At 45.1% G+C, this 57,671-nt stretch carries 43 protein-coding genes (1 of these 43 running past the window's edge); 26 read left to right on the top strand and 17 right to left on the bottom strand.

The window, feature by feature from the left end; genetic code table 11:
* A protein-coding gene (locus ACVBDU_RS04935; RefSeq protein WP_447178653.1) for an iron-containing alcohol dehydrogenase family protein crosses the window boundary here: on the top strand, positions 1-556 show its 3' portion. The gene continues 524 nt to the left of window position 1, outside the view; only the last 556 of its 1,080 coding nucleotides appear in the window; the start codon falls outside the window, past its left edge; it ends in the stop codon at positions 554-556.
* 63 nt (positions 557-619) lie between these two features.
* On the opposite strand, the gene ACVBDU_RS04930 is transcribed toward ACVBDU_RS04935, so the two are convergent.
* Positions 620-1,663: an alpha/beta fold hydrolase gene (locus tag ACVBDU_RS04930; protein ID WP_447178652.1), complete on the bottom strand. Its 1,044-nt coding sequence runs from the start codon at positions 1,661-1,663 to the stop codon at positions 620-622.
* 347 nt (positions 1,664-2,010) lie between these two features.
* Between ACVBDU_RS04930 and ACVBDU_RS04925 the strand changes: the two genes are divergently transcribed.
* Together ACVBDU_RS04925 and recQ are read left to right on the top strand one after the other, a co-directional pair.
* On the top strand, positions 2,011-2,343 hold the full coding sequence (locus tag ACVBDU_RS04925) for a single-stranded DNA-binding protein (RefSeq protein WP_447178651.1): 333 nt from the start codon (positions 2,011-2,013) through the stop codon (positions 2,341-2,343).
* A gap of 167 nt (positions 2,344-2,510) precedes the next feature.
* Positions 2,511-4,559, top strand: coding sequence for a DNA helicase RecQ (gene recQ, locus ACVBDU_RS04920; RefSeq protein ID WP_447178650.1), 2,049 nt, complete (start codon positions 2,511-2,513; stop codon positions 4,557-4,559).
* Between the two features lie 15 nt (positions 4,560-4,574).
* On the opposite strand, the gene ACVBDU_RS04915 is transcribed toward recQ, so the two are convergent.
* Both ACVBDU_RS04915 and ACVBDU_RS04910 read right to left on the bottom strand, forming a co-directional pair.
* On the bottom strand, positions 4,575-4,784 hold the full coding sequence (locus ACVBDU_RS04915; protein WP_447178649.1) for a hypothetical protein: 210 nt from the start codon (positions 4,782-4,784) through the stop codon (positions 4,575-4,577).
* 385 nt (positions 4,785-5,169) lie between these two features.
* Positions 5,170-6,018: an AraC family transcriptional regulator gene (locus tag ACVBDU_RS04910; protein ID WP_447178648.1), complete on the bottom strand. Its 849-nt coding sequence runs from the start codon at positions 6,016-6,018 to the stop codon at positions 5,170-5,172.
* A 189-nt stretch (positions 6,019-6,207) separates the two neighbouring features.
* Between ACVBDU_RS04910 and ACVBDU_RS04905 the strand changes: the two genes are divergently transcribed.
* The 12 genes from ACVBDU_RS04905 (at position 6,208) to ACVBDU_RS04850 (ending at position 20,135) form a co-directional block, all read left to right on the top strand.
* On the top strand, positions 6,208-7,827 hold the full coding sequence (locus tag ACVBDU_RS04905) for a UxaA family hydrolase (protein WP_447178647.1): 1,620 nt from the start codon (positions 6,208-6,210) through the stop codon (positions 7,825-7,827).
* A gap of 103 nt (positions 7,828-7,930) precedes the next feature.
* Positions 7,931-8,686, top strand: a complete 756-nt coding sequence (locus ACVBDU_RS04900) for an SDR family NAD(P)-dependent oxidoreductase (RefSeq protein WP_447178646.1) — start codon at positions 7,931-7,933, stop codon at positions 8,684-8,686.
* 60 nt (positions 8,687-8,746) lie between these two features.
* Positions 8,747-9,607, top strand: coding sequence for a fumarylacetoacetate hydrolase family protein (locus ACVBDU_RS04895; RefSeq protein ID WP_447178645.1), 861 nt, complete (start codon positions 8,747-8,749; stop codon positions 9,605-9,607).
* Positions 9,608-9,697: 90 nt separating this feature from the next.
* On the top strand, positions 9,698-10,522 hold the full coding sequence (locus tag ACVBDU_RS04890; protein WP_447178644.1) for an amidohydrolase family protein: 825 nt from the start codon (positions 9,698-9,700) through the stop codon (positions 10,520-10,522).
* A 30-nt stretch (positions 10,523-10,552) separates the two neighbouring features.
* Positions 10,553-11,965: an alpha-L-fucosidase gene (locus ACVBDU_RS04885; RefSeq protein WP_447178643.1), complete on the top strand. Its 1,413-nt coding sequence runs from the start codon at positions 10,553-10,555 to the stop codon at positions 11,963-11,965.
* Positions 11,966-11,980: 15 nt separating this feature from the next.
* A complete protein-coding gene (locus tag ACVBDU_RS04880) occupies positions 11,981-14,374 on the top strand; it encodes a glycoside hydrolase family 95 protein (protein WP_447178642.1) in 2,394 nt (797 codons plus the stop codon).
* Positions 14,375-14,523: 149 nt separating this feature from the next.
* Positions 14,524-15,306, top strand: a complete 783-nt coding sequence (locus ACVBDU_RS04875) for an L-fucose dehydrogenase (RefSeq protein ID WP_447178641.1) — start codon at positions 14,524-14,526, stop codon at positions 15,304-15,306.
* Between the two features lie 58 nt (positions 15,307-15,364).
* A complete protein-coding gene (gene fucP, locus ACVBDU_RS04870; protein ID WP_447178640.1) occupies positions 15,365-16,669 on the top strand; it encodes an L-fucose:H+ symporter permease in 1,305 nt (434 codons plus the stop codon).
* 346 nt (positions 16,670-17,015) lie between these two features.
* Positions 17,016-17,357 carry an L-rhamnose mutarotase gene (locus ACVBDU_RS04865; RefSeq protein ID WP_447178639.1) on the top strand — a complete coding sequence of 114 codons (342 nt, stop codon included), beginning with the start codon at positions 17,016-17,018 and terminating at the stop codon, positions 17,355-17,357.
* Positions 17,357-18,085 carry a (Fe-S)-binding protein gene (locus tag ACVBDU_RS04860; RefSeq protein ID WP_447178638.1) on the top strand — a complete coding sequence of 243 codons (729 nt, stop codon included), beginning with the start codon at positions 17,357-17,359 and terminating at the stop codon, positions 18,083-18,085. Before ACVBDU_RS04865 ends, ACVBDU_RS04860 begins: the two co-directional genes overlap by 1 nt.
* 69 nt (positions 18,086-18,154) lie before the next feature.
* Entirely contained in the window at positions 18,155-19,537 is a 1,383-nt protein-coding gene (locus ACVBDU_RS04855; protein ID WP_447178637.1) for a lactate utilization protein B, read from the top strand.
* A gap of 19 nt (positions 19,538-19,556) precedes the next feature.
* On the top strand, positions 19,557-20,135 hold the full coding sequence (locus tag ACVBDU_RS04850; RefSeq protein WP_447178636.1) for a LutC/YkgG family protein: 579 nt from the start codon (positions 19,557-19,559) through the stop codon (positions 20,133-20,135).
* 84 nt (positions 20,136-20,219) lie between these two features.
* Here the strand turns inward: ACVBDU_RS04850 and ACVBDU_RS04845 are convergent, their stop codons facing one another.
* Positions 20,220-21,329: a redoxin domain-containing protein gene (locus tag ACVBDU_RS04845; RefSeq protein WP_447178635.1), complete on the bottom strand. Its 1,110-nt coding sequence runs from the start codon at positions 21,327-21,329 to the stop codon at positions 20,220-20,222.
* Positions 21,330-21,523: 194 nt separating this feature from the next.
* Here ACVBDU_RS04845 and ACVBDU_RS04840 point away from each other — a divergent pair, with 194 nt between their 5' ends.
* The 4 genes from ACVBDU_RS04840 (at position 21,524) to ACVBDU_RS04825 (ending at position 26,836) form a co-directional block, all read left to right on the top strand.
* On the top strand, positions 21,524-22,420 hold the full coding sequence (locus ACVBDU_RS04840) for a LysR substrate-binding domain-containing protein (protein WP_447178634.1): 897 nt from the start codon (positions 21,524-21,526) through the stop codon (positions 22,418-22,420).
* Between the two features lie 92 nt (positions 22,421-22,512).
* A complete protein-coding gene (locus ACVBDU_RS04835) occupies positions 22,513-23,481 on the top strand; it encodes a YeiH family protein (RefSeq protein ID WP_447178891.1) in 969 nt (322 codons plus the stop codon).
* Between the two features lie 264 nt (positions 23,482-23,745).
* Positions 23,746-25,809, top strand: a complete 2,064-nt coding sequence (locus tag ACVBDU_RS04830; RefSeq protein ID WP_447178633.1) for a cellulase family glycosylhydrolase — start codon at positions 23,746-23,748, stop codon at positions 25,807-25,809.
* A 175-nt stretch (positions 25,810-25,984) separates the two neighbouring features.
* Positions 25,985-26,836 (top strand): alpha/beta hydrolase, encoded by an 852-nt coding sequence (locus ACVBDU_RS04825; protein WP_447178632.1) that lies wholly within the window; start codon positions 25,985-25,987, stop codon positions 26,834-26,836.
* A 20-nt stretch (positions 26,837-26,856) separates the two neighbouring features.
* Here ACVBDU_RS04825 and ACVBDU_RS04820 read toward each other — a convergent pair whose 3' ends face one another.
* The gene (locus ACVBDU_RS04820) at positions 26,857-29,724 is read right to left on the bottom strand and encodes a triple tyrosine motif-containing protein (RefSeq protein WP_447178631.1); all 2,868 of its coding nucleotides are present in this window, start codon (positions 29,722-29,724) and stop codon (positions 26,857-26,859) included.
* 357 nt (positions 29,725-30,081) lie between these two features.
* Between ACVBDU_RS04820 and ACVBDU_RS04815 the strand changes: the two genes are divergently transcribed.
* The 3 genes from ACVBDU_RS04815 to ACVBDU_RS04805 all read left to right on the top strand — a co-directional run bounded on the left by ACVBDU_RS04815 (position 30,082) and on the right by ACVBDU_RS04805 (position 36,213).
* On the top strand, positions 30,082-33,174 hold the full coding sequence (locus tag ACVBDU_RS04815) for a SusC/RagA family TonB-linked outer membrane protein (protein ID WP_447178630.1): 3,093 nt from the start codon (positions 30,082-30,084) through the stop codon (positions 33,172-33,174).
* Between the two features lie 12 nt (positions 33,175-33,186).
* Positions 33,187-34,698, top strand: a complete 1,512-nt coding sequence (locus ACVBDU_RS04810; RefSeq protein WP_447178629.1) for a RagB/SusD family nutrient uptake outer membrane protein — start codon at positions 33,187-33,189, stop codon at positions 34,696-34,698.
* A 105-nt stretch (positions 34,699-34,803) separates the two neighbouring features.
* Positions 34,804-36,213: a glycoside hydrolase family 30 protein gene (locus ACVBDU_RS04805; protein WP_447178628.1), complete on the top strand. Its 1,410-nt coding sequence runs from the start codon at positions 34,804-34,806 to the stop codon at positions 36,211-36,213.
* A 143-nt stretch (positions 36,214-36,356) separates the two neighbouring features.
* Here ACVBDU_RS04805 and ACVBDU_RS04800 read toward each other — a convergent pair whose 3' ends face one another.
* The 7 genes from ACVBDU_RS04800 to ACVBDU_RS04770 form a co-directional block, all read right to left on the bottom strand.
* Positions 36,357-36,602, bottom strand: coding sequence for a hypothetical protein (locus ACVBDU_RS04800; protein WP_447178627.1), 246 nt, complete (start codon positions 36,600-36,602; stop codon positions 36,357-36,359).
* A gap of 194 nt (positions 36,603-36,796) precedes the next feature.
* Positions 36,797-37,792, bottom strand: a complete 996-nt coding sequence (locus ACVBDU_RS04795; RefSeq protein ID WP_447178626.1) for an aldo/keto reductase — start codon at positions 37,790-37,792, stop codon at positions 36,797-36,799.
* 124 nt (positions 37,793-37,916) lie between these two features.
* Complete coding sequence (locus ACVBDU_RS04790) at positions 37,917-39,011, bottom strand: Gfo/Idh/MocA family protein (protein ID WP_447178625.1); 1,095 nt, start codon at positions 39,009-39,011, stop codon at positions 37,917-37,919.
* Between the two features lie 143 nt (positions 39,012-39,154).
* The gene (locus ACVBDU_RS04785; protein ID WP_447178624.1) at positions 39,155-41,323 is read right to left on the bottom strand and encodes a xanthine dehydrogenase family protein molybdopterin-binding subunit; all 2,169 of its coding nucleotides are present in this window, start codon (positions 41,321-41,323) and stop codon (positions 39,155-39,157) included.
* 16 nt (positions 41,324-41,339) lie between these two features.
* Positions 41,340-41,801, bottom strand: coding sequence for a (2Fe-2S)-binding protein (locus tag ACVBDU_RS04780; RefSeq protein WP_447178623.1), 462 nt, complete (start codon positions 41,799-41,801; stop codon positions 41,340-41,342).
* Positions 41,802-42,546: 745 nt separating this feature from the next.
* Positions 42,547-42,723, bottom strand: coding sequence for a BF3379 family histone-like protein (locus ACVBDU_RS04775; RefSeq protein ID WP_447174122.1), 177 nt, complete (start codon positions 42,721-42,723; stop codon positions 42,547-42,549).
* Between the two features lie 340 nt (positions 42,724-43,063).
* Complete coding sequence (locus ACVBDU_RS04770) at positions 43,064-44,050, bottom strand: AraC family transcriptional regulator (protein WP_447178622.1); 987 nt, start codon at positions 44,048-44,050, stop codon at positions 43,064-43,066.
* A gap of 104 nt (positions 44,051-44,154) precedes the next feature.
* On the opposite strand from ACVBDU_RS04770, the gene ACVBDU_RS04765 reads away from it, so the two are divergent.
* Positions 44,155-44,820 carry a class I SAM-dependent methyltransferase gene (locus ACVBDU_RS04765; RefSeq protein ID WP_447178621.1) on the top strand — a complete coding sequence of 222 codons (666 nt, stop codon included), beginning with the start codon at positions 44,155-44,157 and terminating at the stop codon, positions 44,818-44,820.
* A gap of 292 nt (positions 44,821-45,112) precedes the next feature.
* On the opposite strand, the gene ACVBDU_RS04760 is transcribed toward ACVBDU_RS04765, so the two are convergent.
* From ACVBDU_RS04760 to ACVBDU_RS04740, 5 genes are all read right to left on the bottom strand, one after another.
* The gene (locus tag ACVBDU_RS04760; protein ID WP_447178620.1) at positions 45,113-46,228 is read right to left on the bottom strand and encodes an alkaline phosphatase; all 1,116 of its coding nucleotides are present in this window, start codon (positions 46,226-46,228) and stop codon (positions 45,113-45,115) included.
* Between the two features lie 127 nt (positions 46,229-46,355).
* Positions 46,356-48,083, bottom strand: a complete 1,728-nt coding sequence (locus ACVBDU_RS04755) for a RagB/SusD family nutrient uptake outer membrane protein (protein WP_447178619.1) — start codon at positions 48,081-48,083, stop codon at positions 46,356-46,358.
* Positions 48,084-48,104: 21 nt separating this feature from the next.
* A complete protein-coding gene (locus ACVBDU_RS04750; RefSeq protein ID WP_447178618.1) occupies positions 48,105-51,389 on the bottom strand; it encodes a SusC/RagA family TonB-linked outer membrane protein in 3,285 nt (1,094 codons plus the stop codon).
* A 144-nt stretch (positions 51,390-51,533) separates the two neighbouring features.
* A complete protein-coding gene (locus ACVBDU_RS04745; protein ID WP_447178617.1) occupies positions 51,534-52,472 on the bottom strand; it encodes a FecR family protein in 939 nt (312 codons plus the stop codon).
* A 214-nt stretch (positions 52,473-52,686) separates the two neighbouring features.
* Positions 52,687-53,250 (bottom strand): RNA polymerase sigma-70 factor, encoded by a 564-nt coding sequence (locus ACVBDU_RS04740; RefSeq protein WP_447178616.1) that lies wholly within the window; start codon positions 53,248-53,250, stop codon positions 52,687-52,689.
* A gap of 475 nt (positions 53,251-53,725) precedes the next feature.
* Between ACVBDU_RS04740 and ACVBDU_RS04735 the strand changes: the two genes are divergently transcribed.
* The 3 genes from ACVBDU_RS04735 to ACVBDU_RS04725 form a co-directional block, all read left to right on the top strand.
* Entirely contained in the window at positions 53,726-55,267 is a 1,542-nt protein-coding gene (locus tag ACVBDU_RS04735; protein WP_447178615.1) for a hypothetical protein, read from the top strand.
* Between the two features lie 93 nt (positions 55,268-55,360).
* A complete protein-coding gene (locus ACVBDU_RS04730; protein WP_447178614.1) occupies positions 55,361-57,163 on the top strand; it encodes a cytochrome-c peroxidase in 1,803 nt (600 codons plus the stop codon).
* A gap of 242 nt (positions 57,164-57,405) precedes the next feature.
* Positions 57,406-57,671 (top strand): transposase (locus ACVBDU_RS04725; RefSeq protein WP_447178008.1); only part of this gene is annotated, 266 nt, incomplete at its 3' end.

The following is a 57,671-nucleotide window of genomic DNA, read 5'->3' as shown; positions in this document are numbered from 1 at the left end:
GGACCCGGACCTATCTGCAGGTGTGCCTTTAAACCAATGGTTCTATACCGGAATGGACTGCTATATTCATTGTATAGAGTCGTTAACAGGAACCTATCTCAATGCTTTCAGTCAAAGTTATGGCGAAAAGTCCCTGGAGCTTTGCAACGAAGTTTTTCTTAACGGTTCGCTCCCCGAAGAAGAATCCAGGGATAAACTGATGATGGCTTCCTGGCACGGAGGTATGAGCATTGCCTATTCACAGGTGGGAGTAGCACATGCCATGAGTTATGGCTTGTCCTATTTGCTGGGAACCAGGCATGGTGTAGGAAATTGTATTGTTTTTGATTACCTGGAAGAATTTTACCCGAGTGGCGTAAAGCGGTTTAAGAAAATGGTCGACAGGCACGGTGTGGAGATTCCAAGAGGAGTATGTACGGCTCTGACGGATACGGAATTTGACACCATGATTAACGTATCCATGGGAATGGTACCGCTATGGGAAAATGCCCTGGGTAAAGATTGGCAGAAGGTCATTACCCGGAAAAAATTAAGAGAGATGTACGAAAAGATGTAAAAAACGCATTCGGAAAAATATGTAGAAACACCCGTAGTTATAAAGGCTTCGGGTGTTTTTTTGTCAATATTCCCGAATGAATTTTACAATTTCTTCGATCAGTCTGGTTCGGCCTCTTTCGGGACGGTCGAGAAATAAATAATGGGTTCCGGGAATAGTTACAACTCGTTTTTCATGGATATTAAGGTCTTTGTCCATAGCTTCTATATCCTCCGGTCTCGACCAGAAATCCAGTTCGCTTCGCATAATGAGAGAGGGAGTGGTTATGTCTCCGGCATCCCAGTATTTTTTACCGTTAGACATATAAAAGCTTTCTTCCCGGTACCCGCCGGGTACGATCATGGTGTCCCGTAGCGACGAAAGCTCTACGGCAGTTTCAGCATAAGCATCCGCAATGCGGGAATCCCTCCATTCATCCTTATCGGTAAGTGGTATGGTAGAGGTCCATTGCCTGGTGAGCGCATCTTTTGCAGATTTCCGGAAAAATCCCTGCTTGTTAAAGACTAAAGAATCTTTATCCGATTGGAAATACCGTTTTAATTCCCAGGGAGCATCCACACCATACAAGGAATTCAGAGAAATAAAATGTGCTAGTTTTTCGGGATACGTGGTTGCGTAATAACCACCCCAATGTCCCCCGGTTGCCCATCCGAAATATGAGACCTTGTCGGTATTTTCGCGTTTCCGGATAAAATCAACGGCTGCGTTGATATCTTTTGCGGCTTCCTTATAACTGCCCGTCACCAGGGTGGAGTCGGAAAAATCATAATCCGGAAGGGTGGATTTTTCCCAGCCACGTATATTCAACAGGTATACTTTAATGCCCTTACGTGCAATATCCGCTGCCAGTGATCCGTCCGGAACTTTAAGATCAAACGAAGCTATGGCGCCCGGACCTCCGCCGTGTACCATAAGCAAAGGGTAGCCATTAGCAGAATTATGACTTGTTGCCGATACTTCCCGAAGATGTAATTCCACATTATCCTGTCCTTTTATAAAATGATCCTTTCTCCTCAGGTCTTCTGTTCCTTTTTTGCCCGGAAAACAGGAAACAAGGAGAAAACAAAAAAATATCAGGGGCAAAAACTTTGCTGTACGATCTTTCATATGCATATATATTTTAAACATGAGATTTTCAGAGTAGAAATAAAGATAATAAAAAGCGACGTTTTTTTCGGAAACCGGTTTTTGTTTAAAACATGAAGTGTTGAAAAATGGTATGAAATAGAAAAATGAATGAAAAAAGGGCAAAAAAAAATTAATGGATATTTTTTTGTAATATATTCAAAATCAGTGTGTAAAATATTTTTAATTATTTATAATTAAGTACAAACGAATACAAACGAAAGTAATCGTTTAACTACCGATTAAGCGATAGCAGTGATTTTAAGTTTGTTCCGTTGGATGTTTAAAGTCCGGCAATACAAATTGTTTAACTATAAAATCATATAACTATGAATGCAATCAGAAACAAAGTACAGTTAATCGGTAGGTTAGGGCAGGACCCGGAATTTGTTAATTTTGAAAACGGGGGCAGGTTAGCCAGGTTTTCTATGGCTATTAACGATAACTATAAAGACAAAAACGGTGAAAAAGTAGAGCGTACCTATTGGCATAATATAATAGTACGCGGCGGCCTTGTGGATGTCGTGGAAAGTTATGTTTCCAAAGGGAAAGAGATAGCCGTCGAAGGCAAGCTTGCCACCCGTACCTGGGAAGACGAAAAAGGAAACAAGCGGCACATAACCGAAATAGTTTGTAGTGAACTACTTTTGCTGGGTAAATAAGCTGGTAAAAAATGCCCGTAGAAATGCTATCGGACAATCCTGTAGCTACGGGCATTTTTCTCCATACGGGTTTGGTGTTCGTGAAATATTACGGACATTTGATAACGATTAGAACAATGTATTTTTAGTTGGATCTTATGACAGATACAAAGCGTACATATCAGTATTTGAAAACACATTTTGGTTATGACAGTTTTCGTCCTAACCAGGAACAGATAGTAAACGATATATGTAACGGCAAAGATGTCCTAGCCATTATGCCGACGGGTGGAGGGAAATCCCTGTGTTTCCAGTTACCTGCCCTATTGATGGAAGGAACGGCCATAGTGATATCGCCGCTCATAGCATTGATGAAAGACCAGGTAGATGCACTTCGTGTAAACGGTGTGGAAGCTGCCTGTTATAATAGTAATCAAACCTCCGAAGAGCAATCCGGGTTATGGGAAACGCTCCGGAACGGAAAATTGAAATTGCTTTACGTGGCACCGGAAAGTCTGCAACAGATCATGCCTGTACTTTCCGGATGTACTATCAGTATGATAGCAGTAGACGAAGCCCATTGTATATCGGCCTGGGGCCATGATTTTCGTCCTGCTTATACCAGGCTTAGCGATTTGAAAAATTGTTTTCCCGGGATTCCCGTAGCGGCATTTACGGCAACCGCCGACGCGTCCACCAGGGAAGATATCATCCGGCAACTCGATATTCCCGAAGCAGCGCAATACGTAGCGTCTTTTGACCGGGAAAATATTTGTCTGGAAGTACGCCCCGGGAATAATCGCCTGAGACAGATCATTAATTTTCTGAAGGAGAGGCCGGACGAGAACGGAATTATCTATTGTCTGAGCCGTAAAGCCACGGAAAAACTGGCTGCCAAATTACAGCAAAACGGTTTTGAAGCAGGCGCGTACCACGCGGGAATGTCTTCGGGTCTGCGCACGTCCGTACAGGAAGATTTTATAAACGACCGTATAGGCATAGTTGTGGCTACTATAGCTTTTGGTATGGGGATAGATAAGAGCAACGTGCGCTGGGTTATTCACTATAACATGCCGAAAAACATAGAAGGATATTACCAGGAAATAGGTCGTAGTGGCCGTGACGGACTACCGGCACATGCACTTCTGTTCTACAGTTTTGCAGATGTAATACAACAACGGAAGTTTATGGAAGATTCTCCTACAAGGGATTTTCAACTGGCGAAACTGGAACGCATGCAGCAATTTTCGGAAACATTGCACTGTCGCAGAATAACTTTACTCAATTATTTTGGGGAACAACTGTCCGAAGATTGCGGTAATTGCGATGTATGTATGTCACCTCCCAGATATTTTGACGGAACACTGCTCTCGCAGAAAGTATGTTCGGCTGTAGCCAGGTTAAAGGAAAGAGAAGCTCTCGGAATGCTGACCGATGTTCTTCGGGGAGCACAAAATGCCGCGGTTTTGGAAAAAGGATATGACAAAGTAAAGACATACGGAGCAGTGAAAGATGTCTCCTGGAAAGATTTACAACAATATATCATCCAGATGATCAACCAGGGGATACTGGAGGTTAGGTTTCATGAAAACGGGAGATTGCTGTTGACATCCCTGGCAAAAGAAATACTTTTCAAAGACAAGAAAGTGAGACTGGCAGCCCTCGTACAAGAGAAAAAAGCACCGGCCAAAACAGGCAAAAGCAAAGTTGAAGATACTCTTTTCCTCAAACTCAGGGAACTGCGTTCTGCAATTGCGGCGGAGGAAAAGGTACCCGCTTATATCGTTTTCAGCGATGCTACCCTGAAGGATATGGAAGCCAAACTACCCTCCGACAAGGAAGAATTCGAAGATGTTGCAGGGGTAGGACAGGCCAAGAAAGAGAAGTATGCGGGGCGGTTTCTCAAAGTCATTGAAAAATACCGGCAATCTCTTCAAAAACAAATGCCTACGCACGACCAGACTTTTGCACTATACAAAGAAGGCCTTACGATAGAGGAAATAGCAGAAAAGCGGGACATTAAGACAGACACCGTTATGGGGCATTTGTTGAAAAAGAATGAAGAAGGAGAAGATATAGATCTTACACAATTCGTTTCACAGGAAGAAATACAGGAAATGGAAAAAGCCAGGGAAAAACTGGAAGCTCCCGACGCTCTTCGTCCGTACTTTGACTATTTTGAAGGAAAAATGCCGTACTGGAAGATACGGTACGGGCTTTACCTGAGTTCTACCTGATCAAAGTGAAGCACGTCATATTTTTAAATGTCCCTGTTTTATAAGTATGACAAAAAGATGTACCACGGATTGAGCCTTAAACTCTTTTTTCAGTTTCTTGATTTCCTTTTCTATAGTACTGAGACTGTTTGGGGTGATCTCCCTTTTCTTTAAATATTGGGCAATTTCCTGCTGCTGATAGCCATCGGCCATTTTCTTGATGATGATCTTTTGTATCCTGTTCATATTAAAATAACGCAATAATGTTCTCTTCTGATGTATAGATTTCGTGAAACTAATTCACTTTCCACCGGAGCGTACCGGAGATAACCGACCGACACCAATCCGGGTGTCCGGTCTATGGAATTTTATATTCCAGTTTGTTTATTATTAGAGTATAACTTCCAAAATACGATTTTATGATTTTCGGACAGCTTATTTTTTGCCGAACGAAACTTTTAATCAAAGTTATTGGAGGTTTTTGACGGATTTACACACGAAATCGTGTCGAAACTATAGTTTTGGTTAAAACATGTAACCCGGTGGCTTCGATACACCCTTCGCTGCGCTTGGGCACTCAGCCGCCTACGCTCTGGCCCAAACCTGCAACTGAAACCTGCAACCTGGAACTCTACACCCCGCGATACTCCGAAGGTGCTACCCCTTTACAGCGCTTAAAGATCCGGTGGAAATAGGAAAGACTGTTAAAACCGGAAGCGTAGCATACATCGGAAATTGACCGGGAAGTATTTTCCTCCAGCAGTGTCTTGCAGGCGAAACTTATCCGGATGTCATTCAGGAATTCAACAAAGGATTTTCCTGTTTTTACCTTGAAATACCGGCAAAAGGCGGTTTTGTTCATTCCGGCATAAAAAGAGATCTCTGTGAGCGACAGTTCTTCCTGGAAGTGAAGCATGATGTACTGAAGTATTTTATTGAGCTTTTTGTCCCCCGAATTAAATTGATCAATCCATGCGGGAGTGGCCAGGTGTATCTTTTCTTTTTGTTGCAGATGGTACAATATTCGCAAAAAGAAGAGCGTGTTTTCCTGAATATTACCGTTTGTGGTCTTCCGGAAAATTTTATAGGCCTTTTTTCCGGGCGAAGGGAAGAACAAGCCTGTAACAGAATGTTTTATCAGAGAGGAAATATAGCCGAATTCAATGGAATTTTCATAAAACCCCCGGATAAACTCATCTCCGAAATGTACGACGTAAGCTTCGGAAACCTCTTCGTCTCCGGAAGAAAGGGCAACCGGTGAAGTTTCAAACATATGTGGCAGGTGCGATCCGATCAGGAATACGTTTCCCGGTTGATAAGGCCCGATATGGTCCCCCACATAAACCGTCCCCCTGCCTTTGGAAATATATACCAGCTCGTATTCCGGATGGTAATGCCAGAGTTTCAGGAACTCCTTTTCCCGGTGGAGTGAAACTTTAAAATTTGTTTCCAGGTTTTTATGCAGGAAATGTAAATCCATCTGCTGTTTTTTAATAACACTGCATTAATGCAAATATCGTACAACTCAGAGCAAATATATAGGAACTTTTCATTGAAAAAACCATTTACTTTTGAAATTTCAGGAATATGGTTCTCCCGGAGGGATAAAGAATAAACCCCGGAAGCGCAGCACATCATTTTGTAAATACTATTTTTTATTACATAATCATTGGAACGATTTTTAAAAATACACCCTAAGGATAACGTAGTCGTGGCCCTTACGGATCTGAACAAAACGGACAAGGTAGTCATAGAAGGCAAAGAGCTGGAATTGACAGAAGACGTCCCTGTGAAACACAAATTCACCCTGGAGCCGATGAAAGAAGGAGATACTGTGTATATGTACGGTGTCCCTGTCGGAAAAGTGGTTGCTGCGCTTCCTGCCGGGAGCATGCTTACTACCGAAAATACCAGGCATGTGGCAGCGCCCTACCGGATAGGTACGCAGGAGTATAAATATAAACAACCATCGGTAGACCGGTACACCCATCGCACTTTTCAGGGCTTTCACAGAAAAGACGGCCAGGTTGGTACGGGTAATTACTGGCTGTTTGTGCCGTTGGTTTTTTGCCAGAACCGGAACCTGAAAATATTACAGGAAGCCCTGGAAACCGAATTGGGGTTCCGTAAAGAGAACCCGTATAAACTCCAGGTAAGGGAACTCGCCGGAAAATTTAACGGTATGGCCAGGGAAACCGGGAATACCATAGAAACACCGAAGATATTCCCTAATGTAGACGGTATAAAATTCCTTACACATGAAGGAGGGTGCGGTGGTACAAGACAGGATGCACAATTATTGGTCAACCTGCTGGCAGGCTATATCCGGCATCCTAATGTTGCCGGGGCAACGGTGTTAAGCCTTGGATGTCAGCATGCGCAAATGTCCATGCTCGAAGAAGCCCTGGGGCGGGGAGGGGGAGAATCCGGTAAGCCGCTGCTCTTTTTCGAACAGCAAAAATATCCGTCCGAACATGTCATGTTGGAGGAAATCATTCAGGCGACTTTTGACGGACTGGTAGAAGCAAATAAAAATTACAGGCAACCGGCACCGTTGAATAAACTTACCCTGGGACTGGAATGCGGTGGTTCTGACGGTTTCTCCGGGATTTCCGCCAACCCCCTGATAGGAGTAGTGGCAGATCGAATTAATGCCCTGAAAGGAAAAAGCATTCTTTCCGAATTTCCGGAGCTATGCGGGGTGGAACAGGATCTTATAGATCGGTGTATGCAAAGAGAGACTGCCGAAAAGTTTGTTCGCCTGATGGAGAATTACGAAGCGAGGGCCCATGAAGTAGGCTCCGGATTCGATATGAACCCTTCCCCGGGAAATATCCGGGACGGATTGATCACGGATGCCATAAAATCTGCCGGAGCAGCTACAAAAGGCGGGAGAAGCCCGGTAGCCGATGTACTGGATTATGGCGAATACGCCACCAGGGAAGGCCTTAATCTTCTCTGTACGCCGGGTAACGATGTGGAGTCTACTACAGGACTGGCAGGCTCCGGGGCGAATATTATTCTTTTTTCCACAGGACTTGGAACCCCTACCGGGAACCCGGTATGTCCGGTAGTGAAAATTTCATCCAATTCCATGCTTCCTCAAAAAATGAAAGACATTATAGATTTCGATGCAGGAAGGCTTTTCTCCGGCGGAATGTCGCAGGAAGCACTGGCGGATGAATTGATGGAGCTTATCATAGCAGTGGCAAGCGGGGAAAAACCAACCTGTGCCCAAAAGTTGCAGCAGGACGATTTTATTCCCTGGAAAAGAGGGATATCTTTGTAAAATAACACCCCCGGACAAAAGGGGAGTGTCCTCGATAAATTATAAAAAAAAACGGCAGACTGCCCTGTAGTTTGCCGATGTATAAAAACAAAACAAATACAAAATGTCAAAAAATGTAATCATTACCGGGGGAGGGTCCGGTATCGGGGCTGCTATCAGTCGTATTTTTCTGGATAAAGGACACACGGTTTTTATGCTCGAGAGAAATGTGGAAAGTGCCGGGGAAGCTTTTTCCGGGTATGGGGAAGATAAATTGCGTATTATCCCCTGTGATGTCAGCGATCAGTCCCGGGTGGTACAAATTATCGATGATATAGCCGCTTCCGCTACCATTGATGTTCTCATAAATAATGCAGGAATATCACATATAGGCACAGTAGAGACCACTGCCGAAGAAGATATGGACAAACTTTTTGCGGTCAACGTAAAGGGAGTGTATAACTGTATCCATGCCGCCATACCACATATGAAAAAAAACGGGGGAGGGACCATTCTCAATATGGCTTCCATAGCTTCACATGTAGGAATAGCCGATCGTTTTGCGTATTCCATGACCAAAGGAGCCGTACTGGCTATGACCTATTCAGTGGCCAAAGATTACGTGGCGGACGGTATCCGCTGTAACAGTATTTCTCCGGCAAGAGTGCACACACCGTTTGTCGATGGGTTCCTGGCTAAAAATTATCCCGGAAAAGAAAAGGAAATGTACGACAAACTGTCGAAGACCCAACCCATAGGGCGAATGGCCAAACCGGATGAAGTAGCAAAACTGGCCTATTTTCTTTGCTCGGATGATGCCTCTTTCACGACAGGGACCGATTATCCCCTGGACGGTGGATTCATTAAACTGAACAGCTAGAAAGAAATCATGCTACACCGGAAAATAAGTTAATTACATAAATTCATAAAAACACAACGAATGAAATTATTCAGATTTGGCCCTGAAGGCAAAGAAAAACCAGGAGTTGAATTACCGGACGGCAAGCAACTGGATGTAAGTGCTTTCGGGGAGGATTATAACGAAGATTTTTTTGAAGGGAATGGTATCGGACGCCTGCAGGACTGGCTAAAGGAAAACCAGGATAAATGCCCCGAAGTACCTGCAGGGTTTCGTTTTGGCCCTGTGGTAAAGCGGCCTTCCAAACTTGTATGTATAGGTCTTAATTATGCAAAACACGCGGCGGAGAGTGGTATGGATGTACCTAAGGAGCCCGTGGTATTTTTTAAAGCAACTTCCTCTATCGTAGGTCCTAATGATCCCGTAGTAATTCCACGCGGTTCTGAAAAGACCGACTGGGAAGTGGAACTGGCAGTGGTTATCGGCAAAAAAGCTTCTTACGTAACCAAAGAAGAGGCTATGGACTATGTAGCGGGTTATGCGCTACACAACGATTACAGCGAACGTGCCTACCAGTTGGAACGCGGCGGACAATGGGTTAAAGGAAAAAGTTGCGACACCTTTGCTCCCTTGGGTCCATACCTGGTAACTGCAGACGAAAAGCTGGACCCGAATAACCTGAACCTGTGGCTGAAAGTCAACGGGGAAATGCTGCAAAATTCCAATACCTCCGATTTTATTTTTGATATCCCGACGGTAATTAGTTACCTCAGCGAGTTTATGACCCTGCTCCCGGGCGATGTCATTTCCACGGGTACCCCGGCCGGTGTCGGACTCGGATTTCAACCACCGCGTTACCTCAAACCGGGAGATGTAGTAGAACTGGGCATAGAAGGCCTGGGATCTTCAAGACAGGAAGCTGTAGCTTATAAAGAGCGATAATATAGCGGATAAACTAAAAGAAAATCGGGAATTTTTCCCGGTTTTCCGTGTAAGGGATTAAACAAGCTCTTAAACAGAGAAACAAGTAGTATGAATATAGATGCCCATCAGCATTTCTGGCAGTACCATCCGGAAAAGGATGCGTGGATAGATGAGACCATGGAGACGATACGGCGGGATTTTATGCCGTCGGACCTGCAACCCGTTCTGGAAAATAACGGAATGGATGGCTGTGTGGCTGTACAGGCGAGCCAGTCGGAAGAGGAAACAGTGTTCCTGCTGGAATGCGCACGGCAAAATCCGTTTGTAAAGGCTGTAATAGGCTGGGTAGATCTGCAGGCGGAAAATGTAAAAGGGGCACTTACCCGGTTTTCGGAAGATCCCCGTTTCCGGGGAGTACGGCATGTTGTACAGGGAGAGCCGGATGATTTTATGTTCCGTCCCGCTTTCCGCAAGGGAATAGCCGAACTGGAACCGATGGGACTTACTTACGATATTCTCGTATATGCCCGTCAGTTACCCGCAGCCATAGATCTCGTGCGCAAATTTCCCGAACAGCGTTTTGTGCTGGACCATATCGCTAAACCTGCAATTTCTGCAGGACCGGATAAAGAATGGACCGAAAACATTCACCTTCTTGCTCAAAGTGATAATGTGTACTGTAAATTGTCCGGTATGGTCACCGAAACCGCAAACCGGAAGTGGCAACAGGATGATTTTACACCTTTCCTGGAAATCGTAACGGAAGCCTTCGGAACAGACAGGCTTGTGTACGGGTCGGATTGGCCGGTGTGCCTGCTTGCGGCGGAATATGACAAGGTGCTGAAGATCGTGCGCGATTTTTACAGCGAAAGTGAACTACCTAAGATCATGGGACAAAATGCCATAGGGTTTTATGGCATTCCCGAAAAATAAAATACTATTAACAACCAAAACCCAATACTTATGAAAACCTTACAATTCGCAGTATTAGCCGCTTTGCTGACTATAAGCTGCAAGCAAAAACCAACGGCAGAAGAGGAGAAAGCCGAACCAAAGGAGGCAGTAAATTATCTGGAAGAACCGAAAGAAGCTTTTGACGAACGCATGGCCTGGTGGCGCGATGCCAGGTTTGGAATGTTTATACATTGGGGAGCATACGCCGTACCGGCAGGCAGATATGAAGGAAAGGAAGTCAACGGTATAGGGGAGTGGATTATGCAGAATGCTAAAATCCCCATAGATGTATATGAAGGCTACGCAAGGGAATTTAACCCTACCGCTTTTAATGCGGAAGAATGGGTGAGCCGGATGAAAAATGCAGGAATGAAATATATGGTGATCACCTCCAAACACCATGACGGTTTTTGCCTGTGGGATTCCGAAGTTACGGATTATGATATCATTGATTTTTCGCCCTATGATAAAGATATTCTCAAAGCACTTTCCGATGCCTGTAAGGCACAGGGAATAAAATTCGGTTTGTACCATTCCATTATGGACTGGCACCATCCCGATGCCCAGGCCGATACATATGCCGGAGGAGAACCCTCCGAAAATAACGAAGAACGCTTTGCGGATTACCTGGAGAACTACCTGAAACCGCAGTTGAAAGAACTGGTCGACAATTACGATCCGGCAATCCTTTGGTTTGACGGGGAATGGGAAAAAGAATTCACCCATGAACAGGGACTGGAACTCTATCAGTACGTGCGTGAACTGAACCCCGATATTATCATTAATAATCGTGTGGATAAAGGGAGAAAAGGAATGCAGGGGATGAACAAGGACGATAGTGATTACGCGGGAGATTTTGGTACCCCCGAACAGGAAATCCTCGACGGTACTTCTGAGCTGGACTGGGAATCGTGTATGACCATGAACGATACCTGGGGATATAAAACTGATGATCAGAACTGGAAGTCTTCAAAAGAATTGATTCGCAATCTGGTTGATGCGGCAGCCAAAGGAGGAAATTACCTGCTGAATATAGGGCCGGATGCCAAAGGGAATATCCCGGAAGCCAGTCTGGAAAGACTTGCAGATGTGGGAGCGTGGATGAAAGTTAACGGGGAAGCTGTGTACGGTACGGAAAGCCCGGAATCCGGATATAAAGAAGGGGATAACATACGCTTCACCAGGAAAAAGGATACACCTTTTTACTACGCCGTTACTTTTGAAAAACCCGGAAAAACTTTCCATATGGAAAAACTGAAACCGGAAGAAGGCTCGGAACTGGTTATGCTCGGCTACAAACAACCATTGGAATGGGACTACAGTGAAGAATCGGGACTTGTAATTTCAGTTCCGGAAGAAGCACTACGGGCAACCGGGAATACAGAAGCCTGGACATTTAAAATAAAAACAGTAACGGAGTAAATTCCCACCTTAAACATGAAAAAAATAAAATACGTAAAAATACTGGCATATACTGTCCTGGGGATTGCCTTTCTTTCCTGTAATCAGAAAACAGGTACGAAAAATATTTCGGATGCAGGAGAACAAAAGGGTGACGAATTCTGGTATCGCCAGCCCGCCATGGAATGGATGGAAGCGCTCCCGGTAGGGAACGGACGTTTCGGCGCTATGGTTTTCGGAGACCCGTCACACGAAAGGATTCAGTTAAATGAAGATTCTATGTGGCCGGGTGGTCCTGACCTCGGAGACTCGAAAGGTACCGTAGAAGACCTGGAGTACCTTCGGAAACTTTTAAGAGAGGGGAAGACTCATGAAGCGGATAAAGAGATCGTAGAACGTTTTTCCTATAAAACGATCACCAAATCGCACCAGACTATGGGCGATTTGTATATAGATTTCGAAGGAGATAAAAACATAGAGAACTATAAGCGTTCCCTGAGCCTGGACAATGCCCTGGTTTCGGTGGAATACACGGCAGACGGAAATATGTATACGGAAAAAGTGTTTACTTCCGCTGCGGATGATGTATTGGTTATCGAACTTACGACCACGGCAGAAAAAGGAATGGATCTCAGCCTGAAACTGGATCGTCCCGAAGACCACGGACATCCTACCGTATCCGTCTCTGCTTTGCCATCCGGGGAGCTTAGTATGAAAGGAACCGTAACACAATACGGAGGTGCAGTGGGCTCCGAACCGCATCCTATGGACTACGGGGTTAATTTTGAAACCAGGCTCCGGGTAAAACACGAATCGGGAACTGTGACGGGAGATAAAGGGACATTACGGCTGGAAAATGTAAAAAAAGTCACCCTGCTTCTTGCCGGGGCCACGTCTTTTTATCATGACGATTACGAAGAAGAAAATACCAGGACATTGGATGCTGTTCAGAACCGGACTTTTGAAGAACTTCTGGAATCGCATAAAACCGATTACCGGAAATTCTATGACCGCGTAACCCTGGACCTGGGGGGAGATGAACTGGACTCTTTGCCCACGGATAAAAGACTGGCCAGGATCAAAGAGGGCAACGATGACCCGGACCTTATGGCAAAACTGTTCCAGTACGGAAGATACCTGCTTATTTCTTCTTCCCGTCCGGGGACAAATCCGGCTAACCTACAAGGCATATGGAATGAGCATATCGAAGCTCCCTGGAATGCGGACTATCACCTCAACATAAACCTGCAGATGAATTACTGGCCTGCCGGCGTCACCAATTTAAGTGAATTGCATCAACCGTTATTTGACTTTGGTGACCGATTGATCGAGCGTGGAAAAATTACCGCTAAAGAACAGTACGGCATAAACAGGGGTGCAGTAGTACACCATGCCACAGATTTATGGGCACCTGCATGGATGCGCGCGGAAAAACCCTATTGGGGATCCTGGATACACGGAGGAGGGTGGCTCGCGCAACACTATTGGGAGCATTACCGGTTTACAGGAGATACCGCTTTTTTACGTAACCGGGCTTATCCGGCCTTAAAGGCTTTTGCAGGATTTTACCTGGACTGGCTGGTACAGGATGAAAACGGTAAGTGGATATCCGTGCCGGAAACTTCCCCGGAAAACTCTTATTTGGCAGAAGACGGAAAATCTGCGGCAGTGTCAGCCGGATCGGCCATGGGACACCAGATCATCGGGGAAGTCTTCGAGAATACACTCAGTGCGGCGAAAGATCTCGGGATAGAAGATGAATTCATCAAAGAAGTAAAGCAAAAAAGAAAAGACCTCTTTCCCGGGGTTGTTGTAGGTCAGGACGGGAGAATATTGGAATGGAACCATGCGTATGAAGAACCGGAAAAAGGGCACAGACATATGTCGCACCTCTATGCATTGCACCCGGGAAGCAAGATCACTTCTGCCGATAAAGAAACGTTTGAAGCGGCCAAAAAGACGATCGGATACCGCCTCGAACACGGTGGAGCGGGAACGGGCTGGAGCAGGGCATGGATGATAAGCTTTAATGCCCGCCTGTTTGACAAAGTTTCGGCGGAAGATAACATCCGGAAATTTTTAGAGATATCCATTGCAGATAATATGTTCGATATGCACCCGCCGTTTCAGATAGACGGAAATTTCGGGTATACCGCCGGTGTTGCGGAATTGCTGATGCAGTCCCACGAAGGGTTTATCCGTCTGTTGCCTGCCCTTCCCGAAAACTGGCCTGACGGAAAAGTGGAAGGACTCGTGGCGCGGGGGAACATTATGGTGGATATGGTATGGAAAGATAGTAAACTTACCGCCCTGGCCCTGTATTCCGATCAGGCCCGGACATGTAAACTATGGTACGACGGAACCGAAAAAGAAGTTCAGTTGCCGGAAGGGGAAAAAATATGGTTTGGACCGGATTTGGAAAAGGAATAAGTAATAGCCGATAATTTTTGGAATCCGTTTCGTATAACGGAATAAAACAATATAAAACACAAATGTTAAATCGTTAATAATAGGGCACAGAAATTTTTTTTAAGCTAATTTTAGCCCTTAAATTGTGCCGGAAACAGGAAAATGAAGGTATGAACTTACATTTAGAGCAAAAAGTGATTATAGTAACCGGGGGTGCCAAAGGCATCGGTTACGGAATATGTGAAGTATTGGCAGAAGAAGGAGCTCTCCCGGTTATTGTGGGGAGAAATGAAGAGGACAATGCTAAAGCAGTAAGCTCCATTAAGGAAAAAGGAGGAGAAGCTTATTCCCTCATAGGAGAATTGACAGATCCCCAGGCATGTAAAAATGCTATTGAAAACGTACTGGAAAAATTCGGAAGGATAGATGGTCTCGTAAATAATGCAGGGGTCAACGATGGCGTTAGCCTGGAAAACGGTTCGTATGAGAGTTTTATAGCATCTATCAACAAAAATCTCACCCATTACTACCTCATGGCCCATTATGCATTGCCGGAGTTGAAAAAAACAAAAGGATCTATCGTAAATATCGGCTCTAAAACTTCGCTTACCGGGCAGGGAGGTACTTCCGGGTATGCGGCGGCCAACGGAGGACGCAATGCGCTTACCAGGGAATGGGCGGTGGAATTGCTACCCTACGGTATACGTGTCAATGCCGTGATCGTGTCCGAATGTTATACCCCCTTATATGAAAAATGGATAAAAACATTCCCGGATCCGGAAGAGAAATTAAGTGCCATTACAGAAAAAATCCCACTGGAAAACCGGATGACCACAGCGGAGGAAATAGCCAATGCCGTAGCATTTTTGTTATCGGAGAAATCCAGTCACACTACCGGGCAACTCGTATTCGTAGACGGGGGATACGTACACCTGGACCGGGCTTTAACCTGAGAAATAATCAATAGCTATACCCAAGATCAATCAGTTTTAATTTAAAACCCATACTATAGTGAAGAAAGACACATTACCCCCTGTGGTTTCCAGGAAAAACCTTATTCCTTTTATTTTAGTTACTTCCTTATTTGCCCTCTGGGGTTTTGCCAATGCGGTTACGGATCCTATGGTACAGGCATTTAAAAAAGTCCTGGAACTCAGTAACTCCCAGGCGGCATGGGTACAGATGGCATTTTACGGCGGTTATTTTTGCATGGCACTCCCTGCGGCGTTATTTGTGAGAAAATATTCGTATAAAACCGGGGTACTTATAGGGCTCGCCCTGTATGCCGGAGGGGCTTTACTGTTCTACCCGGCAGCTATTACGGAGAAGTTCTGGTTTTTCTGTCTTGGCCTTTATATCCTTACTTTCGGACTGGCGTTCCTGGAAACAACGGCAAATCCTTATATTCTTGCGATGGGTGACACCAGGACCGCGACGCAAAGGCTGAACCTGGCTCAGGCATTCAATCCGCTTGGCCTGGTGATGGGACTGTTGGTGGCCCAGCAATTTGTATTGCGAAAGCTGCAGTCGGTAGACGTAGAGGATTTCGGTGCCCTGGACGAAGCCACCAAAGTAATGATACGTACTTCCGATCTTATGGTGATACGTGACCCTTATGTGGGATTGGGATTGGTAATCATTGCCGTATTTGTGCTTATCATAGTGAGCAAAATGCCGCAGGTAAAGGACGAAGGAGGAATTCCCAGCCTTGGAGAAACGTTCTCCGGGCTTTTCAAAAATAAAAAATATACACTTGGAGTACTGGCCCAGGTACTTTATGTAGGTGCACAGATCATGTGCTGGACCTACATATACCAGTATGCCGAAGCCATAGGCGTAAGTAGCGACGATGCAGCCTATTATCAGTTTATAGCCTTTATCCTCTTTCTGGTAGGCAGGGCTATAGGTACTTATATGCTGCGGTTTATGAGCTCCGGAAAATTGCTGATGCTGTTTGCCTTTTTGGGTATTGCTTTTTCCTTAGGCACGATCTGGATACAAGGTATCCTAGGTTTGTATTGTATTGTGGGTATATCTTTTGCCATGTCTCTCATGTTCCCCACAATTTACGGGATAGCGCTGGAAGGACTTAGCGAAGAAGAATCTAAAATTGGGGCTGCCGGTTTAGTAATGGCCATTGTAGGAGGAGCTTTGATGCCACAGTTACAGGCACTTATTATTGATATAGGAGGTTCCGGTGTGGCAGACGTTACGATAGCCGGAGTATCCGAGGTGAATTTTTCATTTATACTGCCTTTACTGTGCTTTGTGTACATAAGTGGTTATGGCAAATGGGTACATAATAAAGTGTATTAGAGAATATTTGTCAGACATATTCTGGGTAAGTTACAAAAATGCTCCGGGAGATAATTTACAAAAGGCAGCAGACAGTATAAACCGGTATCGTCATGGGTAATTTGTTACACATAAAAGAAACGTCCGGATATTGTATAATATAAAACGGAAATATAAGAGACTGTCTAAATTTTGTTTTTGGAATGTTTTATAGTGTATTTTTTCGTCAGACGAAGGTATTTTGAGCCACATAGCCATAGCTACGTGGCGAAAAATAGCTGAAGTATGGTGGAAAAAGGCGCATAAAAGAACCAAAGGATAAAACTTAGACAGTCTCTAAATCATGAGGAATCCCGAACTGTAAGAAATGAAACGGTATTGTTTAGCTTTAGATTTGAAGGAAGATGAGGGGCTTATAGCCGAATATGAAGCCCATCACGAGAAAGTTTGGCCGGAAGTGCTGAAGAACATATGCGAAAGCGGTGTAATAGACATGGAAATATATCGCATAGAAAACCGGTTGTTTATGATCATGGAGGTCGATGATGGTTTCAGTTTTCAGCAGAAAGAACTACTGGATGCTTCCAACGAAAGAGTTCAGCAATGGGAAAAACTCATGTGGAATTACCAACAGGGAATTCCCGGAAGCAAACCGGGTGAAAAATGGCGCCTGATGGATAAGATATTTGATTTTAAAACAGCATTATAATGACTGTAGGACTATTTGTACCGTGTTATATAGACCAGTTATACCCGAAAGTAGGGAAAGATACCCTGGAAATCCTGGAAAAGGCCGGCTGCAATGTCGTTTTTTTACAGGATCCTCTATGTTGCGGGCAACCTATGGCCAATAGCGGGTATGAAAAAATGACCAGCGGTTTCGAAAAGCCTTTCCTGAAGGCACTTCCCGAAGTGGATTACCTGGTAACCCCTTCGGCCAGTTGCTCCTATCACCTGTCGCACCACCTGTTGAAACCTCTGGTAAGTGCGGAAGAATTGGCAAAGGTGAAGGAACTGACCGAATTCCTTCACGATGTGGTGGGGGTGGATAAACTGAAAGCATCTTTTCCGCATAAAGTAGGTTTACACCTGTCGTGCCACGGATTAAGAGGATTAGACCTGGGGACGCCTTCGGAATTGAAGGTGCCCTATTATTCCAAGATAGAAAAAGTACTGTCCGCCGTGGAAGGCCTGGATCTCGTAGTTCCGCCCAAGGCGGACGAATGTTGCGGGTTCGGGGGGAGTTTTGCCGTATTCGAATCGGCCGTATCCGTAAAGATGGGAAGCGATAAAATGCATGGCATGTCCGACGCAGGAGTAGAGTATGTCGCAGCGACCGATATGTCCTGTCTCATGCACCTGGAAGGGGTTTTTCGTGCAGGAGACAGCCCCATGCGGGTTATGCACATAGCCGAACTGCTCAATTCGGAAGAATAAAGACGAACCCGGACCAAAACGGTTTCGGGAAAACGGGAATTGCAAGACCAACCGATTAAATGACGAATTATGAAAGGAACACATGCAAACCTGAGCAAAGATTTTATTACCGGGTCCGATAAAACGGATTGGCATAACAATGCCCTGTGGTTTCTGAGGGCCAAACGGGATATTCAACGGGATACCATTGAAGACTGGGAGAAATTGCGCTCTACTGCCGCCGATATTAAAGACCATACCCTCTCCCGCTTACCGGATTACCTGCAGGCCTTTGAGGAAAATGCGGTAAAGAACGGTATGCAGGTGCATTGGGCATGGGATGATAAGGAACTTCGTGAAATAACCGCTAAAATACTTAAAGAAAACCACGCTACATCGGTAGTAAAGAGCAAGTCGATGCTCACGGAAGAATGCGGACTGAACCCATACCTGGAAAAAGAAGGTTTTGAAGTGGTGGATACGGATCTCGGGGAGAGAATCGTACAGCTCCGTAAAGAACACCCCAGCCATATTGTGGTCCCTGCTATCCACCTGAAAAAAGAAGAGGTCAGTGATACGTTCCATGAAATAATGAACACGGAGAAAGGCAATGCCAGTCCCGATTACCTGGCATCGGTAGCCAGGGAAGCATTGCGTAAAGATTTTATAAGGGCCGATGCGGCCATCACCGGGGTTAACTTCGGGGTTGCCGAAACCGGGGCGGTAGTTGTCTGCACCAATGAAGGCAATGCGGATATGGGAGTACACAGCAAAAAAACGGTAATACATTGTATGGGCATGGAAAAACTGGTCCCCGGATATGATGAACTGGCTGTTTTTACCCGCCTGCTTGCCCGTTCCGCAACCGGGCAGCCGGTTACCGTATTTACCTCGCACTACCGGAAACCACGTCCGGGAACCACAGAACATATTATTATTGTCAATAACAAGCGTACCGATATTTTTGCCGACCCGGAGTTCCGGCAGGCCATGCGGTGCATTCGTTGTGGTGCCTGTATGAATACCTGCCCGGTGTACAGACGTTCGGGCGGACATTCTTACCATCATACCGTTCCGGGGCCTATAGGTAGCGTACTGGCTCCTTTCTACGGAAAGGAAAAGAACAAGGACCTTCCTTTTGCATCAACACTCTGCGGATCGTGTAATAATGTGTGCCCGGTTAAAATTGATCTGGCCGGACTCCTGTACCGGTGGAGACAGAAACTGACGGACGAAACCGCTCCGGATATATCCAAGAAAATAGGAATGCAAATAGGAAGCAATATACTGACGAGCCGGAAAAAATACGATCTGGCCGGAAGTGTTTTCCGATGGGTACCCAAAGGGGTTTTACAATCCGGTATGAACCCGTGGAATACGAATCTGCCGAATGGTAAAAAGGGAAGAGTATTCCCGGAAGTTCCCAAAGAGAGTTTCCGGCAGTGGTACAAGAAAAATCAGGAAGATTCGTAAAACCGGTTAATTTTAGGCTATGAACAGTAAGGAAAGAATATTGAGCAGTTTGAGAAGCGTTGTCGGAGAACCCCTTCCCAGACCGGAAATAGATCTTCAATATAAAACAGGGACACTTGTTGAAGAGTTTGTAAGTGTGGCAGAAGCTTCGGGCACGGAGGTATTTCTTGCAACCGCTGACACGGTGACCGATACTATAGAAAATTGGAGCAAAGGGGACAATATACAGTCTTCTGTTCCCGGATTTCAGGAAAAATATCCCCTGATATTCGATGAACAGTTCCCTTTTGAAAAAGATAAGATGCCCGGAGTATTTATTACTGAAGCGTTGTTTGGAGTTGCAGAGAATGCCGCTTTATGGCTTACGGATACAGAACTGAATTCCCGTTTACTCGCTTTTATTCCGGAAAGGATAGTGGTTCTGCTTAAAGCCGATAGCCTGCTGCCTACGATGCACCAGGCCTATGAAAGGATTGGGGAGAATCCTCCTTTTGGTTTCGGTCTTTTTATGGCAGGGGCTTCGAAAACGGCAGATATAGAGCAGACCCTGGTAAAGGGTGCACAGGGAGCAAAAGAACTGGCTGTCATTTTGTATTAACCGGAAGATTATAAAAAAAATAAAGGCTATCTCCTGTAAAAAAGAGACAGCCTTTTATTTTTCAGGTCTTTTCTATACTGAGGTCTACATTTCAAAAAGCTCGGCCAGTTTGGTGTCCAGAGCTTCTCCACGAAGGTCTTTAGCTACTATTTTACCCTCCGCATCCAGTATAAAGGTTGCGGGTATGGCCTTTACATTGTAAAGTTGTGCAATAGGGTCCTGCCAGAATTTAAGATTGGAAACATGGTGCCATGGAAGCTGATCTTCGGCAATGGCCTTTTCCCAGTCTTCTTTCTTTCTGTCGAGAGAGACACCGATGATGCTCAGTCCCTGGTCCTTATATCTTTCGTAAAGTTTCACCACGTGCGGGTTTTCTGCCCTGCAAGGTTTGCACCAGGCTGCCCAGAAGTCGATAATAGTTATTTTTCCTTTGGCGTCTTTAAGCGCAAGGACTTCTCCTTCGGGGGTTGGAGCGGAAAATTCCGGGGCCGGGGAGCCTATGGATACTTTGGTAAGGGTTTCTATTTGCGTAGCTATCCTTTGTGCAACCGCGGTTTTCTTTACGTCCTCAGACAGGGAAGAAAGTAATTCCTTGATCTCTTCCGGGGTCTGTGATTGGGACATCAGCATTTTTTCCAGTACCAGGGCAGAAATATAAGAGTCGGTATGCTCCTCTACAAAATGCACTTCGTATTCTTTCGCTTCTTCCTGTATGTCACCGTAAGTATCCTGCAGTGTTGCAATAGTTACGGTATCTCTTTCCTGGGAAGCTTTCATCATTTGCTGGCGGAGGGCGTTTATTCTTTCGCCTATATCGCGTGTGCCGGAAATAAACTCATAAAAGTCATCATTGGACGGAGAACCTCCCATTTTGGAAAAGTTGAGACTGTCTTTATATGCTTCTATTTCAATATCTCCGTTTTCAACAATAACTGGAATATTACCTACCTGATCTATGAGGATAAAGTGAATTTCCGGAGCATCTGCTTTGCCGGAAAAAGTAAATTCCCCGCTCTGTATTTTTGTGGAATCTACATCCACCGGCTGATTGTTTTCATCTGCTTTTTTCATGAACACCTGCTTGCCGTCTTCCATACCGTCTATTTTAACGGTAATTGTGTAGCTGTCCTTGCTCTGTTTTCCACAGGAAGCAGCAATAAGCGCCATAAAAAATAATACGCCGATCTTTTTCATTAATCTGTAATTTTAAAAGGTTTATGTGCAAAGTTAAACTTTCCGGTCATAAAACGGTGATGTTTAGGATAAAATTAAGTAAAGGGCGTGAATAATGACAATTACAGAAAAACGGTATTTCCACTCATGGCAGTATATTCACGGGACGGGATGAAAATGACAAGGGAACAAATTTTAATTTATACTTTTACATTATGCTTGATTTTCGCTTAAAGGTTTTTCATACGGTCGCCAGAAGGCTCAATTTTACGAAGGCAGCCCGTGAACTCTATATTTCGCAACCGGCTGTCACGAAACACATAAAAGCATTGGAAGCGGAATACGGGATACAGTTGTTTGATCGTAACGGTACTAAGATACAACTGACCTATGCCGGTGAACTACTGTTGCGGAGCACGGAGCAGATCTTCGAGATATACCGTAAACTGGAGACCGACCTGCATGCTTTGTCCGGAAAACACGCCGGTAAGTTGCGGATAGGTGCCAGCACCACAATAGCCAATTATATCCTGCCCCGGGTATTGCCGGGTTTCCGGGCAAAATATCCGGATGTGGAAATAGAACTCCTCGTAGGAAATACGGAACAGGTGGAAATGTTTTTGAGGAATAAGGAAGCAGACCTGGGAATAACCGAAGGCTTTTCCAAACTTCCCGTATTAAAATATACCCCCTTTATCAAAGATGAAATAGTACTGGCTGGTTCTGCAGATCACCCTGTTGCAGGAAAAGGAATGATTGATCTGGAGGAATTGAAAACGTTACCGCTACTCATGCGCGAACCGGGATCGGGAACCCTCGATGTTATAGCACATGCCCTTGGGGAAACCCGTGTGAAAATCTCCGATCTCAACCTGGTAATGCAGTTGAGCAGTAGTGAAAGTATCAAGGAATACCTGCTGCATTCCGATTGCCTGGCGTTTCTTTCCGTCTATATCATTCTCCATGAATTGCGGAACGATACCTGTAGTATTATAGATGTAAAGGGATTGGAAATAGAACGCTATTTTTATTTTGTCCAACTGCAGGGACAAACCGATATCCTTTCCGGTCTTTTTATGGATTTTGCCCTCCGTCATAACTACAAGTTATAATACATACCCATTAGTGATTTCCGGAACTTCTGTAAGATTAGCAATTTTGCAGAGTTAAATCATTTATTATGTATAGGAAGTCAAAAAGTGAAATGGTTCATCCCGGTAGTTATACGAAACGGTTTTTTGACAAGCACATTAGCATCCGTGAAATTGTTTTTATAACGCTGGTTATACTTTGCCTGTCTTCCCTGATTTCTCCTCCCGTTGCTTTGCTTTTGGGGGTTATGACAGCCTGGTTTATAGGGCACCCGTATATGCATTTAAACAGTAAAGCTTCCCATCTTTTATTGCAGGTATCCGTTGTGGGCCTCGGGTTTGGTATGCAGGCGGACAGTGCTTTAAAAGCGGGTAAGGAAGGTATACTGCTCACTGTAATATCCATTTTCGGAACGTTGGTTCTCGGTTTTGTGTTGTGCCGGTTGCTTAAAATAGAAAAGAAAACGGCATATCTCGTGGCCATAGGCACTGCCATATGCGGAGGAAGCGCCATAGCCGCAGTAGCGCCGGTAATACAAGCAAAAGAAAAACAAATATCCGTAGCGCTCGGAGTTGTATTTATTCTCAATTCCGTAGCGCTGTTCATATTTCCGGCCATAGGTCATTTGCTGGGGTTGTCACAGGGTTCTTTTGGTTTATGGAGCGCCGTAGCTATTCACGATACCAGTTCTGTGGTAGGCGCGGCTGCAAAATACGGTTCTGAAGCACTGGAGGTGGCCACCACCGTAAAACTGGCCAGAGCTTTGTGGATAGTACCGGTGGCATTGCTTTCGTCCGTAATGTTCGGGAAGGGTAAAAGAAAGGTGCACATCCCTTATTTTATAGGACTGTTTGTATTGGCTATGTTGTTAAATACCTATGTCCCTTTTGTACGGCATATAAGTCCTTATATCGTGAATATTTCCAAATCCGGACTGACACTTACCTTATTTCTGATCGGATGCGGGCTTACCAGGAAAGTGGTAGGCACCGTTGGCGTTAAATTGTTTATTATGGGATGTATACTCTGGCTGGTCATCTCAGCTTTTTCTCTTTTTGGGATTACTTCCTTCGGGAACTGACAAGACATGTTTTATGGTAGGAAGTATAGGAGTTCTCTTGGAAAAAGATGACAGTGAAGAGGAGAAGATCCGAGCCATGACGTATAAAAGACGTAGTGAAAAATACCGGGAGAAGTAAACAAGACGTGTACGGAACTGTGTTAATAATTAAGCGATGATTGTATTTTTGATAAAATCAAAGCTTTAAAAATGATTTATCGATATTAAAATAATCTTTTTAATGCGATATCTTATAGAATTATTAACCCGATATAACAATGTATTATGTCCCCGATTTTACCTTTTAGAATGTACAGGCAGGTACTGAAACTGCTGTTCTCCGTATTGTGCCTCTTTTGGAGCATACCTTTGATACATGCCCAATCCTGCTGGCTGGAAGTAAACGGCAAGCAGATTGTCAATGCAACTACCGGGCAGAATGTTGTACTGCGCTCCGTTGGCCTGGGCAACTGGGCATTGCAGGAAGGCTATATGCTGCACCCGCAGAATTGCCAGGGATGCCCGCCCGGGCCACAATGGCAGATGAAAAAAATATATTATGACGAAGGACAGACTCCCGAACAGGTAGAAAACTTTTACCAGCAATGGCGGAATAATTTTATCACAAAAGCCGATATAGATTATATCGCTTCCCTGGGTTTTAACAGCGTACGCCTTCCCATGCATTACGAATTGTTTCTCAGTTCCGCGCAAAGGACTATCCGCAATAATGTCATAAACGATATTAATTACGGCCATGACATTTACAAGGATTCCCTCCGGCTGTGGTACGATAATAACCAGCTTTTTAATGATCCGGAACTGGAAGGCTTTCGTATGATTGACAATCTCCTGAGTTGGTGTAAAGATAACGGGATGTACGTTATACTCGATTTGCATGCCGCCCCCGGAGGACAGGGAGCAGATAAGAATATCGCAGATATATTCCACGATAACAATCTTTGGTTGTATCCCGTATTTCAAGATGTAACAGATCGTCTTTGGGACCGGATATCCCAACGCTATATCAACGAACCGGGCATTGCTTTCTATGATCTTATCAACGAACCCAACCAGGTTCCCGGTGGAGGACAGGTCATACATGCACTATTGCAGCGTCTTATCACTACGGTACGGAATAATGGCGATAATCATATGATTATGGTAGAAGGGAATGGTTGGGGGAATAATTATGATTATATGGAGCCCTCTACATTCTCTCCCAACTGGGGACTGGTATACAATGCGCACAGGTACTGGATAGATGAAGCGGACGATTGGGTAGCCGACCCCAATCCTAACCAGATTAACCGTATGGCAAACCTGGTGAACTTCAGGGATACCCACAACGTCCCGGTATGGGTAGGGGAAACAGGAGAGAATAACAACCAGTGGTTGCGGCAAAACATAGAAAAACTGGATACGGAAGGAATAGGCTGGTGTCATTGGACATATAAGCGATTTGACGTTGCCGAAAATGCTGCCCTTATGCGGATAGGAGGTAATTATCCGACTGACGGAGCATCGGTTATGGCAGGTGTGCTGGAAAGTATAAAGTTCGAAAATTGTATTCCCAATACCAATACCATTGCCACAGTGACACAGGACCTGCCCGCCCCGGGAACAAGTATTTGCGGTCCCGGAAATTCCCCGGAAGAACCTCCTGTTGGGCAAACCATATGGCTAAGGGGCAATAACGGTAAATATGTGAGTTCTGAGGATGGACAATCCGGCATGACGTGCAACCGCGATTCGGCCGGGGATTGGGAAGTGTTTACTGTCGTAGGGACTGCCGATGGTAAAGTGGCCCTTAGAGGGAGCAATAATCAATATGTAAGCTCGGAGAACGGGGAATCGCCCCTGTTATGTAATCGCACATCTATAGGAGGTTGGGAAGCTTTTGAATGGCTGCCTCAACCGGACGCCACTATAGCTCTGCGTGGGGGTAACGGCATGTATGTAAGTTCGGAGAACGGAGAAAATCCTATGTTATGCGACCGTCCTTCTGTCGGAGACTGGGAAAAATTTGAGTTCGGCCTCGTCTCATCCGGCACGGAAGGTATGGGAATACGAATAGAGGCCAATCCTGAAAATACCCGGGAATTTCTGTTAAAGGTTTATCCCAACCCGGTGGCGGATGGAAACCTGTTTATCGGTATGGGGAAAGAGAATAAAGACATCACGGCAAGCCTTTTTACCATAGAAGGCCAGCAGGTGATGACCCGGAAACTCCACGGAGACACTTCAGACATGAAGTTGCAGTTACCCGGCACCGTCCGGAAAGGGGTTTATATACTAAAACTGAATACTGCCGACGGAAATTTTTCTAAAAAGATAATGGTGCAGTGATAAGCTAATCTAATATCCTTTAAAGAGGAAGGCATACAGGTAGGAAAGATGCCTCCTTTTTATACTTCGGTTTACAGAAGAAGAATTATATTAGCTACTTTAGCGCTTGACAAAAACTAGCTACTGTTCCCGGAATGTTCCGGGAACAGTAAAACACCAGATCAAAATAAAAATCATGAAAAATATCCGACCGGACGGTCTGTTCCGGAATAGCTGTTTTATCCTCCTTTTTGTTTTAGGAGGATTTTCTGCGATCAGCCAGACAACATACAACATAGAACCTGATGTACTTTATTACCCGGATTCCTCCGGATCTGAAGATGCCTATGTCCGGGAGATGTGTAAACTGGATGTGTATTATCCCGAAAACGAGAAAAACTTCCCTACGGTGATATGGTTTCACGGTGGCGGGCTTACCGGGGGAAGCAAAGAGATCCCGGAAGACCTGAAAAATAATGGCTTTGCCGTTATCGGTGCAGGATACAGGCTTTCTCCCAAAGTAAAATCCGTACAGTGTATCGAAGACGCTGCTGCCGCAATTGCCTGGGTTTTCAAACATATCGAAGCCTATGGAGGTGACCCTGACCTTATTTTTGTTTCCGGGCATTCCGCAGGGGGATACCTGGCTATGATCACTGCACTGGACAAACAGTATCTTAATATTCACGGTATAGACGCTGACAGTATCGCGGAGATCATACCTTTCAGCGGGCAGGCCATTACACATTTTAACATCCGAAAAGAAAACGGTATTAAAGATGTACAGCCTGTAGTAGACCGTTTTGCCCCGTTATGGCATGTACGTCCTGATGCCCCTCCTATGCTGCTGATTACCGGTGACCGGGAGATGGAAATGCTGGGGCGATATGAAGAAAATGCCTACCTGCTGCGGATGATGAAGCTCGCGGGACATGAGAACACGGAACTATATGAACTGGAAGGCTATGGGCATAACATGGTAAAACCCGCCCTGCCTTTGCTTATCCGTGAAGTGTCCGAACGAACGGCAGAAATAAAAGGGAAGTAGAAAAAACTTCCCTCACCGGTTTATAAGCTATTGAGGAATTCCTGGAAGTTGTATTCATGTTGAATTCCCAGTTTTTTTCGCACCCTGTACCTTGCCGTTTCCACTCCCCGGACGGAAATATTGAGCAGCGGGGATATTTCCTTGTTGGTAAGGTCCATTTTAATGAATGCGCAAAGCCTCAATTCTCTTTTGGTCAGTTTCGGGTGAAGTTCTTTTAGTCTTTCGAAGAAATTGTGATGTACTTTTTCAAAGTTCACATCAAATACTTCCATGTATTCTTCCCCTATTTTATGCTGGTGTATTTTTTGAAAGATCTCCAGTAGTTTTTGCTTGGAAACCTGGGTTTTAACGAGACCCTTTAATTCTTTAAGGTCTTCCTGTATTTCGTTGAATATATCTTTTTTGTTCACCAGTTGCATGGTGTAGTTGGCGAGTTCCTTGCTCTTTTCCAGGATATTTTCTTCCAGGATACTTTTGGCCTGTTGTATTTTTTCCTTGTCCTGGGTAAGTTTCAGGCTTTCTATTTCCAGTTCCAGCAGTTTTTTCGATTTCTGGGCGGCATTACGGGCCTTTTGTCTTTCGTGTCTTATCTTTTGCTGGATGAGTATATAGGCCAGCCATAAAAGACCAATAGCAATAAGTATATAAAGTATACGTGCCACCTTGGTTTGGTACCATTTGGGCGTTATCGTAAAACGATAGGAAGTAATATTCCCCGAATTACCCGCACTATCCCTGCTTCTGACCTTAAAAGTGTACTCTCCCGGCTGTAAATGGGTATATTCCTTAAAAGCCACCGGGCTCCATACCGACCATTCGCTATCCATGTTTTCCAGAATATAACTATACTGAATGTCCCCGGAGGTACCGAGTTCCGGAGCGGTGTATTCAAACCGCAGTATGTTCGTTTCCGCAGGGAGCTCCATACCGTTCCTGTAGCCCGTTAGCGGCAATACTTTTTGTTTTTGTGCTTTGTATTGAGATACTTTTGTGATCAGGGTAGGCACCGTTTCTTTGGAACCCTGCCCGAGGCGATAGAGATAGAGCCCGGTAGTAGATCCTATGAGGACTTTATACCCGTCCAAAGGCAGAATACTCTCCATACCCCGGTTGAGATTGCCCTTTATATTCAAGAACAATTCGTTATTCAGTATCGGTTTTTTTTCCTTATAATTAAAATAAGCTACTTCATCATCCTGTACCACCCATGCTGTGTCTTTATCTTGCAGGATTTTACGTGTGTTTAGCGATGGATCAAGTATATTGTTGAGAGGAGCGTAAGGTTCGAATGTACCGCTCTCCCGATTAAAAGTATATATCCCTGTGTTTGTGGTAAAGACAATTTTGGAATCCCAATAGAAAAGATTGATATTGAAAGGAGATTCAAATCCGTTCTGGTCCGTATAATGATCTATGGCATGGACACGGGTGTAATCGTCATTGATCCTGATCCGGAATACGCCTTTGTAACCATGACAGACCCAGAAAGTATGGTCTTCTCCTGTGGGAAGGATGTCGCGTGAAGACTCGTCAAATCCCTTTATTTTTTGATGCATGGTGTAAACACCTTCTTTTTCGGTTACCGGGAAAATCCCATTGTAGCTACACGCCAGAAAAGTATCGGCTTTATATGGAACAGGGATGATCTTCCATATACCGCTTTCTTCCCCGATTTTCCGCGCTTCCTCGCCCCGAATAAGAAAGAGTCCTTTATCATGTCCGGCAAAAAGTTGTCCTTTAATGACGTTCAGGGACCATGCTTGTCCCTGGAGCTCCGGGATTTTCCGGAAATGGAAACGCTTTTTCGGTTCCGTTATATCGCAAAAGTAAACCCCTTTATTTGTGGCGAGATATACTTTGGAATTATAAATGCATATATCATATATGGAAGACTCGTCAAATATCCGGGTCACAGGTGTTTTAAAACTCATAAAATCAAGACCGTTGTTCAGGGTCACCCAAATGCCCCTATCCGTTTGAAGGAAGCCGAGTATACTGGAATTCTGGGTTTCCTGGTATACGGGGGAAGTTTCTATAGGTATGCCGTTTTCATTCAGCATACGTATCCCGGAACTGAGCGTACCCAACAAGTATTCCCGCCCTTGCTTTATGGCACAGATTACCTGGTCCGTGTGCCCGGGAGAAAAAGCGCTGCCCGTGACAATTACAACCCCGGTTTTGATGTTTCCTTTATATACTTGCCCGTTTTTGGAGACGAGCAGGAGAATATTTTTATTTCCCGTGGGCAGGATGGCTACAATACTTTCACCCTGGTAGGATTCCGGACGGAATACCAGGTCAAGGCTGGCTTTCTCCGGGGAATAAGCCATAATACCGGAACGGTTGTCCTGGACATAACAAGTTTCCCCGATGACATTGGAATATGTAAATGAATGAAATGCAGGAACGTGGGTTACCCGGTTGTCCGTGATGGAAATGAGTTCTTTAAAAGAGCGGAAAATAACAGTACCGTTTAGTTCATGTGACTGCCAGATATTCTCAAAATTACTGCCCTTGAGGTCCAATTGGTCTATGAGAGAATTATAACGGTATGTCCCGGTAGAATCCTTGCTGACAACCCCAAGTTCATTATACGCCCCGGCGTATATTTTTCCATTATTCGCGTACAACAGGCTTCGTACGGAGGAATTGTTTGGTAAGATAACTTTCTCCCAGCGCTCACCATCGTAGATCAGCACACCGTCATTATTACCGAAATATGTTATACCGCTGCTGTCACGGCATGCGGTCCAGAATTGCGGATCGGCCTGGAAATCTGCCCTGGAATAGTGTATGGTCCGTGGTTGATTATCCCAGATGTCCGTACCCGGAACCTGACTGTATACTTGTGTGGTAAAGACTAAAAATAATAAAAATAAGACCTTCATATTTTATGTGTCGATAAAAAAGCTAATTAACATTTTTTTATTGAAAAAACGTATAAAAACATAAAATTTTTAATAAATGTAAGTTTCTGTATATTAATTTTTTATGCTTTGTGGCGTACTATATGCGTAGTTGTGTTATTGCCTGATGTAATTCAAGTGTATGTATAAAATACCCCTTGATTTTATCAAATTATAAATTTACCTCCACAATTAATAATAATTAACCAAAAAAGTATGTCGGATCAGAAAGTTTTAACCTGCTCTGATATATAACTGACAATGGTGTTCCGGTACAAGATTCCGGAAACAACAATTTCACAATTTCTTAACCAAACCAATTTTGTAACATCTATGAAAATGAAGATCTATTTATGGTTGTGTCTTTCATGTATCACGACATTCGTATCCGCACAAAATCATATCACCGGAACGGTGATCGATGAGGAAGGAGTTCCGTTGCCGGGCGCCAATGTAATGATCCGGAACACAACCCAGGGAACCGTGACCGATTTTGACGGTAAATTCAGCCTGGAGGCTTCTCCGGAAGACGTACTGCTAATCTCCTATATAGGATATATACAGAAGGAAGTAACCGTAGGCGAACAGACCGAAATTAATGTAGCCTTATCTCCGGATACCGAATCTTTGGACGAAGTAGTGGTAGTGGGGTACGGTACACAGAAGAAAAGTGTCGTTACCGGCGCTATTTCCAGTATAAAGGAATCGGACCTGGAGAATCTGCCTATTACAAGAGTAGAACAGGCGTTACAGGGAAGGGCTTCCGGTTTGACCATAGCGGCTAATTCCGGGCAACCCGGTTCGGCTTCGACCATCCGCATCAGGGGTATAACGACTTTCGGCAACAACAATCCGCTGTGGGTTGTGGATGGCGTAGTGGTAGACGCAGGAGGTATAGGATATCTTAACCAGTCCGATATTGCCTCTATTGAAGTTTTAAAAGATGCCGCGTCCCAGGCTATTTACGGTGCTAGGGCTGCGGCCGGGGTTATTCTCGTAACGACCAAACAGGGACGTTCCGGTAAACTCACGGTAAATTATAATGGCTATACCGGTATTTCCGGCCCGGCGAAGAAGTTAAACCTGTTAAATGCTTCCGAGTATGCCACATTGCTCAATGAAGCGGCCGTAAACGGTGGGGGGAACCCTCAGTTCAACGATCCGGCCTCCCTGGGTAAGGGGACGGACTGGCAATCGGTGATCTTCAACAACAGCGCACAGCGTACAGGACAGGAAGTCAGCCTTAGTGGGGGAAATGAATTTTCTACCTTCTTTGCTTCTTTCGGTTTTCTGGACCAGGAAGGTATTGTTATGCCCGATATATCCCGGTATACCCGGAAAAATATTCGTCTGAACTCTACCCACAAAATAACCAAATCCATTACTTTCGGACAGACAGCAGGATATTCCAGGGAAAAAACATTAGGCATAGGTAATACCAATAGTGAGTTCGGGGGACCATTGAGCTCCGCAATAAATCTCGATCCTATTACCCCGGTGGTGGAAACGGATCCGGCTGTTATAAACAATTCGCCTTATACCAATGAAGGGGTCATAAGAAATGCCGGTGGCAACCCTTACGGTATTTCGGGATTGGTAGGGCAGGAAATGGCCAACCCGCTTGCCTATCAACGGACCCGTTTGGGGAATTATGGCTGGTCCGATAATTTTGTAGGTAATGCTTATGTTGAAATAGAACTTATCCCGGGTTTAAAGGCCAGGAGCACTTTCGGAGGGAAACTTTCCTATTGGGGTGACGAGAGTTTTACACCGGTATTCTTTTTAAATTCTTCTACAACCGAAAAGCGCAATAATATAAGCAGGAATACCAGGAAAGGATTTGGTTGGAATATAGAAAATATACTTTCCTATACACGCAGTCTGGGAGATCATAACTTCAGCATTCTTTTAGGACAAGGGGTATATGTAGATAATATTAGCAGTGGCGAAAGCGTAACGTACTACGACATCCCTGTAAACAGCTATAAAGACGCGTCCTTTAACTTTACCGTACCTATAGAAGATATAGATGCCTCTGCCTACGAAAACCCTCAACATCGGGTAACATCGTTATTCTCCCGGGTCAATTACGATTATATGGAAAAGTACATCTTTACCGGAATTGTACGGAGGGACGGTTCTTCCCGTTTCGGTTCCAATAATAAATACGGGGTATTTCCCTCCTTTTCCCTGGGTTGGGTACTTACCAAAGAAGATTTCTGGAAAGAAAGCAACGTGCTCAACCAGTTTAAACTGAGAGGTGGTTACGGGGTTACCGGGAATGATGCCATTGGCGACTTCCGTTACCTGGCAACCATAGGTGACGGCCGGAACTATACCGTAGGTAGTTCGGGTTCCGTAACCGTAGGGAACAGCCCTGATGCACCACCGAACCCCGATCTGAAATGGGAGGAGACCAACCAGGCCAATATAGGTTTTGACGCTTACCTGTTTCACGATTTCAGCCTGGTATTTGATCTTTACCGAAAAAAGACCATTGGTATCCTCCAGGATGTCCGTATACCGGGATACATTGGTGCCAACGGTAGTCCCGTAGGTAACGTAGCCGATATGGTAAACCGCGGTTTTGATGTGGAAGTCGGGTATAACAAGACTATAAATGATTTTGGTATTTCCGTAAACGCCAACTTCTCTTATCTTGAGAATGAAGTAACCTATCTCGGGAATGATATCGAATACTTGTCAGGTGGCGCTACCATTCAGTCCGGTACCTATCCCATTACAAGAACGCAGGTAGGTCAGCCTTACGGATCGTTTTTCGGGTTCCGTACCGATGGTATATTCCAGAGCCGTGAAGAGATCGAAGCCTATACGAACAGTGATGGAGGACTTATACAACCCAATGCTGCTCCCGGTGATTTCCGATGGAAAGACCTGAATGGTGACGGTACTATTACCGATGAGGACCGGGATTTTCTGGGAAGTTCCATTCCCAAATACAACTTCGGGTTTACGGTTAACCTGAATTATAAAAACTTTGATCTCCTCATATTTGCCCAGGGCGCTGCCGGAAATAAGATATTCCAGGGATTACGACGACTGGATATTGCCAATGCCAATTACCAGGATGATGCCTTGGGCCGGTGGACAGGACCGGGAACATCCAATAGTTTCCCGAGGTTAACTACGGATGATTCCAATAAGAATTTCAGCAATCCTTCCGATTTTCACCTGGAGAAAGGCGATTACCTGCGATTTAAAACAGTACAACTGGGATATTCGTTACCTACGGACGTAATAAAACGCATAGGCCTGCAAAGATTAAGACTGTATGTCACAGGAGAAAACCTGCTCACCTTTACGGGATACAGCGGCTTCGACCCCGAAATCGGGGGAGGAATATTCGGTATAGACCGGGGGTTTTACCCGCAGGCCATAACCGGGATGGTAGGAGTTAATGTACAATTTTAAAAAGACAGGATCATGAAATATACGATAAAATACACAATGGCCATTCTCATCCTGCTGCTGTTTACAATGTCCTGTAGCAAGGATTTTCTGGAAGTGGACCCCAAGGGAACAGCCCTGGAAGAAACATATTACGCCAATGAAGAGCAGGCCTTTTCCGGGCTGGTAGCTGTATACGACATCGTGGGCAAACAGGCCCGGGGATTTGAAAATATGGTAACGATGATAAATGCGGGATCGGACGATCATTATGCCGGAGGTGGAAGTTCTACCGATGGTATCGGCATACAGTCCTTTTCCAATTATTCCATCGATGCCTCTACCATTCCCGTTAGTTTCTGGAGTAATTTTTATCAGGGAATATTCCGGGCCAACGTGCTTCTGGAGAAACTTCCCGAAGTACCCATGGATGAAGACGTAAAGAAAAGATTTATCGCGGAAACCAAAGCGCTTCGCGCCTACTACTACTTTGATCTTGTCCGCCTGTTCGGCAATATCCCGCTTATTACGGAACGTGTAGACGCCAGCGAAACCTTTAATATTCCCCAGTCTTCGCCAGAGGACGTCTATGCACAGATTGAGGCTGATCTTACCGAAGCCATTTCCGGTCTTCCTCTCAAAATAACAGATTTGGATAACGAAGCCGGTCGGTTCTCGCAAGGAACGGCTTTGGCTATATTAGGTAAGGTCTACCTGTACCAGGACAAGAACACAGAAGCAGCGGAAACACTGGCAAAAGTGAATGGCACCCCGGGAGGGACCAGCGACTACGGGTATAAACTCCTGGACAATTACGCAGATCTATGGAATATAGAAAACAAGTTCAATACGGAGTCCATACTCGAATCCTCTCATACGGACAAAAGTAATGCGGGATGGGGAAACTGGGGTTCCGGATCAGACGAAGGAAACTCCATAAATATAATGGTAAGTCCGAGAAGTTTTAGTCGGTCCGCCGGTTCTTCCGCACCCGATTATATTTCAGGCTGGGGGTTCAATATTGTTACGCAGAGCTTATACGATGCACTTTCCGGGGACCCGAGATTTGACGCTACGATAGCAGAAATAGGAGCGCTGAAACAAGCTGGCGAGGTCGATTACGTTTCCAGTTACCAGGATACGGGATATTTTCTGAAAAAATTCATGCCACTTAATTCCGACGCTTCTACCGGGGGCGGAAATACGGAATTGAACTACAGACAGAACGTATATGCGATCCGTCTGGCGGATACCTATCTCATGGAAGCGGAAGCACTTGGAGGTACCGGTGCGAGGGCACAGGCTTTACTCGATGCCGTAAGGGCCAGGGTAGGGCTTGCACCGGTACCTGTTTCCATGGAAGCTGTTATGCAGGAAAGACGACTCGAACTTGCCGGAGAAGGGCATCGCTGGTTTGACCTGGTACGTACCGGAAGAGCGCCCTCCGTACTGACCGGAAGAGGTTTTACCGCCGGAAAGAACGAAGTGTTGCCCATACCGTTACAGGAACTGGAAAATACACTTATAGTGCAAAACTCCGGTTATTAGATATATTTGAATTGACCTAAACATGCATCAGGCTGGAAACCCGGAAAATCATTTATCCCGGTTTTCCGCCTGTAATTTTTTAAATGGATAAAATATACATACAAAATGCGCAACCTTCATCACGCTTACCGTTTAATGGTTTTCATGCTGTTTCTGGCCTGTACTCCCGAAAAAAAAGCGGATTACGAAGCGGAATTATGGCTTACCACGACAGATAAAAGATCGCTACTGGAACAAACCGGGGTAGATACCTCCCAAGATAGTTCTCCGGATGTTGTTATTACCATTAATCCCGCTAAAACCTATCAAACTATGGATGGGTTCGGGTACACACTTACCGGGGGAAGTGCCCTGCACATTCACAATATGTCGGCAGCTGCAAGAAAAGAGCTTTTACGGGAATTATTCGGCACCGGTAAAGATGGCATAGGAGTAAGTTACCTCCGCGTCAGCATAGGAGCTTCTGACCTGGACGAACGCCTCTGGTCTTATAACGATACTGCCGAAGGGGAAACGGACGAGGAACTGGATAACTTTTCTATGGCATATGATACATTACACCTTATCCCCGTATTGAAGGAAATACTGCAAATCGCTCCGGAAATAAAAATCATGGGATCGCCGTGGTCTCCCCCGAAATGGATGAAAGATAATAACGACACCCGTGGAGGAAGCCTTTTACCGGGATATTACGACAGTTATGCCCGATATTTTGTAAAATATATAGAAGGCATGCGGGAACAAGGCATCCCTATTGATGCCATAACCGTTCAGAATGAACCGCTGCATCCGGGAAATAATCCCAGTTTATTGATGCTTCCCGAACAACAGGGAGAATTTATAAAGGATCACCTGGGACCTGCCTTTGAGAGCGCCGGAATAGATACGAAAATCATTATTTACGATCACAATGCGGACAGGCCGGATTACCCCATATCCATCCTCGATGATCCGGAGGCTGCAAAATATGTGGACGGATCTGCTTTTCACCTGTATGGAGGTGAGATAAGTGCACTTTCACGGGTTCACAAAGCACACCCGGACAAAAACCTCTATTTTACCGAGCAGTGGGTAGGAGCACCCGGAGATTTTGCCAAAGAAATGGCATGGCATACCGAAAACCTTATTATCGGGGCCACGAGGAATTGGTGCAAAACCGTATTGGAGTGGAACCTTGCCGCCGATGAAAACCAGGACCCGCATACCGACAGGGGTGGTTGTGACCGTTGCCTGGGAGCAGTGACCATTACAGGCGATCAGGTAACCCGTGAACCCGCCTATTATATTATAGCGCAGGCCTCCAGGTTCGTGCCGCCCGGTTCGGTAAGAGTAGATTCAGATATTCAGGGAGATATTGCCAATGTGGCGTTTAAAACCCCGGAGGGAAAATATGTTTGCATACTACAGAATACCGGTAAAGAAGAACAAAAAATTGCGGTGAAACTGGAAAACCGTTCAATTCCTGTAAAGCTTGGGGCCGGAGCTATCGGTACGTTGATGATAAGTTTACCATAGGATAAGAGCCGGACAACCCCGGTTGGGGTACAGGACTCTCTCCCCGAAAAGTATTGAAAACAGCAGGGATATCCGAAGGGGATACAGGGATGAATGAGGATTTACCTCATTTCATCCGGTTATGTAAGGTAATGACCAGGGAATTATTCTAACGACAGCTTATTGACCCGCATCTGGTATTCGTCAATAGCCTCACGAACCATATCCACGTTGTCCGATGCCCTTTGATGTGCCTCTTCCATAACTTTTTCCAGTTTACTGTCGGGAAATTGGAACAGGTCCGTGATAACGTGGTTTATTTTGTCAATACTACTTTCCTGGGTATTCTTTATGTCTTCCAGCTTGGAAAGAATTTTCCGCATTTGCTCTAATTTCTTCTCATCATCCATAACAATTTGATTTAGAGATAAAATATACTACTTTTCTTATGATTACACAAATGCTTTTCTTTGTGGGTTTAAATAAATGACAGTGAATCCGGAACAAAATCCGGTTGTTTTTACCGAAGAATAAAAATAAAAATATCCCCGACAAGACATTCGGTGAACGCTTTTCGGGGATATTTTATTTCCGGAAGAAAGATCTAAAGGTCCAGTTTCAACTGGTTCAGTTTGTCCGTAATCTCTTTGACCTCACTTTCGGAAAGTGTTTTTTCCGTGGCCATGGCATTTTGTACCGCCTGGGCCTCATTTCTGGCACCTACCAGGGCAATGGTAATTGCCGGTTGTTCCAGGGTCCAGAGAATGGTAAGCTGTCCCAGTGTCAGGCCTTTGGCATCTGCTATCGGTTTTATGCTTTCCAGGAAGGCATTGGTTCGTTTCAGGTTCTCATCCTTGAAATAATGATTGGAAGCCCGGTGGTCGCCTTCGGCAAACTGGTGTCCCGGTTTTATTTTTCCGGTTAGCAAACCGCGTTGCATGGGGCTGTAGGCCAGTATACCTTTTTGATGTTCCAGGCAATATGGAACCACATCTGTCTCTATATCTCTTTGTACCATACTGTATGGAACCTGGTTGGAAGCCAGGGACACGTACTTTTCCGCTTCAGCCATTTGTTCCGCACTGTAATTGCATACCCCGGCATAGCGTACTTTTCCCTGTTCTATGAGTTTTGCAACCGCCTCCATGGTCTCCTGGATGGGCGTAGTGGAGTCCGGCCAGTGTATCTGGTAAAGGTCTATATAATCCGTGCCCAGTCTTTTCAGGCTGTCTTCACATTCTTTAATAATGCTTTCTTTTCCGGCATATTTATAGATATCAATATCCCGGCCCGCATTGTCCCTGCTGCTAAAACCGAAATCCCCTTTTACCAGGTCCCAGCGCATACCGTATTTGTTGAGTATCTGAACTTTATCCCTGGGAATATCCTTGATGGCTTCCCCGACGATTTCTTCGCTGGTGCCCTGGCCGTAAATGGGAGCGGTGTCTATGGAAGTTACTCCCAATTCATATGATGCCTGTATGGCACGTACCGCATCCTTGCGTTCGGTACCGCCCCACATCCATCCCCCGGCGGCCCAGGCGCCAAAGGTAACAACGGATACACGGAGATCGGTATTTCCTAATTTTCTGTACTTCATAGCTGTTTTTTTATGTTAAGATATTTAGAAGTCAAGTTATTCAAAATTTGTTGCTCCTCAAGAGCGTTAAGGTTATGTGGTTGGGTGTTCCTGTTACCTGGATTGCTAAAGTAAAACGAATTTTTTACAAGGCAATACGCTTCCCACGGAGTGCAGATTGCCTGGCTGCCTCCAGGATTTCCACTACAATAAGGTTGTTTTCCAGGGAAGAAAGATCGTTTTTGGTAGTGATCTTTCCGGACAAAGCCGCTTCCAGGTACGCTACCTGGTCTTTGAAATAATCTTCGGATAGCGGGATGCTTTTTGTTTTCCGAACGCCTTCCCCCGCAATAAGGGTATTCCCGTCCACGGCATGCAGGGATGAACTTTTGCCGTAGACTTGCAGGTCTTTTATACCGTAAGACCAGTTCCAGGAAGCCTGGATAATACCGGTAGCCCCGTTTTCGTATTCTATCAGTATAGTAGCATCGTCATCGACATCAGGATAGATATCCGGTTTTATTTGTCGGGTTATTGCGGTTACGGCAACAGGTTTTTCCCCGTTCATCAGCCAGGTCATCAGGTTGGCGCCATAGCATCCGAAATCCATCAGCGCCCCGGCGCCGTTCTTTTCCGGGTCGGTAAGCCAGTCCAGGAAGTCCTGGCTGCATCCGATCTCTTTTGGCCCCTGGTGCCCGTCTTTGGCGATCATTCTTTTTACAGGGCCGAAACCTTCGCGTTGTGCCTGTTGTTTCAGCATCTGATTGCTGCCGTACCAGGTCGTTTCGTAATTGGTAAATACGGGAGTGTTATTTTCCTTGGAAAGAAGGGCAATCCGCCTGGCCTGTTTGTTGTTTACGGCAAGAGGCTTTTCTACCATGAGCGGAATTTTCTTTGGCAAACATATTTCTGCTATAGCTATATGTTCGGAAATAGGATTGTAAGCGAGCACTGCATCCGGGCGTGTTTTTTCCAGCATTTCCTTCACGGTATCGTAAAAGAGCGTGTCCGGCAGATCGTAATTTTTTTGCAGCCGTTTTATAAGCGCCTTATCCGGTTCGGCAATGCCCGTAATATTTACCCGGTGCTGCCTGTATTGATTTAAGAGAACATGAATGTGGTCGTGGGTCATTCCGGCTACCGCTACGTTCAGAAGTTTGTCCTGTCCAGCCACATACTGAATGGAGAGGGCAAAAAACAAAAGGTACCACGTGGCTGCCGGCTTTAATTGTCGTTTCATTAAATGTGTTTTTGGGAATAATATCGTTCCGTTCCTTACGGTTGAAGGAAAAACAGCGGTCGTATTATTTCGGTTTTAAAAACAGAAAGGGAACGACTTTGTTTGTCGCCCCTTCTGAAATTTTATGATATCATATTTACAACTTACCCGATGACTTTGTCAGAAGTTCCGAGATATTTGGTAAAAGGTTGTGCCAGAAGTCGTTTTCCGGTTGCTTTTTTAATGGCATTGGCCAGGGCCCCGCCTGCGGGTGGCAGGGCGGGCTCTCCCAGTCCTGTAGGAGAAAGTCCGTTCTCTATAAAATGTACTTCCACTTCAGGAGCTTCCTGTATCCGGATAAGCCGGTATTTCTGGAAATTATTTACCTGCGGCATGCCATTATTAAAGGAAAGGTCGCCGTACATGGCATGTCCTATGCCGTCTATAATACCACCTTCCACCTGGTTCCTGGCACCGGTGGGGTTGACTACAATGCCGCAATCTACCACACAGGTCACTTTTTTAACCAAAGGCATTCCTGAACGTTCGTCCATAGTAATGTCCACAACTTCCGCTACATGGCTGTTGTGACAATAGTAAGCGGAAAAACCCTGGTATATACCCGCAGCGACAGGTTTACCCCATCCGGATTTTGCAACCGCGGTACGAATAACCTCCTGCATACGTTCCGGGGAGTATTGTATCCTTTCGTCAGTTGAGCCTTTTACTTTTTCCAGCAGGTCTAGCCGGATCTGAATAGGGTCGGCACCGATGGTCTCAAACAGTTCATCCAGGAAACTCTGCTCGGCAAAAGCCAGGAAATTGGTATATGGCGCCCGCCATGGCGCCGTGGTAATACGGCTTTTATAGTTGGCCACATCTACCTGGTAATTTTCAATGGCCCCTGCCGGGAAGAAATTAGGGATCAGGCCGTACATATTGTTATTGATCGCAGCTTCCTTAAGATGGTACCCGGTGATCTTCCCGTCTTTTACCGATGCCGCGATCCTGTATTTGATGGCCGGACGGTACTGTCCGCAGGTCATATCGTCCTCACGGGTGTAAAACACTTGTACCGGTTTGCGGATGGCATCGGAGACCTTGGCAGCTTCCATAACAAAGTCTCCTATCAATCTCCTGCCAAAGCCCCCGCCCATACGGGTCATATTTACGTTTACCTTTTCTATGTCTACGCCCAGCTCTTCCGCTACGGCCTTCTGACTTCCGGCCGGGGTTTGTATGGGCCCCGTCAATTCCACTTTATCGTCCGTAACGTGGGCAAAAAAGTTCATGGGTTCCATACAGGAATGTGGCAGGAAGGGCGATTCGTAGGTGCGTTCGATAACCTGGTCTGCCTCTGCAAAGGCTTTTTTTATGTCTCCGTCAGAACGAAGGGTTTCAAAATCATTTCCGTCCAGGAGCCCCAGTAAAATGCGATCGTGATCTTCGGTGCTTTCCAGTTTCTCACTGTCCCACTCAGCCTGTAGTTTTTCTTTTCCTTTTTTAGCGGCCCAGGTATTGGTAGCTACAACGGCAATTTTATCATCGATCCGGATTACATCGGTAACACCACTCACTTTTTTGGCCTCCGAGTCGTCAAAGGACACCAGTTTACGGCCAAATGCCGGTGGGCGCATAACACAGGCATAGTGCATACCTTCCTGCCGGTAGTCCAGTCCGAACAACGGTTTGCCGCTGATTATCTTATCGATATCCACATTCACGGCATCGTGTCCTATGATTTTGTATTCCGAAGGTTTTTTAAGCGGTGCGTTTCCTTCTATTTCCAGGGTAGCTGCTGCTTTTACCACATCGCCGTAACCCAGCTTGTCACCGTTGGTATTGGTAATGATCCCGTCCGAAGCATTACATTCGCCGGGAGATACATTCCATTGCCCGGCTGCGGCATAGATGAGCATTTGCCTGGCATTGGCCCCGGTTTGCCGGAGAATATCCCATCCGTGCCGTATGGACTGGCTTCCCCCGGCAACCTGCCGGGTAAAGTTTTTGGTATCCAGCGGGGCCTGTTCTACATATACATCTTTCCAGGGAACATCCAGTTCTTCCGCCACGATCATAGGCATAGCGGTTTTTACGCCCTGGCCTATTTCCGGGTTGGGGGAGAAGATGGTCACTTTTCCGTTATCGGCTATTTTTATATACGCATTGAAGTCGCTAAAGTTCAGTTCCGAAATATCCTGTGGCATTTTGGTTTCCGGTTTGCAGGAGTTCAGGAAATTAACCCCTATGAGAATGCCACCGCCGGCCAGTGCAGTCGTCCGCATAAAAGATCGTCTGCTGAACGTGGTTTTGGTCATTGTTTCTGTCATCATTAAAATAGTTTTGGGGTTAACTCATTTTTTCGGCAGCGAGGGCTACTGCCTTTTCGATACGGACATAAGCAGCACAACGGCAAATATTTCCCTGCATGGCCCCCCGGATATCTTTGCCCGACGGGTTGGGATTATCGCTTAAAAAAGCAGAGGCTGTCATAATTTGTCCGGCCTGACAATATCCGCATTGCGGTACATCCATTTCTTTCCAGGCCTGTTGTACCGGGTGGGAATTGTCTTCCGAAAGACCTTCGATAGTAGTGATTTTACGATCTTCGACCTGGGCTACCGTGAGCAGGCAGCTTCTTGTGGCATCTCCGTCGAGGTGAACGGTACAGGCGCCGCATTGTCCTATACCGCAACCAAACTTGGTACCTACCAGTTGCAGTTCGTCCCGTAAGACCCATAACAGCGGAGTGTCACTTTCGACATTTACCGTATGGGGCTTACCATTTACAGTAATTTTAAAAGTTGGCATAATAAAGTTAGTTTAAATAAGTCAGTGTGTTTTTTAATTGCTCCAATAAGATAGGGATATTTTGATTTTGTCCCCGGTATGTTAAGAGTTGTTTAACAATTTTAACACCGGGCCCGGCATTTTGATATTCAGAAGACAATGATTTTTGCGTTTTTCGCATAGAAGTAAAGAAGGCCGGTAACTGTGTTTAGTTCTTTTTTTGGGGTGTGCAGGTTTGCCAGGGATTGTTTTCGGAATAATCAGTATGTAAGAAATTTCTGTGATTAATAATCGGCAAGATATAAAGGTTCAGGGACGGGTTATATGTGCGTGTCCGCTTTTGTCCGCTTTTGGCCGTTTTTGACCGGTTTTGACCGCACGGATACGGACTTCCTTCGGGTGTTGTTCGGGTCTTCTTCGGGTTTCCTTCGGAAAAAAGGATGTTTTTCCGAACAAAACCCGAAGGAAACCCAAAGGAAACCGGGAGAAGATTATGGAAAAAAGTGCCTGTTATGCGAAGTATGAACAAAGCAGGAACGAGTGATTATCTTCACGGTGCCGACTACCAGCCCGGAGATTTAGACACTCTCTCAGCCAATAGGAAAAAGTTTCAACGGGTTCGGCTTTTCACTTCCCTGTATAGAAAGAAACAGGGCAAAAAAATTCCGGACCTTCTAGCAAGGCCCGGAATTATTTTTTGATCTGTTGAAAGTAAGGACTCCCGGACTCATTTTTGGATTTTTCGGAGTCCTTGTTTCAAAAAGATTTACTTTTTAGATTCTTCCAAAGATACTTTACGGAAATCTTTCATAAGCTTGCTGATTTCCAGAGCGGCTTTACGAGCCCTTGTTCCGGCAGCTTTGTTTCCTTTTTCAACTTGTGTTTGAGCTTCCGTGTTGAATGTCTCAATTTCGGATTGAATTTTTTCTAATAACTCTTTCATTTGAATTTTGATTTAAACAATGAGCGGCGAAAATAAATAATTTTAAATACATGTGCGGCATAGAAAGCATGCGTATTTGCTGAATTTAGGACGGATAGTACCATTTTTTCGTTCATTTGCAGGAATCCGGTGAAATCGAAGGACGAGTTGCAGCCTTTTTCGTCTCCCCATGATATCGGGATTCATTGCTCCCGATGACTCCTATCGGTAGCAGTTTCTATATATTTTAGCTACAGATACACCGATATATTAAAATGATCTGTGTATCCGGGACAAAACATATTTTCCGTCTGCCGGGAACTTATAGCCTTCCGGGGAAGATTAAGATGTTGCCTAGGAATTAATTTTTCAATTTTCCGGGAGAGATGCCATATTTCTTTTTAAAGGCAGTGGTAAAGTATTGCGGGGTCTGGTACCCGCAATAATCCGCAATTTCCTGTATACTTTTTTCACCGCTTAAAAGCTGTTCTTTTGCGGCATTAAGGCGTATGTCCCTAAGATGCCGGAATACGGTGGTCCCGAAAAGAGATTTAAATCCTTTTTTGAGCTTGAACTCGTTCATACCCGAACTCCGGGCCAGTGTTTCCAGGGAGAAATTAGCTTCAAAATTTCCTTCCAGCAAATCCTTAACGTAATGTAGTTTTTCGATATCTTCTCGCTGCAATACTTCAAAACCGGGTGTTTCCGTATGATAGGATTCCAATTGCAGCATGAGTAATTCCAGTACTTTGGCCTCGATATAGAACCGTTTCAGCATTCCCTGTTTGTCGCAGTTAATGATCTGGTTGAGGACGATTTGCATTTCCGGAGTGATCTTACGGTTATGATTGTCCAGAAAAGAAGTTTCCTCTTTTTCAATACTGGCCAGAAAACGATCTAATAGTTCCGAATGTCCCCGGGCCACCCTTTTAAAGAATTTTTCGGAAAGGTGTATTTCCAGCATTCTGCCGGGAAGGTCCTGCCGGGAGTGATAAAAATAACCATCAAAATAAGGAGTGTAAAAAAGGTTCTGTTCCCCGGACCTGAAAGTAGTAAAAAGACAGGGATTACCTGTGCTCCCGGCACTTGTGTCCCCGGAAATGGAGAAGTGCATTTCAATGACCGAACTGTCACAGTCGGCTTTGAATTTCAGGTTTTGGTACACATCCGCAACTCCATAGGTAATATGTATACCTTCAAACCACAATTCCTTGTAGTGCTCTTTTCCGAAAGCCATATCAAAACGGAATTCCCTTTCATCGATCCCCGACGGTACACGATAGTCGGGTGGCAGGTCTATTTCGTAGATAAGCTCCCGTAAATCCGATGTTCGAAGACTGAATCTCATATGCTCCCTTTTTTATAAAAAATGCTCCCGTAATTGTAAATGAGGTACTTTGAAATGTCGCAATTTTGTACAAAGATAGTTATTTAGAATAAATCTAAATTGTTATGTCAGAAAGAAATGATTTCAACGAACTGGCGGCCCAGTTACAATGTCCAAATGGCGAAACGGGAATAACGATAGGGGACCGTATGTTTCGTACTAACGGAAACATGATCCGTAAAACAATAGATTCTATGGATATTCTGCCCTGCGACCGTATCCTGGAAATAGGGTTCGGTAACGGAAGGCACCTGGAAACCTTGTATAAAAAGGAGCCTATGGTAACTTATTACGGCGTAGATACCTCAAACCTGATGGTAGACCGGGCCCGGGCAAACAATATAAGCCATGTGCGCGACGAAATGGCCGTCTTCCGGCAAACGGACGGCGTACAATTACCATACGATAATGCTTTTTTTGACATCGCTTTTACCGTAAACACCATTTATTTCTGGGAACATCCGGAAATACAATTGCGTGAGGTACACCGGGTACTGGCTCCGGGCAGAAGTTTTTACTGTGCCTGGGTAGACCGTGCATCTATGGAGGCTCTTCCGTTTGTAGACGGACGTTTTACACTTTATGGTATTACGGAAGTAGAACGGCTGTTTTGCGCTCATGGCTTTTCCGTTATTACTTCCTGCGCTTTTGAAGAACAGGTACAAAATAATGCCGGAACCGAACACAAGAGAAAATACTGGATCATAAAGGTCCAAAAATCGGCCTTATGACCCTTCTCCCGGGACAAATTTCGTTTTGCAAATCCGGAAACAACTAAAACTATCAAGATTATGAGGGTAAAATTGCCGGAAGGTATACGGGAAGAGAGGATTTTTGCCGAATCGGTCTTCCTGTCTAATGAAAACGGGATTTACAACGTATATTGTCTCCCGAAAATCCATTAGTTATGAATATCTTTGGTTTTTAACATAGAAATTCACGTTAACATAGAAACTCATGGTGAAAAAGAAAAACCTGCTGTACAGCAGGTTTTCCAGGTGAGATTACGATATAAGATCTTTGTTATTCCATATTAAGCGCTTGCCGCATTTTGTGATAAATCTCGTTGTTTTCGTAGATACCGGAAAATAATTCTTTTCCTTTTCCCGTGGCAAATACAGGCACATGGGTACCGGTATGCTGATCGGTGATAAAATATACGGCTACTTTTTGCGGGTTTTCTACCGGTTTTCCGGTTTTCGGATCGGTATCGTAAAATTTACCAATTGCGGTCCCGCCGGTTTCATGGTCTGCGGTAACCACCAAAAGGGTATTCGGGTGCTCTTCTATATAATCGAGGGCTACGCCCAGGGTTTTATCAAAATCAAGCACTTCCTGCACCATCATTTCAGGGTCTTTGGCATGCCCGCCCCAGTCTATATAAGAACCTTCAACCATAAGGAAAAAAGGTTTACCGGCGGTTTCGAAATATTTGAGGGCTTTGGTTGTGGCCTCAGGCAAAAAATCACCCCTGCCCTGTACTTTGGAAGGCATGCCTTCGGGGGCGAGCAAAAAACCGTTTCTCCTGGACGGGTCTACCGTAGTCATATTTACAGAGTCCATATGATAATCTTTTGCCTGAAGTTCGGCGTATAAATTTCTGCCGTCTTCCCTTTTTGTAAAATACTTCAACCCGGCCCCGGCAAAGAAATCTACATTTTCCTTCATCATTTCCATAGCAATAGCTTCGTGCATGTCCCGGTTTTCCACGTGGGCGTAAAAAGCTGCCGGGGTGGCATGAGTTATGGAGGTAAGGCTTATGAGTCCGGTGTTATAGCCTTCGGTTTTCAGGTCTTCAAGAATAGTAGGCATGGCAATGGTATCCTTAGATACGCCGATGGCTTTTTTATATGTTTTTTCTCCTATGGAAAAGGCAGTGGCTCCGGCGGCAGAATCGGTGATCCGGTGACTGGTGGAAGAAGTTTTGCTCAGCCCTATAATGGGAAATCTTTCAAAATTGGATATAGTATCCATAAAATAGAATGCAGAGGATACCTGCGAAAGTCCCATACCATCACCAATCATTAAAATAATGCTTAGCGGTTCTTCCGGAACAATGGCGGAAGTATCCGAAACATTTTCCCTGCCTTTTTCCGTAGTACATCCTATGGCAATGGTGAAGAGGGTTGTTATTAGCATCGGTTTGAACAAAAATCTCATATCTCTGGTATTTATCAAAAATTTAAAATGCGTACGGCAAGAAAAACCTTCTCTTGCCGTACTTGTTTATATAATGGGGTAGTCCGCTTATAAGTAGCTTAATCTGTTAGTACCCTGGATTCTGGACCAGGTATCCCGGGGTATTGGATGAGCCGTCTATAGCTGATTGCGGTATAGGGAATAACCTGTGCCTTACATCGGCATCGGTTTTTTCTGTCCAGGTATCCTCATAATGCCCGAAACGGATCATATCGGTACGCCTGGACATTTCCCAGTACAATTCAAAGCCGCGTTCCCGATAAAGGATATCCGGATCGATGGAAGTGAGTGCCGCGGGAATGGGAGCGCGGGCGGTTCTGGATGTTCTTACGAAATTAACGTCGGACAAAGCACCGGCATTATCTCCTTTTCTCAACCTGGCCTCGGCACGCATCAAGTAAATTTCGGCATAACGCAACAGTACAAGATCTACACTACTGTAATTATTCCCGTTGGGGGAGGTATGGCTAAACTGGTATTTGGAAACGCGGTAACCGCTGGCATACCCGTTATTGGCAGTAAAATCGACATCTAAGGAGTGGTTTACATAGTATTCCATACCAGCTTCCCTTCTTTCGCCTACGGCATAAATTCTGTACCCGCCATTGCAGGTATAAAAATTACCGTCAGGGTCTTTTCTCGGCGCCCACGGTGTACCTCTCATAATCCCCCTGTCAATCTCGAAATTTTCGGCGGATACACAGATATACCGATCTTCGTCATTTTGTGGTGTAAAACCGTCGAGGTCCTCATATTCGGCAGGAACATTTACGTTCTTTTGATAGAACCTGGCATCGGCGTCAGCCGGGTCCGTGCTACCGTAAGCGTCTACCCAGCTCTGGTAGAAATCGGGCGTAATGGCGGGACCGTCCGTACCGTCTGCATCGGGATATTCCGGTCTTGGAAATAAGGAACCGGACAAAGACCAGTAGGCCCAGCGGCTATGGTCGTTTCTCAATATACCACGCTGATCCAGTGCAAAGATTAATTCCTGGTTATCATGGTTATCGTCGTTGAACAGGTCAAAGTACTCCGGAGACAGGGTAAAATTACCGGAATTAATAATGTTATCGGTATATTCGATGACCTTATCCATGTCTTCCGTAGAAAAACTGGGGTTGCCGTATGGATCGCGATAAACGGCCGCATTGAGGTGCAACTTAGCCAGAAAGCCCCAAACTGCCGCCTGGGTCATTCTACCCGGTCCCTTGTCTTTGTTTATTACATCTACCACAGACAAAAGTTCGCTCTCAATATAGTCTATGGCTTCCTGCCCCCGAAGTATCTCGGACATGTCTTCCGAAGATTCTTTCTTAAATGCCAGTCCCCAGCTGTCCAGCATCAGCATATTTAAATATGCCCTCAATGCTTTCATCTCATAAAGGGCCGCCTGTGCTTCCGTATTTGTTTCCGCCAGCGGGATCAATACCTCAATAGCGGTTACGGTTCTGGATATATTGGTAGTCATATAGTTCCAGGCATCCCCAACCAGGCCGTTACTTGCGGTAATGCTATGTGTATGCAGTTCCAGGAACCGGCCACCGTCATACCATTGGTCTCCGCCACGAGCCGGCAAAATGGCTTCATCCGAAGGGATTAGTTGTAAACCAAAATACCTGGTATGCCGGAAGGTTTGCGGAAGCAGTCCGTAGGCAGGAGCAATGGCACCGCTGATAGCTTCAGATTGTCCGCTACCCGTAAGGGATTCATCCAATACCTGCTCTTCCAGATCGGTACAGCTAAGGCTCATTAAAGAACTGATTGCCAGTAATGCTATGCTAAGTTTATTTTTCATTTTCATTCTTTTTAGAGGTGATTAAAAGGATACATTTAAGCCAAACAGGAATGTTCTTGCTTTCGGATAGGTATACCTGTCAATTCCGAAAGTTTGAATTCCCCCCGATGAATTTCCTGTATTCACTTCAGGGTCGAATCCGCTATAATCGGTGAGTACAAACAGGTTTTGACCGGTGATACTGAACCGTATGTTTTTTATATAATCTGTCATCCCCAGAAGTTTAGGGTCCAGGTTATATCCCAGGGTAGCGTTATTGAGGCGCAGATAATCCCCGTTTTCCAGGTATCGTGTAGATACTTCGTTGGTATTATTTAGCACTTCTTCCTCGTATTCAATGGCTTTATCCGTAGTGTTAAAAGACAATGCCAGATTTCCCTTGGTAAAATTGGACATGGCGGTGTGGTTATAAATCTGGTTTCCTGCCGCACCGTTAAAATTGAGGTTCAGGTCAAACTTCTTATAGAAGAAATTGAGGTAGAACGCGTAGGTTACATCTGGCAGGGCTTTGCCCACTATCATACGGTCATTGTCGAGGATTTCGCCATCCCCGTTGACATCACGAAACTGGCTAAACCCATCTTCGTTGATACCCAGAAACTCTTTCATGTAAAAAGTTCCTATAGGTTCTCCGTTCAGATACCCGTTAATGGTAGCCCCTGTTTGTCCGGCGCCCTGGGCGGCCCCGGTAGTAAGTACCTGGTAGGGAGAGTTCTCTACTTTGTTTTTGGTAAAGGCAGCATTACCGCCAATGTTATAAGAGAAATCTCCGTTGCTCCCGTTGCTCCGGTAATCCAGGGAAATCTCCAATCCGTTATTTTTGATTTCCATGTCCGGAATATTTGTCCAGAAGGTATTGGTAGGTTGTATCGGGTCGGACGGAACCACTTCAAGCAATACGTTTTCGGATACTTTATTGAAATAATCGAGTGTACCTGTCAATTGGTTATTGAACAGGCCGAAGTCTATACCGACATTGGCTTGTGTAGAAACCTCCCATTGAATATCGGGATTGGCAAGACGTGTATAAACGGTACCGAAGGGATAGGCATCCAGGCTGTTTACATTGTCGCTGAGCGGGTAGGTGTCGTTATCCGCCCGGCTGTCCGTATAGCTGGCTTGGGTGATCTTGGAAGGGATCTCCTGGTTTCCCGTACGTCCCCAGCTGGCCCTTAGTTTCAGATTGCTGAAGGGGGTATTGATCATAAAATTTTCCTGGCTGATATTCCACCCGGCAGCAACAGAAGGAAAATAACCGTACTTGTTGTTTTCCCCGAACTTGGAAGACCCGTCTGCACGCATGGTCACCGTGAGCAAATATTTGTCTGCAAAGCCATAGTTTACCCTCCCAAAGAAAGATTGCAACTCATTTTTAATGGCATCGGACCATCGGGACACCGGATTACCCGCAGCTTCGATCTGGTATCTCGGATCAATACCGTTGTCCGGAAAATTTTCATATTCCCATCCCCTGGCTTTATAGAGAGTTTCCTGGTAGGTATGACCTACCAGAAATGTCATATCGTGCTGGCCTATGTTCTGCTTGTAGGTAAGGTAATTTTCCACCAGGGTGTTGGTGTTACTGGTATAAGTAAGATTGAGGGAACCAATTTCGTCTTCCCGTGCCGTGTAGGGTTTGTTTTGCTGCTCCCTGTCCGTATTGGAATAATCCACACCGAGGTTTAGTTTATAGGTCAATCCCTTGACGATTTCTACAGAAGGGGAAATATTGGCCAGGATACGGTTATTGTTGGCAAAATCCCCGTATAACTGTTCCCGTACGAGGGAATTGAACTGATCTCCGTTTATTACGGGAGTGGGTTCGCCATTGGTATAGGCCGGGTAAGTAGGGTTAGACCGCAGCATGTCTGATATAATGGTGGTGGTTAACGGTCTTTTGTTTTCGGTCCTGGTTCCGGACAAGTTTAGTTCTACTTTAAAACGATCGTTCAGCGCTTTTTGCGACAGGTTCAAACGTCCGGAATAGGTTCTCAGGTCACTGTTTCTCAAAATACCTTCCTGGTCATTCACCCCGGCAGATCCGTAGTAAGAGAACTTTTCGGTACCGCCGCCCATGGAGAAATTGATGTTTTTGGATATGGCTGTCCTGGTAAATTCGTCCTGCCAATCCGTATTTGCACCTCCGTCTCTGAGGTTACCGCCTACCCGGGCAACCTGCTCCCGGAATTCGCTGGCGCTGAAAACATCTATCTTGTTAGCCAGTGTGGACAGGGCAGTAGATACGGTAAGGTTCATCTCGGCACGTCCTTCTTTTCCTTTTTTGGTGGTAATCACAATAACCCCGTTGGCCGCCCTGGCACCATAGATAGCAGCAGCAGATGCGTCTTTCAGAACGTCTATTTTTTCAATGTCGTGAGGGTTAATAAAGTTTAAAGGATTGGTAGGTACCCCGGTAGAAGTATTATCCAGCGCAAAACCGTCAACCACATAAAGTGGCGTTGTCCCGGAACGCAAACTACCTATACCGCGTATGATAACATCCTGCGAAGCCCCGGGCTCGCCGCTAACCGTAGAAACGTTGACACCGGCAACCTTACCTTGTAAAAGCTGTCCGGGATTGGTTACGATACCTTTGTTGAAATCTTCCTGCTTTACGGACCCGATAGAACCGGTAATATCCGTTTTTTTCTGTGTACCATATCCCACTACCACAACATCATCTAATTGAGCGGCATCGGGAATTAACTGGATGTTGATCACAGAACGTCCGTTAACCGAAATTTCCTGGGTTTTGTATCCCAAATACGATACTTGCAGAAAGGCATCATCTTCCACGTCTATGGAAAAATTTCCGTCGAAATCCGTAGTCGCACCATTTGTAGTACCTTTTTCAATGATAGTAGCCCCTGCCAGCGGAACACCGTTTTCATCCGTAATAATACCTGTTATGGTTTGGAAGGCTATATCCAAAACCCTTTCTGTAACCTTCTTCTGGTTTACATCAATAGAGATGGTATGATTAATTCTTCTGAAAGCAAGACTGGCATCTTTTGCAATCCACTCCAGGATGGAACGCAGCGATTCATCTTTGTATGAAATATCATAAGTTTTGCCCAGCCTCTCTATTTTTCGGTCATACACAAACTTAAAATCCGTCTGTGCCTCAATGTCTTTAAGGACTTCTACCACGGTAGCATCCTTAACGGACAAGTCTACTTTATAGCTTTCCAGTTTTTGTCCTGCCGCATCGGAAGCAAGTACCGGGTTTAGTAACGCCCCGGCAATCAGAAAGCAAAATGCATGGAATGTCAATTGAATAAATTGTTTTAAAGTTAGCAATTTCATAATTTCACATAATATTTAATGGTTATTCATATTTGTAAGTATTAAATCGTATGCAGTCTGTGATCGCTCGCCAAAGTGTTGCAGACTGCTTTTTTGTCATAGAAAAACTACATCATAAACTTTGTTTTTGTGTTAGATTGGTTATTAATCGGTACATCTTCCCTTAATCAGGATTTTATTGTCTTCGAGGTATTCGTATTGCAGGCCTTTTTTGGTATATTGTATACTTTCCAGCACTACTGATAGTATTTCATTGTTATATATAGCGGTGAGATGACAGTTTTTGAGCTTTTCTTCGGCAAAGACAAACGTTACGCCATACCAGGCTTCAAGAACTTTGGTTACCTGGAGCAGCGAGGTGTCCTTGAAGTGGATAATACCGTCTTTCCACTGTATAAAGTTTTTGATGTCTGTTTTTCTCCGGGAGATCCGGTTAGACTTTTTGTCAAACACGCCCTGTTCGTCCGGTCCCAGGAATACTGCACTACTGTCTGAGGCTACTTTTACTTTTCCGGTAGCTACGGTAATCGTTATTTCTTCGTTCTCCGGAAAGGTATGGATGTTAAAGGAAGTTCCGAGAACGGTGGTGCGGATTGCATCAGATTTTATAATAAAAGGTTTCTTCGGGTTCCTGGCCACGTTAAAGAAGGCTTCACCGGTAAGTTCCACTTCGCGGGTATCGCCGGTAAACTTTTCGGGAAATTTTATGGTACTGCCTGCGTTGAGTCGTATTTCGGTGCCATCGGTAAGGGTAAGGCTCAGTTTTTGTCCCCAGTCCGTACTTTTTTCCAGGATAGTTATGGGGGGTGTTTTCGCCGGGGTATTCCATTTGAGGTATATGGAAAGCCCGAGACCGAATAGGATAATCATCGAAGCCGCTATTTTTCCCCAGGCAGCCCATCGGAAAGCACCGCCGCGGGATACGGAATCATTGATGGAGTTTCGCAGCCTTTGCCCTGTATGTCTTTTGTGTTGCGGGCTGTTAAAAACCTCTTTTTCTCTTTTATACAAAAGGCGGCTGTCAAATTCTTCCAGGAGCAGTTCTTCCTTGTGGCTTATGGTACCGTCCTGGTATTTTTTCATTAATGTTTTTATCTCGTTTTCGGTCATTGTGCTTGCATTACACCTTAGAGTACCAAAAACACACAGGCACGCACATGGCCGGATGCAGTGTTAACAATAGCTTAATCTACGGATGTTTTTCGTTAACTTTTTGGTAAAAGAGCCAGCCAAAATCGTAGCGCGAAGGCCTGGCATTTTCTGTAGTGTAATGTGACGGGGAAAAGGGGAGAGGGGGCTAAAAAAAGAATGCTTTCACTATGGAGAGTTCCCTTCGGAGTTTGCCCAGGGCCAGGGACAACTGGTTTTCTACCGAGCGCTGTGATATCTGTAGTTTTTTAGCTATTTCCTTATTGCTGAACTGGTGAATGCGGCTCAGCGTAAAGATCTCCTGGCACCGCTGCGGAAGTTCCGAAATAATGACCTGTATCCGTTTGGAGAGTTCGGTAAAGTCCTCTTCCAGTTCCGTCTCGGCAGGTGTGGTAATGGTATTGGCCGTTTCTATCTGTATGGCTGTAAATTTCGAATCTCTCAGTACGTTATAGCAGCGATACCGGATGGCCCTGTACAGGTAGGGTTTTATATTCCGTATCTGTACCTCTTCCCTGCGTTGCCAGTAGTCGATCCAGACTTCCTGTACCAGGTCTTCGGCAACCGCGCTATCTGAAACAATAGAAGCAGCATATATGTACATGGGTTCCCATAACAATGCAAACAGATTGTTAAATGCGTTCCTGTCCGAGTTCCTGACCTGTCCGGCATACTTCTCAATACTACCTTTTTCGCTATAATCCTCTTTCATTGAACTGATTTAAACCCTATTCCAACTTTTTCTTTTTGAATTTCCAGGAGGTTTGATATGATAAAGCAGTAAGTAGTTATCTGTTCGTTTTGAAATTATGATGTCTGACCTATGGGGTTAATCATTCACCATACGATTCGGGCACAAGTTGGTCCATAATATCTTTTTCTGGTTGCCGGGATTAAAGGATAATATTCAAAAAATTCGCGGCAATAACAGGGCTGCTTTTCCTTGATCGGCATACAAAAAATTAAACAGTTTCATTAGGTGCAAAGTACATAAAAATTGAATAGAGGTATATTATGATATTGTAAATTCAGAACAGCGCCATATCTATGAGGGATTCGCAATACAGATATATTTAACATAAAATTAAGTTATCCCTGCGAATCGTAATACTGCATTAACCTTCTCATTTCGGCAATCCGATATTTTTGGATAAAACTTAAAAAACTAAAAACCGAAATCTTACATTATGAGAAAACTTCACTTAATTCACACATTTTTAATGGTTTTCCTTACAGCTTTCATATGGCTTGGCTGTGACGACGGAGAGGATGGCCTGGATGGCGTAGATGGTAAAGATGGTATAAACGGCGAAGATGGCAAAGATGGTGAAGACCTCACCGAACAACCTACCATGTTCGAAAATAAATCGGAAACCAAACCATTGGTTGCCATGTCCGGCCAGTTCAATTTTGTTGAGGCCTATTCCCTCATCAGCACACCCGATGTCATCGGGGAAGACTTTCAACTGGCGGGTTCCGCGGACGGGGCAGGCTTTTTAAAGGATGGTGACGGTTATATCTATGTGGTGAACTGCGAGGACAGCTATGCCGTTTCCCGGATATTTCTCGATGAATACCTGAACCCGGTCTCCGGCGATTACCTGCTGAACTCCGGGGTGGCCGATTATGCCCGTCAATGTTCCGGTACTATGTGGGAAGCTGCTATTCACGGCGGTTCCAAAGATTTATTTCTTTCGGCTTCCGAAAGTATCCACTATCATGTAAAAGGCATTGACCCCTGGGTAGAATCTCCCACACCTACAGCCGATTTCGGGCTGGATGCCCTGGGGCAGTTTGCCTGGGAAAATGCCGTGCCCCTTCCTAAAAACGCCTATCCCGGAAAAACAGTTATCATAGGAGGTGACGATGATTCCAGCGATTCCGAAGGACAGGTTATAGTGTACTATTCCGAAAACGGTGATGATGACCTGGAAAACGGGAAGATATACGTACTGAAAACCAAACAGGTTTCCGATGGGGAAAGAGGAGTTGCCAATGCAGAAGATGGCATGGCGTATAATGAGTCCAGCTTTGACCGGGGTTTGACGTACGATGTGGAATTTGTAGAAATAGAAGACGGGGCTTCCATGACAAACAGCGAAATGGAAAATGCCTGTATGGCCGTAAATGCCACCCAGTTTATGCGTGTAGAAGATGTAGATTACCAGAAAGGTTCCGATGCCAATGCACGTAATGTATATTTCAACGTTACCGGGAGAGGCCCGGGGAGTGGTACCTATAACGATTGGGGAACCGTTTACAAACTGGTTTTAGACGAAGATACGCCCCTTACCGGGAAACTTACCCAGATCGTCAGCGGTAATACCGACAGCAATAATATGGATGGTAACCTGGCCGAACTGCAAAGCCCGGATAACATATGTGTTACCGAAAATTTCATTTACTTTCAGGAAGATCCCAATTCCTTCTCCCGTGGACATTCGGCATATATCTACCAGTCCGATCTCAACGGGGCCAATATTTCCAAAGTACTCGAACTGGTGGTTCGGCAGGACCTTTCGCCAAATAACAGTAGCGGGCTAAGTGGAGAATTCGGATCGTTGATCGATGTTTCCGATAAAGTAGGGGTAGACGGGACTTTCCTTCTTGCCGTACAACCGCACTACTGGAAAAATGACAACTTTATGAACCTGGATGGCCATACCAATACGGAGCGTGAAGATAACCAGGCATCACAAATAGTTTTACTCAAAGGATTACCTAGATAAGCCCCTTTTCTTAACCATCAATTATAATTAGAGGGTATCTTCAATATAGAAGATGCCCTCTTATGTATCCGTATGATTACAAAATAAAGCCAAATGCGCAATACCATTTTCTACCTGTGTATCCTCACATTGTTAAGCTTTTCCTGCAAACACGAAAAAGTAGAACAACTACCGGATTGGGACAAAACACAGCAATACTATACAGAAGCCATAAACGACGCCATTCGCTATACCGATTCACTCCGTGATGAAGGTGTGAACGGCAAAAACACCAAGACATTTTTTAAAAAGCTACGGATAGCCTTTAAAAAAGCCGAACCCTATGCAGCTTACCTGAATCCGGAAGTGGGGCATAGGGTAAACGGCCCCGCCCTGCCTGTTTTTTTAGATGACAACCAGAGAGTACTTCCTCCCGTAGGATTACAAAAAATGGAAGAGAGCATCTACGAAGGCGGGGTATCTGACGAGGAGTTTTTGTACGAAACCGACATCACCCGTGGTATGCTGGTCGTGCTGCAAAAGGAAATGGAAAAAAGAGCGTTGAATGCCCAGCGCTTTTTTATAGCGACCCATCAACAATTGTTACGTATAATAAGTTTTTCCACTGCGGGATTTGACACCCCGGTGAGTTACCTGAGCATCGCGGAAATAAAAACCTCCCTCAACACCTTAAGAGAAACATATACCAGGAGTATACGCCATTTCATCATAGAAAAAAACGATACTTTGGACAAACAGTTCATACAACGGCTCGAACAGGCAGAAACTTTTGTCACCCAAAATCCGGACTTCGAAACCTTTGATCGTTTTGGATTTATTCGCGACTACATGAACCCCGTAACCCGGGCATGGGTAGAGATTCGTAAAGAATCCGGTGTCTGGGAACCTTCGGGTAATTACCCGTTTAATTTTGATGCTCCCACTTTTTTTGAGGATAACAGCTTTGACCTCGGGTATTTTACGCCCAATGTCAACAAGAACCCCACAAAAGAACAAATAGCGTTAGGGAAAATGCTGTTTTTCGAACCCGCCTTATCTTCCGGGGGTACTATGGCCTGTGCCACATGTCATATACCCGGAAAAGCGTATGCCGATGGACTGGTATCCAATAAAGATAACCGGGGAAGGCCGTTAAAAAGAAACACACCAACCTTACTGAACGTAGCCTTTCAGAGATCGTTTTTCTGGGATGGTCGCTCCGAAGACCTTCTGGAACAGATATCCTCGGTATTTACAGACCAAAACGAATTTAACACCCATGTACACGAATTCAATACCGATATTTTAAAAGACAGTACCTATGGTGATAAGTTCCGGCAGGCTTTTGGCCATGTCCCTAAAAATAACCGCGATATTATCCGGGCGATTTCCTCTTACATAAGCACCCTCAATAATTTTAACTCCAGGTTCGACAAGAATATCCGGGGAGAGGAGGATAACTTTACAGCGGCAGAGAAAGAGGGGTTCAACCTGTTTATGGGAAAAGCCCTGTGTGCCACTTGTCATTTTATTCCTTTAATCGGCGGAACAGTGCCACCTTTCTATAAAGAAACAGAAAAAGAAGTCATCGGCGTACCGGAGACCGCCGACAATAAAATGCTGGATGGCGATGAAGGATTTTACTGGAAATATGAAGAAGCACTGCATCGGGGCATGTTTAAAACACCTTCCATACGAAACGTAGCCGAAACAGCGCCCTATATGCATAACGGGGTCTACGAGACTCTGGAAGAGGTAATGGACTTCTATAATCAGGGAGGAGGAGGCGGACTCGGTTTTGACCTTCCCCACCAGACCCTGCCCTTTGATAATCTCGACCTCACCCCGGACGAACAAAACGCTATTGTCGCTTTTATGAAAACCCTGTCCGGAGAAAAGGTAGTAGACGATTATTAGCCCGGGGCTTCGATACAACGGCCTGAAGGCCGTCGCTCAGCCACCTCTGTTTTGGTTTTTTTAGTATGGCAAAAGCAAACTTTAATGGTGCAAAGGTGGCTGAGCGATCCGGTGGCTTCGATACACCCTTCGCTGCGCTTGGGCACTCAGCCACCTCCGCTATGAGTGCCTAACCTGGAACCTGGAACCTGGAACTGACTAAGCCTAACATAGGTTGCCTTTTTTCTTAAACTTAATGTATAATGAAAAAAGGACAAGAACACAGAGTGTTTGATTTAGGCCTCAAATTGCAATTAGTCAAGCAGATTGAAAAGGGAGAACTCCGGGTTCGTGATGTTAGCCAGCTTTATCAGGTAAGTACCACGGCGGTATATAAATGGTTACGTAAATATTCCGATCTTTACGTGAGTAATACACGAATGATAGTGGAAAGTAAAAGTTTATCAAAGAAGCAAAAAGAGCAGGCAGAGCGCATTAAGGAGCTGGAACGGGCTTTGGGTCAAAAGCA

This window comes from Sinomicrobium endophyticum (genome assembly GCF_052983315.1).
The sequence above is the reverse complement of the archived record's forward strand: the minus strand, read 5'-3'. Positions and strand labels throughout refer to the sequence as shown.

Excerpts from the sequence above, each read along its gene's own strand:
- ACVBDU_RS04930 (WP_447178652.1), bottom strand. The coding sequence starts at position 1,663 with ATGAAAGATCGTACAGCAAAGTTTTTGCCCCTGATATTTTTTTGTTTT.
- ACVBDU_RS04925 (WP_447178651.1), top strand. The coding sequence starts at position 2,011 with ATGAATGCAATCAGAAACAAAGTACAGTTAATCGGTAGGTTAGGGCAG.
- ACVBDU_RS04915 (WP_447178649.1), bottom strand. The coding sequence starts at position 4,784 with ATGAACAGGATACAAAAGATCATCATCAAGAAAATGGCCGATGGCTAT.
- ACVBDU_RS04910 (WP_447178648.1), bottom strand. The coding sequence starts at position 6,018 with ATGGATTTACATTTCCTGCATAAAAACCTGGAAACAAATTTTAAAGTT.
- ACVBDU_RS04900 (WP_447178646.1), top strand. The coding sequence starts at position 7,931 with ATGTCAAAAAATGTAATCATTACCGGGGGAGGGTCCGGTATCGGGGCT.
- ACVBDU_RS04895 (WP_447178645.1), top strand. The coding sequence starts at position 8,747 with ATGAAATTATTCAGATTTGGCCCTGAAGGCAAAGAAAAACCAGGAGTT.
- ACVBDU_RS04890 (WP_447178644.1), top strand. The coding sequence starts at position 9,698 with ATGAATATAGATGCCCATCAGCATTTCTGGCAGTACCATCCGGAAAAG.
- ACVBDU_RS04885 (WP_447178643.1), top strand. The coding sequence starts at position 10,553 with ATGAAAACCTTACAATTCGCAGTATTAGCCGCTTTGCTGACTATAAGC.
- ACVBDU_RS04880 (WP_447178642.1), top strand. The coding sequence starts at position 11,981 with ATGAAAAAAATAAAATACGTAAAAATACTGGCATATACTGTCCTGGGG.
- ACVBDU_RS04875 (WP_447178641.1), top strand. The coding sequence starts at position 14,524 with ATGAACTTACATTTAGAGCAAAAAGTGATTATAGTAACCGGGGGTGCC.
- ACVBDU_RS04865 (WP_447178639.1), top strand. The coding sequence starts at position 17,016 with ATGAAACGGTATTGTTTAGCTTTAGATTTGAAGGAAGATGAGGGGCTT.
- ACVBDU_RS04860 (WP_447178638.1), top strand. The coding sequence starts at position 17,357 with ATGACTGTAGGACTATTTGTACCGTGTTATATAGACCAGTTATACCCG.
- ACVBDU_RS04855 (WP_447178637.1), top strand. The coding sequence starts at position 18,155 with ATGAAAGGAACACATGCAAACCTGAGCAAAGATTTTATTACCGGGTCC.
- ACVBDU_RS04850 (WP_447178636.1), top strand. The coding sequence starts at position 19,557 with ATGAACAGTAAGGAAAGAATATTGAGCAGTTTGAGAAGCGTTGTCGGA.
- ACVBDU_RS04845 (WP_447178635.1), bottom strand. The coding sequence starts at position 21,329 with ATGAAAAAGATCGGCGTATTATTTTTTATGGCGCTTATTGCTGCTTCC.
- ACVBDU_RS04840 (WP_447178634.1), top strand. The coding sequence starts at position 21,524 with ATGCTTGATTTTCGCTTAAAGGTTTTTCATACGGTCGCCAGAAGGCTC.
- ACVBDU_RS04835 (WP_447178891.1), top strand. The coding sequence starts at position 22,513 with ATGGTTCATCCCGGTAGTTATACGAAACGGTTTTTTGACAAGCACATT.
- ACVBDU_RS04830 (WP_447178633.1), top strand. The coding sequence starts at position 23,746 with ATGTCCCCGATTTTACCTTTTAGAATGTACAGGCAGGTACTGAAACTG.
- ACVBDU_RS04825 (WP_447178632.1), top strand. The coding sequence starts at position 25,985 with ATGAAAAATATCCGACCGGACGGTCTGTTCCGGAATAGCTGTTTTATC.
- ACVBDU_RS04820 (WP_447178631.1), bottom strand. The coding sequence starts at position 29,724 with ATGAAGGTCTTATTTTTATTATTTTTAGTCTTTACCACACAAGTATAC.
- ACVBDU_RS04815 (WP_447178630.1), top strand. The coding sequence starts at position 30,082 with ATGAAGATCTATTTATGGTTGTGTCTTTCATGTATCACGACATTCGTA.
- ACVBDU_RS04810 (WP_447178629.1), top strand. The coding sequence starts at position 33,187 with ATGAAATATACGATAAAATACACAATGGCCATTCTCATCCTGCTGCTG.
- ACVBDU_RS04805 (WP_447178628.1), top strand. The coding sequence starts at position 34,804 with ATGCGCAACCTTCATCACGCTTACCGTTTAATGGTTTTCATGCTGTTT.
- ACVBDU_RS04800 (WP_447178627.1), bottom strand. The coding sequence starts at position 36,602 with ATGGATGATGAGAAGAAATTAGAGCAAATGCGGAAAATTCTTTCCAAG.
- ACVBDU_RS04795 (WP_447178626.1), bottom strand. The coding sequence starts at position 37,792 with ATGAAGTACAGAAAATTAGGAAATACCGATCTCCGTGTATCCGTTGTT.
- ACVBDU_RS04790 (WP_447178625.1), bottom strand. The coding sequence starts at position 39,011 with ATGAAACGACAATTAAAGCCGGCAGCCACGTGGTACCTTTTGTTTTTT.
- ACVBDU_RS04785 (WP_447178624.1), bottom strand. The coding sequence starts at position 41,323 with ATGATGACAGAAACAATGACCAAAACCACGTTCAGCAGACGATCTTTT.
- ACVBDU_RS04780 (WP_447178623.1), bottom strand. The coding sequence starts at position 41,801 with ATGCCAACTTTTAAAATTACTGTAAATGGTAAGCCCCATACGGTAAAT.
- ACVBDU_RS04775 (WP_447174122.1), bottom strand. The coding sequence starts at position 42,723 with ATGAAAGAGTTATTAGAAAAAATTCAATCCGAAATTGAGACATTCAAC.
- ACVBDU_RS04770 (WP_447178622.1), bottom strand. The coding sequence starts at position 44,050 with ATGAGATTCAGTCTTCGAACATCGGATTTACGGGAGCTTATCTACGAA.
- ACVBDU_RS04765 (WP_447178621.1), top strand. The coding sequence starts at position 44,155 with ATGTCAGAAAGAAATGATTTCAACGAACTGGCGGCCCAGTTACAATGT.
- ACVBDU_RS04760 (WP_447178620.1), bottom strand. The coding sequence starts at position 46,228 with ATGCTAATAACAACCCTCTTCACCATTGCCATAGGATGTACTACGGAA.
- ACVBDU_RS04755 (WP_447178619.1), bottom strand. The coding sequence starts at position 48,083 with ATGAAAAATAAACTTAGCATAGCATTACTGGCAATCAGTTCTTTAATG.
- ACVBDU_RS04750 (WP_447178618.1), bottom strand. The coding sequence starts at position 51,389 with ATGAAATTGCTAACTTTAAAACAATTTATTCAATTGACATTCCATGCA.
- ACVBDU_RS04745 (WP_447178617.1), bottom strand. The coding sequence starts at position 52,472 with ATGAAAAAATACCAGGACGGTACCATAAGCCACAAGGAAGAACTGCTC.
- ACVBDU_RS04740 (WP_447178616.1), bottom strand. The coding sequence starts at position 53,250 with ATGAAAGAGGATTATAGCGAAAAAGGTAGTATTGAGAAGTATGCCGGA.
- ACVBDU_RS04735 (WP_447178615.1), top strand. The coding sequence starts at position 53,726 with ATGAGAAAACTTCACTTAATTCACACATTTTTAATGGTTTTCCTTACA.
- ACVBDU_RS04730 (WP_447178614.1), top strand. The coding sequence starts at position 55,361 with ATGCGCAATACCATTTTCTACCTGTGTATCCTCACATTGTTAAGCTTT.